We start from the raw sequence: 57340 nt of genomic DNA, 5'->3' as shown, positions 1-57340 counted from the left end.
CCGCGACCTGCACCCCTTACGCGCCGCCGACGACACCATCACCGACCTCAAGATCCTCACAGGCCGACGCATGGACCTGGTCGCCGACCGCACCCGCACGGTGAACCGCTTGCGAGCCCAGCTCACCGGCGTCTTCCCCGGCCTGGAACGGGCGTTGGATCTGACCAACACTGGCCCGCTCATATTGCTGACCGGCTACCAGACCCCAGCGGCCATCCGCCGAATCGGCACCAAGCGGCTGGAGACCTGGCTGCGCAACCGTCACGTCGTCCGCGCCGACCGGCTCGCCGAGATCGCAGTCCAGGCCGCCGAACGGCAGCACACCAGCCTGCCCGGCGAGAAGCTGGCCGCCCAGCTGGTGCACACGCTGGCGAGGGACGTAATGGGCCTCAACCAGCAGGTCGCCGAGCTCGACAAGGACATCGAGGCCAAATTTCGCGACCACCACGCCTTCGACGTGATCACCAGCATGCCTGGTCTGGGCGTGATCCTCGGCGCCGAGTTCCTGGCAGCCACCGGCGGTGACATGACGATCTTCGGCACCGCTGACCGTCTCGCCGGCTTCGGCGGCGTCGCCCCGGTGCCCCGTGATTCCGGGAAGATCAGCGGCAACCTGCGGCGCCCGCAGCGCTACAACCGCCGCCTCCAACGCGTCTTCTACATCTCTGCGTTGTTCAGCATCCGACACTGCGATGAGTCGCGTCAGTTCTACGACCGCAAACGCACCGAGGGCAAACGCCACACTCAGGCCGTCCTGGCCCTGGCCCGCCGCCGCGTGAATGTCCTCTGGGCACTCCTACGCGATGGGCGGTGCTACGAGCTCACGCCGCCCGGCGCCCTCGCGGCTTGACAGACAGCATTAGGAATCAGTGATTCGGCATCCCTTCACTGGGGTGTGGTGACGCCAGAGGCTGGGTCACTCGCACAGCAAGGAATGGCGCCGCGCGGGTCGCTGCGGCCTGGAGAAGGTTGTCGTTCGCTGCCCGGCCCGACCGAAGAAGCCGCGGAGGCCGAGCGGCAGCAACTGGCGACCGCAGATCGCCAAGCGGGACCCGGCGCTGGAGGCCTTGCACTGTGGAGCGCATCGAATCGGCCGAGCGTGCCGAGGCGTTGATCCGCGAGACCATCAGGGGTGCGATGACCTGGTCTTCGAGACCGTGCACGCCGATCGGGCATCCCCATGACCCAGTATGAAGGTCTCCATTTCGGTTGTTGAACTGCTCCGCCAGCACGCGCAACCCTCTCGAATGATCTTGATTTTGTGGGACGTTGTACCAACAGACAGAACTTAGGGGCTAGGATCTGCAACTCGAGATCGAGGTCTTTGGTTGGTGACACATTGATAGAGTTCTGCTATGGAGAACACGGATGGCGGTCGGCCGAAACCGCAGTACCCGATCGAAACGGTTGACAAGGCGCTGCATCTACTCCTTCTCTTCCGTGATCGATCCGAGCTGCGGCTCAGTGATGTCCCCGGCGCGCTGGAGATCGGCAAATCCAGAGCGCACCGCCTCTTGGCGATGCTCGTCTACCACGGGTTCGTGATTCAGGATCCTGCAAGCCGGACCTATCGCACGGGGCCAGCGCTCGTGGAGCTAGGCCTGGCCACGGTGGCGCGTATGGATGTCCGCGCGATGGCACGGCCAGTGCTGGAGGAGCTCGCCGCTGCTACGGGCGAGACTGTACGCCTAGGCGTCCTCGAAGAAGGCAACGTTCGCTTCGTCGACGGCGTCGAAAGTGAACTCGCCCTGCGCGTGTCCCACCGGGTCGGCCGCGTGCTGCCTGCCTACGCCACCAGCCTCGGCAGGGCGATGCTCGCCCAGTTGCCGACCGAGACCCTGTTCGCCTGGTACAGGGACGAGGCGCTGCCACCCGTCACCGCACAGACGATCCGTCGGCGATCGGAGCTGCTCGTCGAGCTCGAAGCAGTGCGAGAGCGCGGATACGCCGTCGGCCGTGGGGAGAGCGAGGAGGGTGTCAGCTCGCTAGCAGTCGCGGCCTCGGCGGCGGGGCCCTGGCCGCTCATGGCGATCAGTGTCGCCGCGCCCGAGGTGCGGCTGGATGAAGCAAAGTTCGAGCGCATCGCAGACGTTCTGCGAGAGGTGGTGAAGCGACTGGCCTCTTCCTCGCCCGAGCTCCGCCCAATGCCTCGGAGGGTGAGCCGGCCGCAGGGGCGCAGGCAACCTGGTTCAGAAAGTTCTTAAGACTGGAACTTAGGTCTGTACAGAGGTCCATTGTGAGGTTACAGTCAAACTTGTCCACGGTTCCGATTGGTGGAACGAGTTTCTGTGATGCCTCCCAATCCGGTGTGCGACCCATCTGCGCCGCCGCCAGCGCGACCGATCCAGTTCGACGAGCTGCCAGAGGACCTGGCAAGCAGGATCGCTGCGGACGCCGAGCCGCTCAGCTACCTCGCTGCGTTCCTCGACTGCGGCACACACCAACCCGACGCGCCAGCCAGTGGTACGGACTTCACTGAAGCGCTGAAGAGCGCGTTGCCCGCCGACCTGATCGGCGTTGCAGCCCTCGGCGTGGCGGGAGGGATGGAGAGCAACTACGAGTTGACTCAATACCAGCGGCGGGCACGGCAGTACGGCTTCTCCGCCGACTGGATCGCCGAAGTCAGCGCCATGGGGCCCGACCCGCGCCACACCCGGCTTGACTCACGGCAGCGGGCTGTCCGGGAACTCGCCGAAGCAGTACTAGCCGACGGCGGGCGCGGCGCCAGACCAGCATTCGAACGTGTCTTGAGTCTGCTCGACCCGGGAGAGGCGGTCGGGGTGCTCCTGCTCATCGGTCAGTACATCGCCCACGCGTACGTCGCCAACGCCCTCGAACTCACCGACCCCACTGGGGCGACCGAGCCGACAGAGCACGTGAGGCAAGGGCATGGACGCGGCGGTCTGAATCACTGAACCAGCGCCCTCATCACGTTCGCAGGAACACCACTGACTACGGCGCGCAGACGTACAACCCGCGATGTGCCCACGCCCGAAACGACCCCGGGCACCGGCCCGGCGTCCGGTCCCTGCCGCTGCTGCCGCGCTGCCCGGATGCCACATGGCAGCTCAGACGAAGAACAAAGGACCTCGATGGACAAGACAGCACCCTCCACAGCCCGCGCCGTGGCCGACATCGGGCACGGCGCCTCCGTAGCCGTCGGCGGCTTCGGCCTGTGCGGCATACCCAGCGCCCTCATCACCGCCTTGTATGTGCAAGGAGCGCGCTCACTGCGGGTGGTGTCCAACAACTTCGGCACCGACGACCACGGACTCGGCATCCTGCTGGGCGCCGGCCGCGTCGCCCGTGTCACCGGCTCCGACGTCGGTGAGAACAAGGAGTTCGCCCGCCAATACCTCTCCGGCGAGCTCGAAGTCGAACTGGTACCGCAGGGCACCCTTGCCGAGCGCCTGCGCGCCGGCGGATGCGGCATTCCCGCCTTTTACACCCCCGTCGGCGTCGGCACGCCCCTCGCCGACGGCGGCATCCCCTGGCGCCACCTCGCCGACGGCGGCATCGCCATCGCCTCGCCGGCCAAGGAGGCCCGGACCTTCGGCGGCAGCACCTTCGTCCTGGAGGAAGCAATCACCTGCGACTTCGCACTGGTGCGGGCCGCCCGCGGAGACCGGCACGGCAACCTTGTCTTCGACAAGTCCGCCCGCAACTTCAACCCCCTGGCCGCCATGGCCGGCCGCGTGACCATCGCCGAGGTCGAAGAACTCGTCGAACCGGGAGACCTACGCCCGGACGAGATTCACCTGCCCGGCGTGTTCGTACAGCGCATCGTGCCGCTCACCGCGCGAGAGGTGTCCGACAAGCAGATCGAGAAGAGGGCGGTGGCCAGATGATGTCCTGGCACAGGAATGCGATGGCTGACCGAGCGGCAGCCGAGCTGAACGACGGCGACTACGCAAACCTCGGCATCGGACTGCCCACCCTCGTCCCCGGCTTCATCCCCGAGGACGTGCACGTGGTGCTGCACTCCGAGAACGGAATCCTGGGCACCGGCCCTACCCGTCCCCCGACGCAGTGGATCCGGACCTGATCAACGCGGGCAAGGAAACCATCACGGTGCTGCCCGGTGCCTCGTTCTTCGACTCCGGGCTGTCATTCGGAATGAACCGCGGCGGGCACATCAACACGGCGATCCTCGGTGCGATGCAGGTCTCCGCAAGCGGGGACCTGGCCAACTGGATGATCCCCAACAAGGTGATCGAAAGCATGGGCGGGGCGATGGATCTGGTCCATGGCGCCGGGCGCGTCATCGTTCTCAGGGAGCACACCGCCAAGAACGGCAGTCCGAAGATCGTCGAGGAGTACACCTTGCCGCTGACCGGCCGGGCCTGTGCCCACCGGATCATCACCGACCTCGCAGTCCTGGACGTAACCGACGATGGACTCGCCCTCATAGAGACGGCACCCCACGTGACGATCGAACAGGTAGCGGCCGTCACCGGTGCACCAGTGCATGTCCCGCAACCAGTCGGCTGATTGGGCTGAATTCTCCCGCCGGTCCGGTGATCCAGGGCAGCCATCGGAGCGGCGGGAGTAGACACAACCTCTTCCAAGCTCCGCCCCGGCCGTGCGCCCCCCACGGCCGGGGCGGTCCAAGAACCACATGGGACACCCCCTCTTCCAAGCTCCGCCCCGGCCGTGCGCCCCCCCACGGCCGGGGCGGTCCAAGAACCACATGGGACACCCCCGATTGGCGCCTGGCCTTGACCAGCCTTGCCGGCGCCCTACTCTCAGGTCTGGTTCAAATGAGAACTGACCATGCGTTGGTGCCGGTCACAAAAGTCCGAGCAGGCCGAGATGACCCACCATCCTCAGATATCCGCGCTGGGCAGGCCTGGGGGAGGGGCGACGATCTCGCTCCTCTCCCGCCTGAGGGCCTGAGCAACCGCCAGATCGCCGAGTCGCTCGTGCTGTCGCCGCGCACCGTCGAGGGGCATGTCGAGCGCATCCTGGCCAAGCTCGGGTTCAGCTCGCGCGCCCAGGTGGCCGGATGGCCACTTCGGGTACCGGGTAGATCCACGGGTATCGCGGATCGGGTAGTTCAGCCCGTGTTCATGGACCCCCTCTCCGGGTGACGCTCTGTGTCACACCAGTACGAGGAGGTCTTCATGGTGACGACGAAGCAGGCGCGGCCCCGAGTCGAGGTGGCACCGGGCAGCTTGTTCATTGACGGGCAGTGGGTTCCGGCGACGGCGGGCGCCACCCGAGAGCTGCTGGACCCGGCGACCGGGCAGGTCGCGACGACGGTTGCGGAGGCAGACGAGGCCGATGCCGAGCGAGCGGTGGCCGCGGCCCACCGGGCCTTCGAGCAGGGGCCCTGGCCGCGGATGAGCCCGCGCGAGCGGGGCCGGGTTCTGTTGCGTGCGGCGGAACTGCTGCGCGAGCGGGCGGAGGAGTTCGCCGAGCTGGAGTCGTTCGACGTGGGCAAGCCTCTTGCCTTCACCCGCCGGGTGGATGTGCCGATCACGGTCGACACGTTCGAGTACTTCGGCAGTATGGCTGCCGGTATCGAGGGCGCGACGCGGACCACGATCGCGCCGACGCTGGCGTATACCCGTCGGGAGCCGATCGGTGTGGTCGCGGCGATCACGCCGTTCAATTTCCCGTTGGTGCTGTCCTGCAAGAAGATCGCTGCGGCGCTGGCGGCCGGGAACACGGTCGTGCACAAGCCGGCCGCGGAGACCCCGCTGACCGCGCTGCGGCTGGCGGAGGTGCTGCAGGACGCGGGGGTGCCGGACGGTGTGTTCAATGTGGTGACCGGGGATGCGGCGGCGGGGAGCGCGCTGGTGCGGGATCCGCGGGTGGGCAAGGTGGCGTTCACCGGGTCGACCGCGGTCGGCACGCAGGTGATCCGGGACGGTGCCGACACGATGACGAAGATGACCCTCGAGCTGGGCGGCAAGAGTGCGAACCTGGTCTTCGCCGATGCCGATCTCGATGCGGCCGTACAGACCGCGGTGCGGGCTTTCACCTTCAATACGGGTCAGTTCTGTATGGCGGGCACCCGGCTGCTGGTGGAGCGGCCGGTCTATGAGGACGTGCTCAAGGGTGTGGCTGCCGCGCTCGGGCAGGTGAGGATCGGGGATCCGTTCGCCGAGGAGACGGTGATCGGGCCGATGGCCGGGCCGAACCACAAGGCGAAGGTGCTGTCGTATGTGGACCGGGCCCGGCAGGAGGGGGTTCGTGTCTTTGGTGGCGAGCATCCGGAGGGGCCTGGCTTCTATGTGGCGCCGACGGTGCTTGCCGATGTCGACCAGGACTCGGCGTTTGTGCAGGAGGAGATCTTCGGGCCGGTGCTGACGGTGCAGCCCTTCGACTCGGAGGAGGAGGCGGTACGGCTGGCCAACGACTCCCCGTACGGTCTGGCCGCCGGGCTACAGACCCGCGACCTGACCCGGGCGCACCGGGTTGCCGCGGCGTTGCAGGCGGGGACGGTGTGGGTCAACACCTGGGCCGGGATGGACCTTTCGATGCCGGTCGGCGGTTACAAGCAGTCCGGGTACGGGCGTGAGAACGGTCCCGAGGGACTTGACGAGTACCTGCAGACCAAGTCCGTCGTCGTCGCCCTCTGAACACCGGCCACGAAAGGCAGACACATCGTGAGCACTGTTACCACCGCCGCCGTGGTCGAAGAGCCGGGCGCGCCATTCACTCTCACCGAGGTCGTCCTCGACGCACCCTGTTCGAACGAGGTCCTCGTCCGGATGGTCGCCACCGGCATGTGCCACAGCGACCTGGGCGTACAGGCCGGCAAGATCCCGTTCAAGCTGCCCGGTATCCTCGGCCACGAAGGAGCGGGCATCGTCGAGCAGATCGGTTCGTCGGTCACCAAAGTCAGGCCCGGCGACAAGGTGCTGCTCAGCTTCACCTCCTGTGGGCACTGCACGGGCTGCCGCAACGGCCACCCGGCGCTGTGCGAAACCTTCGTGCCGAGCAACGTGTTGAGCGGCGAGCGGGCCGACGGCAGTTCCACGGTCCAGCGCGACGGGATGCCGATCAGCGGTCATTTCTTCGGCCAGTCGTCCTTCTCCCGGATGGCGCTCGCCGACGAGCGTAGCGTGGTGAAGCTGGATGCCGATGCCGACCTCACGATGCTCGCCCCGCTCGGCTGCGGGGTGCAGACCGGAGTCGGCGCCGTGTGGAACGTACTGGTGCCCAAGCCCGGTGCGAGCCTGGCAGTGTTCGGCGCCGGCGCGGTCGGCCTGTCCTCGATCATGGCCGCCAACCTGCTCCCGCTCGGCGACATCATCGCCGTCGACCGGGTACCGGAGCGGCTGGAATTGGCCCGCAGCCTCGGCGCCCGGCACACCGTCAACACCACCGAGGTTGACCTCGCGACCGCGCTGGCGGAGATCACCGGCGGCCACGGCGTCGACAATGTGGTGGAGACCACCGGCGTCCCCGCCATCCTCCGTACCGCCGTCGACTCGCTCGCCGTGGGCGGGGCATGCGCAGTGGTCGGTGTGGCCGCCCCGGGCACCGAGGTGTCGCTGGAGATCCACGGCCTGCTCACGGGCAAGCGCATCCTCGGCGTGACAATGGGCGACGGTGAGCCGGAGACCCTGCTGCCGCGGCTGGCCGCACTGCACCAGCAGGGCCGACTGCCGCTGGACCGGCTCATCCGGCACTACCCGTTGGAAGACCTCAACACCGCGGCCGAGGACATGCACACCGGCGTGACCATCAAGCCCGTCGTGCTTTTCTGACCCTCCTTCGCCGCCACACTGCAGCGCCCCGGCAGAGCGCACGACAGGGGCGCCACGCCGGTCGGTGTCCCCGGCTGAGGGCAACGCGTACGCCGCTATGCGAGCACTTCGGCGCGTAGGAAGAGCGGAATCCACTACCGCAGGTCGCGAGAACGCCGTCGCACGAAGCCCCCTCGTGCGACGGCGTAACCCTGCCTAGGAACACGACTAAGAGGTCCTAGTCTTCTGAGTCAGGAGTTGTGTTCAGATGTGTAGGCAGGCGGGGTGGCGCCTACTGGACGGCCGAAGGCCGAGTTAGTTCTGTCGGATGAGGAACGGGCTGCGCTGGAGGACTGGGTGCGGCGCCGTTCCACGCCGCAGGCGTGGGCTCTGCGGTGCCGCATCAACCTTGCGTGCGCGAGTGGGGCGTCCAACAAGGACGTGGCCGCCCAACTCGGCTCAACACCACACGCGGTGGGGCGCTGGCGGGCACGGTTCGTCGAGCACCGGATTGCCGGCCTGGGCGACATGCCGCGTTCGGGCGGTCCCAGAACGGTCACCGACGAACAGGTCGCCGCGGTGGTCACCAAGACGTTGGAGAGCACGCCGAAGAACGCAACTCACTGGTCGACGAGGGCCATGGCCAAGGACATGGGCCTGTCACAGTCGAGAGAAGTCGCAGGTCCAGGCACTGGACCGGTCGCAGCCGGTGCTGCCGATGATGCCCGGGGTTCCCCAGCGTGTGACCCATGACTACGTGCGGGCAGGCACCACTACATTGTTTGCGGCTCTCGAGGTAGCCAGCGGCAAGGTGATCGGTTCCCTGCACCGCCGGCACCGGGCCGAGGAATTCAAGAAGTTCCTCATCAGGCTCGACCAGGAGGAGCTGGAGAACAACGCTTCGGCCACCGCTCGGAACATCAGCGGGAAACCGCAGGTAGGAACCATGAACCCGGTTCGACCAGACTCCGCAGACCGGGCACACAGCGCCGTCCGCGATGCATTGCGCATCAACGCGAACTATCTCGATGTTCACGTCCACCGACAGCACCGCGACGTCCGCGATCGATGGGAACAACAACTCCTTCAGCCGCACGACCGCTTCCACGGCCCGAACTGTCGGCCCAACTGCCTTGTCCACGGAGCATTTTCGGGCGACGTCGCGTACGACTCGATTAGGCCGGGCTGTTACTCAGAGTGGTCGCGTCACAGAAGTTGAGCCAGAGCCCGAGAACCGGCGGCGTTTGCTCAATGTTGAGGAGTCGTCAGCCAGTTCGAGTAGGTGAAAGAAGACCTTGGGCAGGAACTCCGGGTCGACTACGGAGCGCAGGGCGCCGACGGCGCGGAAGAACGCATCCTTGGGGTCGACGAGGACAACGTCGGCGACGCCGTCCAGGGGTCTCGGCCGCGGTACTTCCGCCGTAACCACCGCCGATGACCACTACGGTCCGGGACATCCAGCTCCTTCAAGTCGGTTGTGCATCTTGGGTGTTGTCACGGCGTCGTGAGCAGTCCGTGCATCTCGCCGGACTGGTAGCGCTCGACCGCTTCCGTGACACGAGTTCGGCTGGAGAGGCAGAACCCGCCGTACATGTAGGCGGGGGTGCGCAGCGGCCTGCCCGCCCCGAACAGGAACTGTGCGCCCCGCTCGCCGGCCACCAACTCCACTGCGCCCGTGCCGGGTTCGAACACGGCGAGACCGGCGGGTCCCAGCTTGCCCCGGCTCGCGGGGGTGGTGATCCGGCCGTCACCCTCGACCGTCATCACGAACCCGCGGAACTCAGGATCGACAGGGATCTCGACGCGGGCTCCGGGCGACAACATCAGGTCGTAGACATGGGAGTCGGTCGCCTCGCGCACCGGCGAGCGCATGCCGAACGCCTCGCCCGCGACCACTCGGACGCTCACGCCCTCGGCGAGTTCGCCCGCGGGCAGTTCCTGCGAGGTGAAGTGCATGCCGTAGGGATCATCTTGCTCGACGGTCTCGGGCAGTCGTACGAAGATCTGCGCGCCGTGTCCGAGCCGTCCGACCTCCTCCACGACCTCGTCGTGCACGATGCCCGAGCCCGCGACGGTCCAGTGCACCCCGCCCGGTTCGATCAGGCTCTTGTCGCCGAGGCTGTCCCGGTTGTGGAAGCGGGTGGTGGAGTCGTCGAAGAGGTAGGTGACGGCCGAGAAGCCGGCATGCGGGTGCGGGGCAAAGACCGGTCCGGTCATTCGGAAGAGGTCTGTGTTGAGGAAGGGATCGAGGTCAACCGCGAAGCGGGCGCCGCGGGCCGAGAACAGCGTCCCCCGCTCGTGGGTCTCGACCTCCATGATGGTGGACAGGACGCGGAGCTCGTTCATGCGGTACTCCTTATGCTCGTCTGCTTCGGATCAGCCCAGGTGGGCCGTGGATGCGGACTCCCCGTGCGCCTGATTCTTGGCGTTGATGGTGAACAACGTGATCAGCAGGCCGCCCACGAACAGGAAGCCCGCGACGGTGAAGGCCGTGGTGTAGCCGTGGGTCAGGGCCTCGCCGGCCTTGGCAACCGTGGCGAAGTCCTTCATCGCGATGGCGCGGTAGAAGGCGCTGGCCGCTTCCGGGAGACGGTCGTTCGCCGCTGAGGTGGAGATCGTGGTCAGCACGGCCAAGCCCAGGGCACCACCCACCTGCTGCGCGGTGTTGAGCAGCGCGGAGGCGATGCCCGAGTCCTGATCACGCACTCCGCTGACTGCACCGAGCGTCATCGGCACGTAGCTCATGCCCAGCCCCAGCGCGGTGACGAACATGGCGGGCATCAGGTGCGTGAAGTAGGAGGAGCCCCGCTCCAGGGTGCTGAACCAGAACATCCCGCCCGCGCCAATGACCAGACCGGGGCCGGCGATCCAGCGGGGTGCCAGGTGCGCGACCAGCTTGGAGCTGATGCCCGCGGCGATGCCCATGCCGAAGCTGAACGGCAGGTAGGCGAACCCGGTCTTGACTGGGCTGTAGCCGAGGATCTGCTGCATGTACAGCGTCAGGAAGTAGAAGGTGGCGAACATGCCAGCGCCCAGAAACAGCATGGTCGCGTACGACCCGGCGCGGTTGCGGTCCCTGAATAGGCGCAGCGGCATCATCGGGTGCGTGGTGCGCAGCTGAAGGACGAGGAAGAGCGCCAGCAGTACGACGGCCGCGCCGAAGAAGACCAGGGTCAGGGTGTCGGACCAGCCGTCCTGGCCGCCACGCGTGATGCCGTAGACGAGCGAGATCAGGCCGCCGGTGCCGGTGATCGCGCCGGGGACGTCGAGGCGCCCGGTGTTGCGCTCGCCCTCGGCGAGGACCTTCGTTCCGGCGAGTACGGCGATGCCGATGGGGATGTTGATGAAGAACACCCAGCGCCAGTCGAGGTAGTCGGTCAGGACGCCGCCGAGGAGGAGGCCGACCGTGGAACCGAGGCCGGCCATGACTGCGTACACGCCCATCGCCCTGTTGCGGAGCCCGCCCTCGGGGAAGTTGGTCGCGATCAGGGAGAGCGCAGTGGGCGCGGCGATCGAGGCGCCGATGCCCTGGAGAATGCGGGCGCCGATCAGTAGTTCCTCGTTGGGCGCGAGACCGCCGAGCAGCGAGGCGAGGGTGAACACCGTGATGCCGATACGGAACATCCTGCGCCTGCCGAAGAGGTCGCCAGCCCGGCCGCCGAGCAGGAGGAGCCCGCCGAAGGCGAGGGCGTATGCGTTCACGATCCATGACAGGTTCGACGCCGAGACGTCGAGGTCGGTCTGGATGCTCGGCAGCGCAATGTTCGTGATCGTGCCGTCCAGGACGACCATCAGCTGCGCGGCGGCGATGACGACGAGGGCGAGGCCGAAGTGGCGCCCGCGGAGAGTCTCTCCCGGTGGGGCGGACTCCGGGTCCGCTGGCGTCGTCGTGCTGTCGGTGGGCATGACGGGACTCCTGGTTCGGCGGCAGGGCCGGAAGCGGCACCTCAAAAAATATACATGCGTTGAGATTTATTCCGCACACCCCCCGACTTCCGGAATCCACCGCTCAGACACGCCGAACGCCCCGCCCTCGCGGACCGTCTCTGGCAGGACGGGATGGCGGTCGGAACGGGGCGTCCGGGGGCACTCACCGGCGCGGGGAGTCACCGGAAGAGCCCTCAGGCGGTCTTCTCCTCCTGGTTGAGGATGAAGTCGGCCGGGATCTCCGGGCTCCAGACAGTCGGGGGGCAGTCCCAGTCGCCGGCCTTCCAGCTGTCCGTGATGCAGTCCATGTCGCTGGAATACTCGATCCAGCTGCCCCACGGGTCCTGGATGTAGTGGAAGAAGTTGGAGCCGAGCGTGTGCCGCCCCAGACCCCAGCCGTGGCTGTGACCGGCGGCGGCCATGGTCTGCGCGCCCATCGCGATCTGGTCGATGTCGGCTACCTCCCAGCTGGAGTGGTGCAGGCCGGGATGGGTAGCGGGCAGGAAGCCGAAGACGTGATGATCGCCGGGCCCGGAGTTCATGAAGACCGCCATGCCCCGGATACGGTCCGAGAGGCGCAGACCCAGGGTGCGGACATAGTAGGCCTCGGACTCGTCCAGGTCCGTACTAAAGATCAGCATGTGGCCGAGGCGCCGAGGGCGTGGCTTCTCGTCGGCGGTGAGCCAGCGCGCCTGGTCGACGCGGCGGACGCGGTCGCCGAAGTTGACCTCGTGGGCGTCCGTGGTGCTGAAGTCCCGCCAGGCGCCGAGCTGCTCGTCGCGCAGGTTCAGCAGGTTGTCCTCGTGATCGCGGAACCAAAGCCCCCCGGGCAGCTGGGCGGGTGCGTCGAGCAGACGTACACCGAGGCCCTCCAGATGGCGCTGCCACTCGGGCAGTGAGTCCGGCTCCACTGCGAACGCCACGTGATGCAGTCGCTTGGCCGGCCCTTCCAGCAGGACCGCCTGATCCTGCTCGCGGCCGTCACACCGGACCACGAGAGCGTTGTCCCGCTCGGTCGTCCGCAGCCCGAAGGTGTCGTAGAAGTTCTGGCCCGTATCCAGGGAAGGGACCTGGAGTCCGTAGTGCAGCAGGCCTTTGACACGCAACATGGCAATCTCCTCACAGTTCCGGTGCGCCGTGTCCCGTCGGCTCGCACCATCTCTAAGTGTGTACACCTTTTACGGTAGGAGTCCAGTTCTCCGAGGAAGCCGTTCCGAGATCCTCGCCGCACACCATGACGGTCGCTGGACCCACATCGGGGGCCTCGCGGCCCGGGGCGAGGTCATCGATCACCCGGCGGACGGTGCGTGTGGCAGGCCACCGTACAGGCCGAGCAGATCTTCCGCCGCACCCGTCGCCTCCGCCTGCGTCGCCGACCGCCTCTCCACTGCATCCGGCTACCCGGGGCCTGGCCACCACGCCTCCCGCGGCTTACCCTTTCCGGCGTAATGTGTATGCACTATGGTCCTGCTGCCGCACAGACACAGAGCCGTCCGCTGGAGGAAGAACCATGCAGTCACCTGACTGGTCGTTGGTGCAGTACCGCACCGGACACTCTGAGAAGACCGCCGTCGGTGTCCTGGTCGACGGGGAGGTGGTGGAGGGCCCTCCCGAGACGGGCGGTCTGACGCTCCTGGAGGTGCTTCGCCGCTGGGACTCCATAGCGCCTGTACTGCGCAACTGGACGCCGTCCGCATCCGCGACCATCACCGATGCCCGGCTCGCCCCTCCACTGACCTACCCGAGCAAGGTGCTGTGTGCCGGTGCCAACTACTGGGACCACATCGCCGAGATGGGCATCGAGCGTCCCGGTGCTCTGGGCGAGCCGTTCTTCTTCCTCAAGCCGCCGACGACGACGGTGACGGGACCGGGCGGTCCCGTACCGCTGCCCGCCTACCCCGGCGCGCGCGTGGACTGGGAGGCCGAACTCGCCGTGGTCATAGGCAGGCCCGGCCGCAACCTCACCCCCGACCAGGTTCTCGACCACGTGGCTGGCTATCTCGCGGCCAACGACATCTCTGCCCGGGACCGGCTCAAGTCCGCGTTGCCCGTCGCCGAGCCCTTCACCTTCGACTGGCTGGGACACAAGGGGCAGGACGGCTTCTGCCCGCTCGGCCCCGGGCTCGTGCCCAGCTGGCAGGTGCCCGACCCGCAGAACCTGCAGATCCGGCTCAGCGTCAACGGAGTGCTCAAGCAGGACTCCTCCACCGCGCAGATGATGGTGCCCATACTGGAGGTGGTCGCGGCCGCGAGCCGCCTCACCCGGCTCGAAGCCGGGGACGTCATCCTCACCGGCACACCAGCAGGATGCGGGATTCCCCGCGGTGAGTTCCTCGCTGCCGGGGACGAAGTAGTCGTGGAGATCGAGCGGGTCGGCCGCCTGCACAACACGGTGGTGGCTACGGCGGTGACGTCATGAACGACACGCTGGCCCGTGCGGCGGTGACCTGGCCCGAGCCGATGCCAGTGCCGGAGTCCATGCGGGCCATGGTCTTCCGCCGCTTCGGCCCGCCGGACGTGTTGGAACAGGCGGTGCTCGACACCCCCCGCCCCGGCTCCGGCGAGGTCCTCGTCCAGGTCGCCGCGGTGAGCATCGGCCGTCTGCTCGACCTCACGGCCCGCGCGGGTCGCCACCCTTATGCGGAATTCCGGCTGCCGCACGTCCTGGGCGCGGACCATTCCGGGGTCGTCGCCGCCATCGGAGACGGCGTGGACTCGGTCCAAGTCGGCGACCGGGTGGCCGTCTTCCCTGTGGTCACCTGCGGCACCTGCGCCACGTGCGCCGATGGCCGCGAGGAGGCCTGCGCGTCCCTGTCCCTGATCGGTACGCATCGCCCGGGGGGTTACGCGCAGTACTGTGTGGCCCCCGCCCGTAACGTGCACCGGGTGCCGTACGGGATCACGCCCGCGGTCGCCGCGTCCCTCGCGCTGAACGGGGCGGTCGCCGCCAACCAGCTCACCCAGGCAGGACTGCGGCCCGGCCACTGGGTGCTCGTACAGGGTGCCGCCTCGGCCCTTGGCTCAGCCACGGCCGCGCTCGCCCGTCATCTGGGCGCACGGGTCATCGCCACCTCCCGCTCGCCTCAGAAGCGCAAGGCGATGGCCGCGGCGGGAGCAGAGGTCGTCCTCGACGCCACCGCGCCGGATTTCGCCGCGCAGGTCCGTGAGGCGACTGGCGGCCACGGCGCCGACATCGTCGTGGACAACCTGGGTGATCCGACCGTGTGGGACGCCACGATCGACGCGCTCGCCCGCGGCGGCACCGTGGTGACGTCAGGCGCCTTCCTCGGGGGCAAGGTGCAGCTGGATCTGTTGCGCCTGTACTCGAACTGCCAGCGCGTCGTCGGCGTACGCACCGGGAACCCCACCGCCGTAAAGGAGCTGTGGACGCAGGTCGAGCAGGGATTCCGGGCGGTTCTCGACCGGACGTTCCCCATCGCGCGCGCCGCCGACGCGCATCGCTATCTGGAGGACGACAGCAATGTGGGGCGCGTCGCGCTGATCGTGGGGCCGGAAAATTGGGAGGTGTGAGAGGTCGGGTCACTCCCCGGGCGGGCGGCCCGGTGCCCCCGTCTTCACGGGTCGATGAGGCCGCGGAGCACCGGCACGACGAGGCGCAGAATGTCCTCGGTGTCCGCCGCAGCCAGGTCCGGCATCCGCAGTAGATAACGTTGGCTGGCGATGCCCATCATCATCGCGCTGCACAACGCGGCCCGCAGTCGGGCGTCGGGGCTGCCGACCATGGCGGCCACCGGCTCGACGCCCTGCTCAGTGATGTGGCCGCGCAGGATTTCGGCGGCCTCTTCGCTGGTCATGCTGGCGCGCAGCAGTACGGCCATGGGGCTGTCCGGATCCGCGGCCCAGGCCCCGAGCATGCCTCGCACGAGGTTCTCGACGGTCTGGGCGGGGTGGTCAGTGGTCAGATCGGCGATCGGGATGTCCCAGCGGACGGCCTCTCGGAACAGCCCGTCCTTGCTGCCGAAGTACTGGATGACCGAGGACTTGTCGACCTCGGCCTCAGCTGCAATGCCCCGGATCGTGGCGCGCTCGTAGCCGACTTCGGCGAACTTGCGCCGGGCCGCCTCAAGAATACGCCGCCGGGTGCGCTCGCCCTTGCGCGGGCAGTCGGCCTTGGTTTCGTGCTTCCTGGGCCGGCCCCGGCCGGACGTCGTCGACTGCGGCACTTCCTCATTGACATCGGCGGCCACGCTCCGGCCCCTTTCCTCACTCGCTCGATCCGATGCTACGGCGAGGAGGTACCGCCACGAGCCGTCAGGCCTGCCCGCCGACGATCCTGAGCGCCGAGCGCGTCGTGACGGGCTCGTACTCCGGGGCAACATCGGCCAGCACGCTCAGGGCCGTACGCGCCAGATGACCGGCGACCACCTTGGCTGCCTCGGCCTCGTCGTTCGCCTTCAGGGCTGCCAGCAGCGCCTTGTGCTCCTTGTGCGCCCGCGTCCGGGACCCCGGTACGCCCAGCTGGGCAAGACGGATATAGCGCTCGCTGTGCTCAGCGTGCGAGGAGAGCGTGCGCCGCAACTGTGCCCCGACGGCCTGGGTGGCCACGCTGTGGAACTCGCGGTGCGCGGCGTACCACTCGTCCGGCTTCTCCTCGTCGACGAGAGCCTTCATGCGCTCCAGCAGCTCGCCCATGCGGTCTAGGCCCTCGCCGGTGAGCGTCTTCGCCGTCGTCGTCACGGCCAGTACCTCCAGCATGATGCGGGCCCCGTACACACCGTCCAGCTCCTCGGGGTCCACCGCACGCACCCGAGCCCGCTGGTCGGGCCGGGCATCGATGAGACCCTCCTCCTGGAGGAGCCTGAACGCCTCACGCATCGGAGTGCGGCTGACACCCAGTTTGCGAGCCATCTCCGCCTGGAGCAGCGCCGAGCCCGGAGGCAGCTCGCCGCTGAGGATCATCGCCCGCAGCCGGCCGTGTACGTCGAGAGCCATCCGACGCCCGCCCGTGACACCCTCGGGACTCGCAGCGGGTGCAGGGGCACCGTCAACCACGCTCACGGCCCCGCCCGGTTCCCGTTTTTCCGACGATTCGTGCGTATTCCTGCTCACGCCGGGAGTCTACCCAAGAGGTGTATCCAATATGGATGCACGGAAGTCCGGGCTCGGGCGATGCCCCGCTGACAGGGCATCGCCCGAGCCAGGGCGGCCTAGGACTGTATCCACCTTCCGATGCGCCGAAAGCCTAGGCGAAGAGCGGAGCGAGGCCCTTGATGGTGCCGAAGAAACCACCTACCCCGGCCTCCATCTCCTCGGGGCCGGTCATCGGCTCATTGTTCCCGAAGCGCATGCGTCCCTGCGGGGTGAACAGCCGACTGAAGCCGGCTGCGTCTACCAGCGCGAACACCTTGGCGGCGAACTCTGTCTGCATCGCAGGCTCCCTCAGGCCGTAATTCCGGTGGTGGCGCCGGTAATCCGGCCCCGTACGGCCTCGAGCGTCGTCCGCACCGCGTCGAGGTAGTCGGCCTCCATGCGTGTGGCGAGCTCCTTCTCCTCGGCGCTGCCCGCCTCCACTGCGTCCAAGACGATACGAAAGGAGAAGGTAAGGGTCAGCTCACCGGTGTCGCCGAGGCTGATTTCGTTGTCAATCGTGCCCTTGGCCGTACCGTGTGTCCGCACGAAGTGGACACGCTGCTTGGGGTAGAACGTGACGACCTCGCGCACCGACTGCCCGGCATGTACGACCTCGCGCACCAGGCCGCCGTCGAACCGCTCGGTCACGGAGCACTTGCTCATGCTGGCGACATACGCCAGCGGATTCTCGGCCTTGTCCACCAGGCCCGCCCAGATGTCGTCCACCTGGAGCGCCGGCTCCGTGCCGTCGTTCACGGAAAGAGTGCGGCTCACTTCGATCACGGTGTCCCTCCACGGAATTGAACTCCGCCGGCCGATTCGGCGTCACATCACCGAGGGGCGTCCGCCCAAAGTGCGCACATTCTAGGTTCCTCGGTAAAGATGAAAGCAGATGTATCCCGATATCTTCCCCAAGAAGCCGGAGCTCAAATGCATGCAGTTATTCACTCCCCGAGAATTTTCGTCACCTTCAGGTAGGGGACAGCCTCCTCGGCGCGCACCTGCTCCAGCGTGCGCCCGAGGAGCAGATGCGCGTAGGCGTCACCCGGGTCGCGCTCCAACAGTTGGCGGAGTTCGGACTCGGCGCGGCCAACGGCCGCCGAGTGTAGGCGCGGGCGAGCAACAACCGAGAGCCGTTCTGTTAAGGGTGATCCGCAACGAGGCCACTCAGGATGCGGGCGGCGGCGATGTAGCCACGGGCACCGAAGAGCAGCTTCGCCCGTTCCCAGTCCTCGGCGGCCGACGGTGCCGCGCCATCTGCACTCCCTTCCATGCCCCTCCTTTTCGTCCTTCTTGTCGGCCAGGCCGGGAAGAGTCAACGCCCTACCCGACCTAACCGCATGCCACCACCTACGGTGCGGGCACGACGTACGGAATCAGCGATCCATAGAACGGAATCGCATGATCTGCGAACAGCTCCGCGAGCTCTTGGCCACCCTCCTCGCGCCAGTCGCGCTGGAGCTCGGCGGCAACGGCAACCGTGTTGCTGAGTGTTACCCCGACCTGTTCCATCCGCGCGGCGGCGGCCTTGGTGGCTAGCTGGTTCCACGTGCCGGAGGCGTCCAGGACGGCGTGCACCTTGTAGCCGGCGGCCACGACTGAAATGGCTGCGAAGGAGACGCACACGTCAGTGCTGATGTCCGCAACGATCAGCTGGTCGCGGCCGGTCGCCTGGGGCTGGCTATCGGCGTCCGTGCCCTGGACGCGCGCCGGTGAATTGACGGGTGACATGCGTGTACTCCCGATGTTCCGGCGGCATGGCCGCCGACTTCGTGTGAGTGCCAATCACCGGACGAGCAGGGCAGGCGGCGGCGCGGCCGCCTGCATCGCAAGTCGCGCTCTGTGTGAAGCGCTGTTGATGGCGGCTCCTCGCGACCCACGCATCAGCCGAGCCTGTCGCCTGCCCTGCCCGCGGATCAGGAATGGGGCGGCGATCCTTCGTAGGCGGCACGCAGAATGCAGTCCACGTCATCAGCCGTGACGGACCGGGGATTCGCGTACGGAGCGGTGACGACCTGACGCCGGACCTCGACCAGCCCGTGCTCAGGCATGCCGATCTCGGCGATCGAGGCTGGCGCGCCCAGGTCGCGCGCCAGCTGCCAGAGTGCTGCTCCCGGGTTCTCGGGTGCCTTGAGGACCCGTCCCATGGCCGCTGCCATGGCTGGTGCCGCGGGGGCATTGAATGAGAGGACGTACGGAAGTATCACCGAGTGGACCTCGGCATGCGGGAGGTCGAACGAGCCTCCCAGCACATGACAGAGCTTGTGATGCAACGACATGGTGGTCGCCCCCAGCACCGTGCCACAAAGCCATGCACCGTAGAGCGCCGCAGCACGGGCGGACGGCACGTCCGCCCCTGCGACGAGACTGGGTAGGGCTTCCGTCAGAGCGCGTGCTCCCTCCTCGGCCATCAACGAGGTGATGGGGGAGGCATCGGGTGCGTACAGGCCCTCAACCGCATGGGCGAGGGCGTTGAGCCCGCTTGTCACTGCGAGTCCGGCCGGCAGCGTCGAGGTGAGTTCGGGGTCGTAGATCACGGTGCGGGGCAGTACCGCGCGGTCACGGCCGGTCCGCTTGACGCCGTCCTCTGTCAGTCCCCATATAGGCGTCATCTCCGATCCTGCGTAGGTCGTGGGTACGGCGACGACGGGGAGTCCATGCCGCAGGGCCAGTCCCTTGCCCAGGCCGATGGTTGAACCACCGCCGACCGCTACGTATGTATCAGCGCCGGCCTCGCGGGCGGCGGTGCTCGCCGCCGTCACCGTGGCGACCGGTACGTGCATGCGCGCGTCGGCGAAGATTCCGGCCGTTCGCTTTCCCAGGCCTTGGGCCACGGCCAGCGCCGTCTCATGCTGTCCGGGGGTGCACAGGACCAAAGCCCGGCGCACCCCGAGCCGGTCGAGTTCCTCAGCCACCTGTGCCGAGCGCCCGGCTCCGAAGACCACCCGCCCAGGCAGGGCCTCGTAGGAAAACTCTTGCCAGGTCATGACATCGGCTCCGCTTCCAGAGTCAGATGAAAAGCTGCCCGTCTGAACGGAGACACGACCCCGTACCGGCGGGCCAGATCCATGTCTGCGACGTCGGAGAAGGGGGTCACGAGGCTCTTTTTGACAGCGAACACGGCATCGGATTCGAGGTACGGGCTGTCCTCGACGAACAGGTGGGTTGTCAGGGTCCGGTGCCCCGGCGCGGAGGCGATCACATGGATGTGCGCGGGGCGGTAGGGATGGCGCCCGGTCGCCCGAAGCAAGGCCCCCACCGGGCCGTCTGTCGGGATGGGGTAGTGGCTCGGTACGACGGTGCGGAACCAGAAGCGGCCCTCCCCGTCCGTGCGGAAGAGTCCCCGCCCGTTGCCCGGTGGCTGGATCTCCGGCTGCTGGACGTCGTAGAAGCCGTCCTCCGTGCACTGCCAGATGTCGACCGTTGCGCCCGGCAGCGGCGTACCGGAGGGAGTCGTGACCTGCCCGGTGACCACGCAGGGTGCGCCCTTACGCAGCAGGTTGATGTTGTCGCCCAGTTGCCGTTCTGGCGAGTCCCCGACGTGGAAGGGGCCCAGGACGGTGCTTTCCGTGCCGTCCTGCTGTCCATTGATCGTCTCGACCAGCATGGAGATGCCCAGGACGTCGGAGAGCAGGATGAATTCCTGACGTTCGTCATCACACATCTGTCCCGTGCGGGTGAGGAAATCGATCAGGGCCTCCCACTCGGGCAGGGTGAGACGGACTTCCCGCATGTAGTCGTGCAGGTGGGGGATCAGGCGCTGAAGGAGCTCGCGCAGTCGTGCATCCGGCGTGGCGGTGAAACTGTCGACAACCGCGGCGGTTGCGGTGTGCTCGGTGAAATCCATCGTCGAGTCCCTACAGCTTGAGGAGGCGCTCGGCGTTGCCGTGGGCGATCGCCTTGCGCTCGTCCTGGCTGATCGGCGCGGCTGCGAGGAAATCGGTGGCCATGGCCACGTCCTCGAACGGGTAGTCGGTGCCGAACAGCACGTGGTCGACGCCGAGCGCGGAGATGGCGCACTGCAGCGGGGGAGCGGAGCACACTCCGCTGGTGGTGATGTAGAGGTTGTGCCGCAGATACGCCGAGGGGTTTTCGCGGGCCAGTTCGATGCCGTGGTGGTTGTGGAAGTTCCACCGTGAGTCGAGCCGCCACAGCGCATAGGGCAGTCCCTCGCCCATGTGGCCGAGCAGCAGCTTTGCTTCGGGGAAGTCGTCGAAGACGCCGCCGAAGATGAGACGAAGGGCGTGCGAAGCGGTGTCGGTTCCCCAACTCCACATCGGGCCGACCAGCTCAGGGTGGTCGGACAGCACGTGTGCCGAGTCGACTCCGTTGGCCGGGTGCAGGTAGAGCGGGACGTCGAGCCCCTGGGCGTACTCCCACACCACCCGCAGCTCGGGGTCGTCGAGGTAGCGGCCGTGGGTATGCGCATTGACCAGTGCCCCGCGCAGGCCCAACTGGTTCACCGACCGCTCGAGTTCCTTGGCCGCGGCCTGCGGGTCCTGGAGCGGCAGCGTGGCGAATCCCGCGAAGCGGGTGGGATGGGCCGCGATTGTCTCGGCCAGCAGGTCATTCACCGCTGCCGCGCGTACGACGGCCACAGCCGAGTCGGGCTCGGCCTGGATGCCGGGCGAGTTCAGGGAGAGCACCTGTACATCCAGGCCCGCAGCGTCCATGACTTCGAGCCGTTCGCCGGTCAGGTCCAGCATTCGGCGTGACGCCTCCTGCCATACGTGTGGCTGGGCAATCGCCGCCGTCCCAGCGCCGTAGGCCGCGAGCTCGGGAGTGACGAAGTGTTCTTCGAGACCGATCGTCCGCATTTGAGTCCTCCCAATTATTCAGCACTATGCATTGACTTCACGAATAGTGAAACCTACCTTCCTGCTGTGTCAACGGTCGCGTCACAAGGGAGTGGCCGGATCTCAAGGAGTCGACATGAGTGCAATGAGCCGCGTAGCTGACAAGAGCACGGTGGAGGGATTCGACGTGGCCGTTGTCGGCTACGGACCTGTGGGGATGGTGACCGCTGCCCTGCTGGGACGGGCCGGCCACCGGGTGCTCGTGCTGGAGCGCTACGCCGACCTGTACAACCTGCCGCGAGCGGCCATCTTCGACGACGAGACGATGCGCACCTTCGCCTCACTCGGTATCGCGCAGGCCCTCCTGCCGAAGATCCGCGTGCAGCGCAACTACGAGTGGCGCAACGGCGCCGGGGACTTGCTCATCGAGCATGACTTCGCCGAGACGGGCCGCAGCGGCTGGGCTGAGTGGTACATGATGTATCAGCCGGAACTCGAAATTGCCCTCGCCGGCGTCTGCCGTGCGGCGTCACGTGTGGAAGTGCGGCATGCGAGTCCCGTGACGGCGATCGAGCAGTCGGCGGACCGCGTGACCCTGACAGTCCAAGGCCAGGACGGGCCGCAGACGGTCCGTGCGCGTTACGTCGTCGCGTGCGATGGGGGGAACAGCTTCGTCCGGCAGGCGCTCGGCGTGGATCAGGAGGACTATGGCTTCTCCGAGCCCTGGATGGTGTGCGACTTCCGGTTCCGGGACCAGGTCTCCGTACCACCCGCCCTGCAGGTCGGTGATCCTCGCCAGCCCACGTCGATCATCTCTTTGGGCCCCTCGCACCACCGCTTCAGCTTCATGCTCGACTCGGCCGACGTCTTCGAGACTGAGCGCGCCCCAGAGCGCGTGTGGGCCAGGGTGGCGAACTGGCTGGGCCGTGAGGACGCCGATCTCATCCGGGTCGCCACCTACACCTTCCGCTCCCTGGTGGCCGAGCACTGGCGCATCGGCCGCGTCCTCCTTGCCGGCGACGCCGCCCACCAAATGCCACCCTTCCTCGGCCAGGGCATGTGCTCAGGAATCAGGGACGCGCAGAACATCGCGTTCAAACTGAATCTCGTGCTGTCCGGCGCCATAGGGCCGGACATCCTGGACACCTACCAGCTCGAGCGGGAACCCCATGCCCGGGCCGTCATCGAAAAAGGCATCGAGCTCGGCCGCATGCAGACCATCCGGGACCCCGAGCTCGCCGCCGCACGAGACCGTGAACTGCTGGACCGGCGTGAATCGGCCCAGGTGCCGGAGAGCATCCACTTCCCTGGATTGCACGACGGCTTCCTGGCCAAGTCCTCCGGTCCCGGACGCGGCGAGTTGTCGGTGCAGGGGATCGTGGACGACGGTGCCCGGCGCGACCGGCTGGACCAAGTGGTCGGGACCGGATTCTGCTGCCTGATCCACCCCGAGCTCCTGAACGCCCTGCCCTCCTCCCTGCCGAGGAGTCTCGAGCACGCCGGTGTACGGGTGGTCACCTGGGGCGACCTGGCTGACCGGCCGGCTCCCGTTGCCGCCGTCAACGACACCGAGGGCACCTATGCCCGCTGGTTGGCAGAACTCAACAGCCGGGCGGTCGTGGTCCGCCCGGACTTCTATGTGTACGGAACAGCAGGCGATGCACCGGCCACCACTCAGCTCATTTCCGAACTCCTCGAAAACCTCGGAACACCTGCCGACTCCCTCAGCCACGACCAAACCGTCCTGGCTCCGGTCGGCGACTGACCGCTCTCCCCGCCCTCCGCTGCTCATCCTTCCTCGCCGCATCCCCCTCTCCCCAAGGCAGGAACCACCATGGAAACAAAAACCGCTCCACCAGCCGCGAGGGCCAGCCGACGCGTGCTCGCCCTGGCCGCCGTCTTCGTCGGCCTCGAGGGCTATGACCTCTCCTCCTACGGGACGACCATTCCCTCCCTGCTGAAGGACACCAGGATGGGCGCCGACAAGGCCTCGGCCGGCGCCGTCGGCTCGCTCCTTGCCGTCGGCATGCTCATCGGCGCCGCATTCGCGGCCGTCCTCATCCGCCGCGTCGGCAGCCAGCGACTGCTCCTCGGCAGTGCAGCCCTGTTCTCCTTCGGCACGCTCGGCTGCGCCGTAGCCAGTCCCTTCGTTGTCTTCGGCGGAGTCCGGCTCATCGTCGGCATCGGCCTTGGCATCGTCCTGCCGACAATGACCACCTACGTCGCCGACCTGCCGGCAGCCGAGCGGCGCAGTCGCAACGTCGGCATCATGATGGCCGGCTATGCCGTCGGTGCCCTGCTCGCCCCGCTGCTGGCAGCGGCGCTGCTGCCGGAAACATCCTGGCGGTGGATCTACGTCATCGGCTCAGTTCCCGCGGTCGTACTCCTGCCCCTGGCCGCGAGGCTCCTGCCGGAGAGCCCGGTGACTCCCACGCACGCCACTGGCGCGTCCAAGGAGGGACGAGCCGGGCTGCGGGCGCTGTTCGCGCCCGGAGTCGCGGTCGCAGGCGATGTTTGTCAGCGGCCTCGGGTTCATCGGCTCACAGGTTCTGACCAATGCCTTCATCGTCACGCGCTATCCCGATCACCTGCGGGGCCCCGCGATCGGACGGGCTCTGTCGGTGGAGCGGCTCGGCGCAATAGCCGGACCGAGCATGGGGGCGCGATCCTGTCCTCGTCGCTCGACGTGCGGTGGAACTTCTACCTGTTCGCCATCCCGGGCGTCGTCGGCGCAGTGCTGGCCGCCCTCGTCCCCCTGATCCGCCCGGCCCGGACCCCCGCTGCTGTCGCACAGCCCGGGCTGGCCGGGGTGGCCGAACCCTGTAGGTGACCGAAGGCGGTGACGTGCGTCCCCGTATACTTCCGGCCGTGAGCGGCAATGATCAGGAGGCGGCGGGAGAACGGGATACCTCTGCGGCTCGCCAGGGAATCCAGTCGGTGGAACTGGCCGTGAGGGTGCTTCAGGCGATCGAAGCAGGGCTGGGCCCGATGACCCTGACCCAGATCGCAGCGGCCGCCGACATGGGACCGAGCAAGGCCCACCGCTACCTGGTGAGCCTTGTCCGTGTCGGACTGGTCACACAGTCCCAGCGATCCGGACTCTACGACCTGGGACCGGCTATGCGGCGGTTGGGAATAGAGTCCCTGCGCCGGATGGATGAGGTCGGTCTGGCCTCCGAGCACCTGCCTGGTCTGCGCGACCGTACGTCGCATGCTGTCAATCTTGCAGTGTGGGGCGATCATGGCCCGGTGATCGTCCGCTGGGACTACGGAGCCTTTGCGCTGCCCATCACCGTTCGTATCGGTGCCACGATGCCGCTCTTGACCTCGTCGGTAGGACAGGTGTACCTCGCTCACCTCCCGGCCACGATCACGGAACCCGTGCTGGAGACCCAGCTTGCGGACCAGGACGCGAGTGCGCCCACGGAGCAGGAGATCGACCGGATCCGCGCGGAGGTCCTCGACGGCGGTGTCGCCATCACCAGTGGCGGTGTCATTCCGGGAGTCACCTCCGTGGCAGCCCCTGTCCGTGCTCCGGTTGAGTCCCTGCCACTTGCCGTCGCAGTGGCCCTCCCCGCCAGGCTCGCCGACGAGGCCACCCTCACCTCGGTGATCACCGAACTGCTCAACACCACTGCGGCCATCGAAGCAGACCTCGGCAGCGCCGATCTCCAGGTCGGTGCCACGAGCCGACGGCGCGGATACTGACAACGCCCAGCCCGCATTCCGCGTCAGTCCTGCCGCCGGACCCGCACCTGTACGACCATGCGCTGCTCGTCCGGGCTGATGAGGCTCCACGGAGTCATGACGGGGCTCTCCTCGGGCGGTGCGAAGACAGGGCAGGAGCGCCCCGGTGCACGCCACGGGGCGGTGAGCATGTGCGGGGCGCGACCGGCACTGAGCAGGCGCAGCTAGGCGCGGGGCGGCTGCGTGGGCTCGGTGTTGCTGCTGGTGGCGTCGCGGCGGTGCTGTTCGGCCAGGGCCCGGGCGCCGGGTTGCGTCGGGGAGGTCGCGCTCCGGCCGCAGGTGCAGGACGACGTGGTGGAGGCGTCGTAGACCTGACCGCCCTTCCGTTCGCGTCCCGCCGTGGTGTTTCCGGGGCGGTCGTAGGGGCGGCTCCATCCGGAGTGCTGGCCGGTGCGGGCCATGTGCTGGGTCTCGGGCGGGCACAGCAGGCGCAGGCCGGCGTCTGCCACGGCGGCCACCTTCCAGTGGTCCCACTGCGAGCCTTCCAGTTGCCCGGCCAGGACTGCATACGGTGACCCGAGCGAGGCGACGGCCGCGAACCGCTCATGAAGAGGGTCGTCGGCAGCCGCTTTACGGGTGCGAGGGGCATGGGTGGCCGGTACGCCTCATCCGCACTGGCTACCGCGGAATTTCTGTTCGGGACATGCCCAGCCTGCAGGTGGTTGCGCACGCGTAGTGCGCTCCTCGGGAGCCCAGGCTACGCCGAGGACATGACTCGTCGGACCCTTGCACCGCGGTGCCGCCGGGCCTGCGAGGCAGGGCCGGGCTCGCCGACGACTTCACCCCGCCCCGCGCGACGAGCGCCCTGCCGCACCCTCCAAAGCGCACGGCACCCGGGCCGATCAACGACAGCGAAGCACGTCTTGCCTACATGGCCGTCACCCGCACCCGCCGACGCCTCGACCTCGGCGGCCTGTTCTGGATCGACACAGGTACGGGGCCAGCACGCCCGCCCTCCGGAGTCAGCCGTACGGCGGTGATGCCTGCGCCGTGGTCAGTTGCGTCGCTATGGCCGTGAGACGTTCGGCCAGCGTGCCGGGCTCGGATCTCGTCATGGCGGTGAGGTTGATGGTTGCCGTCGCGTGACGGAGCGGTCTGAAACGGACGGCAGGGCGTGGCGCGGATGCCGCGGTGGGCACGATGGTGACGCCGAGCCCGCACTCGACCATGGCGATCTGCGAGGTCACCGACCGTGCCCAGTGGGCCGGGGCAGGGCTGAAGCTGGCGGTCCGGCACATGGTCGCCATGGCATCGTGGTAGTCCGGCGAGATGTGGCGGTGCAGCCATACCCATGGGTCGCCCGCGAGGTCGGCCAGGTCTAGCGGGCCGGTGGCATCGACGGCTGGGTGGTTGAGGGGCAGAGCCGCGACGAACCGGTCGGCGAAGAGCGAAGTAGCCGTGGTGCCGCGCACCGGAGCGGTCTGGCGCACGATCGCCCAGTCGAGCGAGCGGTCGAGGAGGCCTGCCGCGGCTTCGTGGGTGTCGATCTCCTGTGTGCGGATCTCGACGTCCGGCAGGGCCTCGTGGAACCGCTCCAGCACGAGCGGCAGGGGCCAGGAGAAGGCCGAGGCGACGGCGCCCAGGTTCAATCGCCCGCCGCGCCCGGTGGCGGCCTGCCGGGCGGCGGCTTCCTCGTTGAGCCATGGTCTTGGCCAACTCGAACGAGATACGAGACTTGCCGAAACCTGCTGCCGCAGTGCAAACGCAGATGGCTGGCCCGGGACCTGTGCACCACTCTGTGAGCCGGGCGAATTCGTCGCGGCGTCCCTCGAACGGGACGGTCATCGACGACGCCTCGAGCACCGACTCCACTGAGACGGTGTCATGCCGAGGAAAGGGAGGCTCCAGAAGCTCCGCCAGCTCGACCGGTTCTGGGGCGAAGGTCGCACCAGTCCTATTCTGGAAGGCACTCAGGAAAGCGTCCGATGTGCCCAATTGCTCGGTGCGCAGCGCGAACACGCGACCGGACTCGGACGTGTACCCCCTGACGATACCGATCAGGTAGTCCCCGACGAAGACGGGTGCGCCTGAAATTCCCGCCAGAGCCCTGTTGTTCCGCGGAAAATCACCGGCATCAACCAGCCGGACGAAATTGACCCGGACAGGGGGTTGATTTGCCCAGTCAATTGTTCGATCTCCGCCCGCCCGCTTCCCCGTTGAGCGTATGCCGGAAATCCTGTCAGGGTGTAATTAACTTGTTGAGATCCGACAAGTGTGCCCCATTTGACTATTTTGGAGAAGTTCCACTTCTCTTGCTCGAGTAGAGCAGCGTCCAACTCGTCATCCCGCCACACGACCCTGCATTTAACCCATTCGCCCGAGTCGGCTCTACGAAGCGCAACATCGGTGTCGGCAACTACCCTCAACACGTGCGCCGTTGTGAGAGCGAGTTTGCCGCCGATCAGATACCCCGTTCCCGCCGGCGCTCCCTGGGACCCGATCTCGACGAGCCTGCTCTTCTCCATAGCCATCGCCCAGGCATACCAGATCGTTAACGCGGTCGCACTGCTTTCCTATTGATGAGCAAGTCCGTAGGGTTGCTCGTGGTGCCTGGTGGTTGTGGGCTTTGAGGGTGCTCTGGTCTGGCTTCCCCTCTCCTGTCGCTGCTCCTGGCCCTGTTGTGGTGTGTGGGTGGCTGCGGAGGGTTCGGGGATGGTCGGGTCTGGGAGAGGGGCGCGCTTGGCCGGTCGGCCTCGCGTTGCCGGTGGCCGTCTGGCGGTGTGTTAAGCCCCGGAGGGGCGTAGGGGTGTGTGGGTGCCCACATCCTTCCTCCTTCCTCCTGACACTCCCTCAGTCTCAGCTTTTCCAGGCCCGGTTGGGCCCTGAGGACCCAACCAGGCTCATCGGCGCGATGCGGGAAGGCAAGGCACCACCCGAAGTACCCGCAGAAGAAGTGCCAACCGGGCAGGTTGTGGATCTCATGGCCGCTCTCCAGGAGTCGGTCGCCAAGGCCCGTGAAGCCCGCGGCAAGGACGTCACCGTGAACGAGATGCCGAAGAAGAGCACGGCTAAGGGCTCGCAGAGAATCAACGTGTTGCTTCCCGTGATGCGGCTCGTTGTTGTGATATAAGCGTCTCCGATGAGGTCCGTGGTCAACTCGCCGTGAAGTTTGGGGTGTTGTTCGCGCATCTGGACGAGCGGCAGCGTCCGTCGTGCAGCGGCTCGGGGGAGCACCGCTGCACGACGGGGCTTGAGGACAGGCGGACAGGACAGGTATCCGGCCCTCGGGCGGGGCTAGGCGGGCGGGCCGAGTTCCACGAGCAGCTCGTCGACGTCGAGGACGCGGAAGCTCTTGAGGCGCCGGACCATCTGCGAGGCGAGGAACGTGGGCAGGTTCGAGTGGCCGTAGGGCAGGGCGTGATCGGGCCGTGCAACGACTTCCACGCCCGAGGCGCCGATGCCGTAGAGGACGCCGCTCACGCCGTACAGCGGGGCACTGGGTGCGAGGAACACCATGGGCTGCTGCTCCATGTGCGGGCAGAGCGCTGCCACCGTGCGTACGTGCCGTGCGCACACCGGCGGCTGGTTCGTCAGGATCTCCGTCTGGGCGGGGTCCTCATCGTGGGGCCCTGCAAGGAAGATGAAGCCCAGCCGTGTGCGTGCGGGCCTTGTGCACACCTGGCACCGCAGGGCCTGCATTGTCATCATCTGGCGGTGCGGGTGCATGAATCCCCACTGGGGTTCCCCGGTCGGCATTCTGTGTTCATCGACCGGGTTCCATTCGCACCGTGCGTACAGAACCCCGCGCAGATCGCGGTCTCGAGGGTCCTCGTCCTGGTAGTACAGCCGGTACCGGCCGGGCGCATGCTCCAGAATGATCAAGTTGTCAGGGGCGGGATCCTCCCCTTCGCGCTGGACGACGTAGGGGGCCGTGGCCGATCCGGAGGCGGTTGGCAGGGGGCATTCCGCCGTCCTCAACGGCACGGGCGGACTGTATGGCAGTAGAGGACCCAGCATCAGGCCGTCTCCTTCAGGCATGTGACAGCGCCGAGGCGCTTGTTCGTTGGTGGACCCGGCCATGCGGCGTGCAGACCTCCGACGGTCTGACAGCGATTGCCTGTCATGGCTTGGGCGGGCACGTACGGACTTGCTCGATCGGCTCCAGGTCCGTCTGCCGCGAGGCAGTAGGCGCAGCCGATACGTAGGGGGCGACGCGGACCGGTCAGCCGTGATAGGCGGCGTGGTCAGTGATCTCCCGCTGGTACTTCCTGTGGAGCACCTCTCACCGTGTGTGTGGCCGGGCGGTGTATTGGAGGAGAGCATTTGGCGTCCGATGTTTGAGGGCACCGCTTGATTCCTCGCGATCTAGCACCTGTAGCCGAGATGTGCCGGTTAGATGTTCGGCAGCAGGGAGTTGGAGTGCATGCGATGGATGATCCGAGGGGAGAAGCCCTCGCCGCACGCGGAGTTCAGGAGATGGTGCTGAGGATGGCCCCGAGGAGCTCTTCGTGGGGGATGGGACCCGGCCGGAAGCGGTTGAGGAAGTCGCGCAGAGGGCTGGGTGGAACCAGTCGGTCGCTGCGGCACGGGCGATACCAGTACGGCCCCGGAGGTTCCGTCTGCGTGATGGGTGGCACGGCGAGTTCGTAGGGCCGGCCCAGGCAGGTTCCGTAGCGGTGCGGCTCCCAGTTGTCGCTGGTCCCTGGCGGCACAAGCCAGATGAGCCAGTTCCGTTCGGGGTCTTCGATCACCGGGCCGCAGGCGTCGGGTCGCTCGCCTCTGGTGTGCTGGACTTCGTCCATGAGGTCGACGACGGCGTAGGCCTCGGGGCCGGCAGCGGTGATGACAATGTCGAAGAAGCGGCCGCCCAGCGGTAGCTGGAGGATACGACCCTGCTGGAGAGCCATCAGGTTCCGCATGCGTGCGGCCAGGTCATGCATATCGGGGGCGACGTCGGCCTTCGCGATCCCTTGGCCGCGCACCGTGAACTCCACGTCGGCCGCAGGCCCCATCAGGCCTGTTGTCGCCACGCGCTGGGGAAGCGGTGTGCGCGTCACGACGACGCTGCCCAGGCTGTAGGAAGGACGGCCCGGACGGTCTTCCCGATGACATCGCCGGTCACGTCGTCCGCCTTTGTACTCCATGACAGGGTGCCCCGGTAGCGGCGCACCCACCACAGTTCCTTGGGCACCCCTGTGGGCTCGCTGGACTGGGTCGCGACCGCTTCGAAGCCCGGGAAGAGAGGCAGTGCGTCGTCGACCTCGATGAGCAGCTCTCCCGGAGGGAACACTGTCAACCGGAGTTCGACAAAGCCCTTGTCCGGGCCGAACGGGTCAGCGTGGCGGATTGCGTTGTCTACGAGCTTGTCGGCGACCTGGGCCGCTGCATCGACGCTTCCGAACCAGTGGGCCACGGTGAGTCGAGTACGTACCCGCAGTCGGGCGTTGGGGCCCGCATTCGGGCTTGCTGTGAGCCTGGTACCCCATGTGTACCGAGGCTCATCATCCTGTTGCGAGGCCAAGTGCGGCATGGTGCCTGGATAGGGCAGTTCCTCGCCCTGCTCATCCTGTTGAGGTAGGACGACCATCCCTGTACTCACCGGCTGCCCGTCACCTAAGAGCTCTTCGGGGGTGCCTTCGGAGAGAAGGGCCTTGTGCTTTGCTGTGGGGTTCACGGGGACTCCCTGGTTCCTGTGTCGACTCATTGCGCGGCATGGACGACGCGGGTGGTCGTGGGGGCTGCTTCAAGTTGGCGCTGCTCCAGCCCCCTTGCGAGGTGCAGTCGCCACTGGCGAGGCTGGACCGCATGTGCGACGGCTGGCGTCTGGTTGAGGTAGTTGTTTCGTGGGTCGTCTTTGGGTTCCTAGGCTCGTTTCGGCAGCGTCACAGCTCGTTGCGGTGCTCGACTTCGACCCAGATGACCGATGTTCCGTCCTTCTGGAGCCTGTGGCCGAAGTGGTCGGCGGTCTTGAGGAGAAAGGCGAGTAGTTCGAGCTGCGCCGTCTCGCTCAGGGATGTCGGTACCACCGCTTCCATGCGGACTCGTCGGTCACACTCGTCTGTGCTCGGTGCGGTCCCGAGCAGTGTGGTGAGCAAGGAGGCGATCTCGGTGGCCCTGGTGGTTGGCGAGCTCACGGATCTCCCCTGTGCGCTGATTATGCAACGAAGTTCTAATGCATTAGCTTGAACCTGATGCATTAGATTGTCAACCCCGGAAGGTCACCTATGGCCTTCTATGCGTCACCGACCAGTACGGAGTCCTCGCATGGGCCTTGACGTGCCGCCCCAACATGAGGTGGTCGCCAACGACCTGCGCCGCCGGCTCGACAACCAGGAATGGGCCGTCGGGGACCGACTGCCCTCACGCGCTCAGCTTGCTAAGCACTATGGAGTGGGCACCAATGTGCTGCAGAAGGCCCAAGAGCGCCTGATCGTCGAGGGGCGCTTGGAAGGACGTGCCGGATCCGGTACATACGTCTCCAAGCCCAGGGAACGACGCCGCATGATCCGAAGCCGGCACCGGGAGCACCGCGGCGGCAGCCCGTTCCGCGCCGACATGGCCGAACTCGGCCGCGCCGGCAGTTGGGAAGCACACTCCGAAGCCCGGGTGCCCGCACCCGACAACATCGCGCAGCGCCTGGGACTCGACCCCGGAGATCCGTGTGTTCGTACAGCGTACGAGTTCTTGTCGGACAGCCGACCCGCTCAGCTGTCAGTCAGCTGGGAACCGATGTCCATCACAGGAGGCTCACCCATCCTCCTGCCCGAGATGGGACCGCTTGCCGGCGCAGGCGTTGTCGAGCGCATGCGTTCGATCGGCGTCGATGTTTCTCACACCGTGGAAGTTCCCCGGCCCGCACGGGCGACCCAGGAGCAGGCCAATCTGCTCGGGATCAGTCTCGGAGACATGGTCCTGGTCATCGAGCGGACCTACTACGACGGACACGGCCGAGCAGTTGAAACGGCCGACATCGTCATTCCAGAAACCCTTTGGGAGGTCGCCTACGAGTTCGCCATCGAGCGAGCCGACCGTGAACAGACGACTTGATGGGTGCTGCCGGCCTGATACCTGCAGAGCCCCGAACGACACCGGCACCGCCTCTCCGCAGGCTCCCTGCGTAGAAGGACACCCTTGCTAGCGCTACGACCCAATTGGCGAAATGCCATGGACAGGACCGCGTGGGCATGAGGCAACTGGCGTGGGTCCATGCTCGCGTTGCCACACTCGTCAGACGGGTGAGTTCGTTCGTGGCGGGGCCACCCTCGAGGGTGTCGTCAGCACCCACCAGGTTGCCCAGGATGGTCCCTCTACGCGCTGTTTCTCGGATCCATCGACGTGGGCGGGGTGTTGGGGTCAGGCTGGCTGCATGGGTCGTGGGGATCTGACGAATGCGGAGTGGGATCGGCTGGAGTCGTTCCTGTCGGTCGACCCCGGACCACGAGACGCCGACCATGGTCACGAGACACGAAGCCTGTGGTCGGCCCGACTGCACGCCCAACCACGCCGCTGGCCCGCCTCACCGCCCGTTCGCCGGGCCCTCGGCCACTGAGCGCACGGGTATGGCAGACGGCTGTGCGGTGCCCACAGCGGTGGTGCGCAACAGTTGTGGTGTAGCCGACCACGAGCCCCGACCACAGGCGGTCACGTCCGCTGGAGTGGTGTATCGACGGCCACTAGGTGATCTCGTTTTGAGGCTATGCGGTGAGTTCGGTGGGCAGAGCGGTCTCGTCGATTTCTGACTCGATCGGGTGGAGGCGGGCCTTGGCCAGCAGGTCGAGTCCCATGTAGCGACGGGCCTCGGTCCACTCGTCGTTCTGCTCGGCCAGGACCGCGCCGACCAGGCGGATCAGGGCGGTGCGGTCGGGGAAGATGCCGACCACGTCGGTGCGACGCCGGATTTCCTTGTTCAGCCGCTCCTGCGGATTGTTCGACCAGATCTGCCGCCAGATCTCGCGCGGGAATGCGGTGAACGCCAGCAGCTCGTGCTGGGCAGCGTCCAAGTGGGCTGCGGCCTTGGGGAACTTGGCCTCCAGTGCGTCCAGAACGTGCCGCATCTGGGCCTTCACGGCGTCACTGTCGGGCTGTTCGAAGATGGTCCGCAGCAGCGTGGCCACCCAGGGCTGGGCCGACTTCGGAACCTGGCTCAGCAAATTTCGGGCGTAGTGGGTTCGACAGCGCTGCCAGGAAGAGCCGGGCAGGACCGCACCGATCGCGTTCACCAGGCCGGTGTGCGCGTCGGAGACGACCAACTGAACCCCGCTCAGGCCGCGGGCGATCAGGGAGCGCAGGAAGGCGAGCCAGCCGGCGCCGTCCTCGCAGGTGGCGACGTCGATGCCCAGGATCTCGCGATGTCCGTCGACGTTGACACCGACCGCGATCAGCGCGTGGACGTTGATGATCCGGCCGCCCTCGCGGACCTTCTGGGTCAGGGCATCGACCCAGACGAACGCGTAAGGGCCCTGGTCCAGGGGCCGGTTGCGGAATGCGGCGACTTGCTCGTCCAGGTGCTTGGCCATCGCACTGACCTGGGACTTCGACAATTGGGTGACGCCGAGGGACTCGGCGAGCTTCTCGACCCGGCGCGTGCTGACACCGAGCAGGTAGGCGGTGGCGACCACCGAAATCAGGGCCTGCTCGGCCCGCCGGCGCCGTTCGAGGAGCCAGTGCGGGAAGTAACTGCCCTGGCGCAGCTTGGGGATGGCCAGTTCGACCGTGCCGGCCCTGGTGTCCCACTCGCGCGGGCGGTAGCCGTTGCGGTGGTTGACGCGTTCGTCGCTGACCTGGCCGTATTCAGCGTTGCAGAGGGCGTCGGCCTCCGCGGACATGAGCGCGTCGGCGAAGGTTTTGACCATCGCGCGCAGCAGATCGGGACTCGCCGCGGCGAGGTTGTCTTCCGCGAGGGCATGCAGGGGCACACTGTCAGGTGCGGTCATCGTGCTGATCTCCTTCGAGGCTTCGACACTTCGAAGATCAGCCGGTGGCCGTTCATCTATGCGGGCATCAGCCAGAAGCCGGAGCAAACCCCCGGATCAGGTCGAACCCATACACCATCTCCATGGACGCAACCCCACAGGCGCCCGCCAAGCAGGTGGCTTCATCCTGACTGTGATTGGGCCCTCACATCCCGCTCAGCGCATTGTGATTCGCGGCGCGAGGGCCTCCGCAGACATTCGGCGGTCCACCGCAGCCATCAGGCTTGCGCTTTCGACCCCGCGCCATTGAGGAGATCGCCGATCAGCTGGGTGGTCTCCAGCTCAAGGTCAAAGTCCAGGGCCTGGGCGATTTGCTGGGTCCGGGCGATCACGGCGTGCAGGCCGGGCCGGTTCCCCGCTGCCTGCTCCACCATCATCAAGTCCCGGTAGAGCAGTTCGGCTGTCTCGTCGACGTCCAGCCCCAGGGCGATGACTTGCCGGGCGGCGCTGAGATCACGGTGTGGGCCCTGCCGGGTGCGGTGGCTGGCCACGGTGTGGGCGACGTCGACGATCCGGGTGACCATCTCCTGCCGAAACGGTTCGGCCCACGCGGGCGGCTGGGGGCCGAAGGGGCGGCCGCGGACCAAAGACAGTGCCTCCTCCAGTTCGGGCAGTGCGGACGGCCCTTGGGGGAGTGCGTGTTCGGCGAGCTGGACGAAGCGGGTCCAGTCGCAGCGTACGGTGTCGGCGAGCCGGTAGGGGTCGTCGCCGTGGCGGCGGCGCGGCACGTAGGGGTCGCCTTCCGGGTCGTTGCCCAACGCCCGGCGCAGGCCCTGGAGGCGGGCGTTGAGGGTAGCGGTCGACCAGGGGCGGACGGGGTCCATGTCGGTGCACAGGGCGTCGGCGGTGCGGCCGGGACGGAAGTACAGCAGGGAGGCCAACTGAGCGGTGCGGGGTCCGTGACCGTTGCTGCCAACCCCGTCCACTTCGACGGGCCCCAGCACCCGGATCTCCGGGCCGCCCTTGTCCTGCCGCAGCCTGCCTGTTCCGACGTTCTTCGCTGGAGCCGTGGTCTCGAGCACTGCCGCTGCGGTCGCAGTTGCCTCGTTCGAGTTCGTGCCGTCGTACTCGATGCTGCCGGGGCCGGCCGCCGGTATGACCGGCGTGGGCGGCAGGAGCGAGGCGGCAGGGTCGGCGGAGGCCTGCAGCAGAGCCGGGAACACGGCATCGACCGCGCCGGATCCGGTGCTGTCCGGACCGGACAGGGCTGGTGCGGGTGCCGTGCTGCCGCCACTGGTCGGTTCCTCCTGGGCGCGGGCGGCGGTCTGCTTCATCGCGAGGGGTTCGCCGGGCACGTTCCGCCAGGCTCCCTCCGCCGCGTGCGCGGGCTGCCCCGAGACGGCGAGCGCGGTGATGATCTGCTGGTAGGCGTGATGTTCCAGGCGCTGCACGGTGATGTCGACGCCGAGAGAGTCGAAGCGCTGCGGGGTCTGGGCGGAGACGGCGAGGATGTCTGCCTGGGGGAAGTGGTGGACCGCGGCGCCGGCCGGGGCGATCAGCGTTGCCGGGACGGGCAGGTCCGTGCCGAGGACGTCAGCGAACTGCCATGCCGTGTCGTCGTCCAGAGCCGTCGCGCAGAGCACCACATAGGGGTGGTGGGCGGTCTCCGGCATCTGGTGGACCTCCAGCAGCCGCTCGGTGAGGTCACGCAGTGCGTGCGCGGGCTGGCGCATGTGCGCGATCCGGGAGGTGGGCAGCAAATTGGGGAGGTCCTCGCCGAATCCGACGGCGATCACTTCGACGTCCTGCGCCCACGGGCTCATCCCGAGTTCGAGGGCGATAGACGTGCACACCTCGCTGATGTGCACGTCGGTGCCGTCCAGCAGCAGTGCGGGCAGCCGGGCCAGGTCGGCGAGGATGAGGTCGCCGGATTCGGTGCTGCCCATGGTGACCAGCGCAGGATGGGGTGACGGAATCGTGCGGGCTTCGTCCTGGTCCAGGAGGTCGGCGCCGTCGTCCAGCTGCCACCACCCGGCCGCCCCTGCCATGAACGGTTCCTGGGGCTCGGAAGCGAGGTCGTCGGGCAGCACGTGGACGGTGCGGGGATCGAGACGCGCGGCCCGCAGCAGGGGAACGTCCCGGCCGACCGACTCGGCAGCCCGGACCATCGTGCGCAGCGCGACGTCCAGGCGGGCGGCGCCGGAGGGTTCGGCGGCCGCCGCGAGCTGCGCCTCGGCGGAGGAGGGCTCGGTGATGGCGATCGTCTCGCCCGGCCCGCGGCGCCTGCGCTGCAGCGTCCTGCGCAGTGCGAGGGCTGCGGTGACGGCGGCGGCCAGCAGCGCGCCGGCCCCGAGCACGGTCCGCAGACTCAGCAGACCGCTGGCGGGCGCCGGCTCGGCGTCGGGCGAGGGCGTCGGTGTCTGGTCGGGAGTGGCATCGGCCGACGGTGAGCGCGGGGCCGTCGACTCGGGTGCAGGCGGGGCACTGTGGCCCGGTGTCGCGGGCGGCACGTCCGCGTCGTCCTGGGCGCCGGGACCGGTGGGCGTGTGCTCCTGCGGTGCGGGCGAGGCTGGCGGCGGTTTGCTGCCGGTGCCGTCCCCGTCGCCGTCCTGGTCCTGGTCCTTGTCCGGGCGGTCCGGGGTCGGAGGGGTCGGGTGCGGCCGGGCGCCGGGCACGGTGACCTGCTGGCCCGCGTAGATCAGGTCGGGGTCGGTGATGGCGGGCAGGCCGTCCGGCTGCGCCGTGCCCTTGCTGGCCTCGAACAGGGTGGGCCACGCCGTGCCGTCGCCGAGCTCATCCTCGGCGATCTTCGACAAGGAGTCACCGACGTGGACCGTGACAACCTCGTGCTTGGCGGTGACGGCGCTGCGGCTGTCGGTCTGCGTCCGCAGGCCTTCGTCCCCTGCATCCTCTGCATCGTCGGGCATGGCCAGCTTCCAGCCGGGCTGCAGGAAGCTGTTGGAGCGGAAGACGTGCCTGCCGCCCATGGTGCGTCCCTCGTTGAGGTCGGCGATCTCCCGCCACCGCTGCCCGTCGCCCAGCTCCCGCTCCGCGATGCTCCACAAGCTCTCCGCGGGCCGCGTCTCTCGCACCGTGTACGACGCACTCGATACCGGTACAGCAGAGGACGCGTGGGCGGAGTGCGAGGCCCGTGCGGCCTGCGATGCCTGTCCGGGGATGTGGCCGGCTGCGGCGGTGGTGGCGGCCTGCGCGTCGGAGGCCAGGGCGGATCCGGCGGGCAGCAGCACCAGGATGCTGCCGACCAGCAGGGCCGCGGCGCGCTGCGAGGTGCCCAGTCCGCGAGGGGCGTGCCATCGGCGGCCGCGCAGTTGCGCGGCCACTTCTCGCAGGGTGCAGAACGTGAACTGCGCCCACCCCGTCCAACCAACCGCGACCAGCACGAGCAAGAACACGCTCGCGGTGCCCTGCCGGTCAAGCAGGTGCGCCAGGTCGTCGTGGCTCGATGCCCAGATGACAGGGGTGGCCCAGGCCAGCACCAGCGGCAGCCCGCCGACCATGGCGGCCAGGACGAGCAAACTTGCCGCGGCCTTGAACAGCCGGCCCAACGTCGTGGCAGTGCGCATCAGGATCCTAATTCTTCGGGTGCGGTGACGCCGTGCAGGAGGGTGGCGGTGGCATGGCCGGTCACCGGCAGCGCCCCGATCCCGACGGCCGACAAAAACGTGGTGTCACTGGAGCCGTTCACGGTGACGCTGACCGTCTTGCCGTCGCCGGCGACGGTGACGGTGCCGGTGGCGCCGGCGGAGCGCAGGTAGGCCTGGGCGGCGGCGGCCGCGTCCTGGGGGTCGGTGACGATCGCCTTGCCCGTGACGGCTTTCGCGGGGTCGATGGCCTGCCCGCCGGCCCGGGCGGCCTCGCCCGCGAGGTAGTCGGCGCGTTCGGTGGCGGCCATCTTCGCTCCGCCGTCGACGGCCACACCGATGATGCCGATCAGCCCCAGTACACACACGGCGACGAACACCGTGACCCCACCCCGTTCGGCCCGTGCCTGCCCCGCCCTCCACCGGGTCATCAGGCCTCCCGCTGCCGGTACAGATCCACGACGGACGTTGCGGTGGATGTCAGGGTTCGGGCTCCGGGGGCGCCGGGCAGTAAGAGGTCGGACAGTTGGACGGTGCAGGTCACGGTCACCGTGACGGTGCCGACTTGGCCGACGGGAACGCTCAGGCCGCCGGTGTTGACGTGGACGCTGGTGGAGGCGCACGTGATGCCCTGGTCGGTGAGGGATTCGGCGGCCGCCGCCTGTGCAGCGTGCTGTGCGGCGGCTGCCGTGCGGTGGATGGAGGCTTCCCGGGCTGCGTCCTCGGCTGCCGCATCGATCTTGGCCTCGGAGGTGATGATCCGTCCGCCGGCGATGGCCAGGCACAAGAACATGATCAGTGACGGGAGGATGATGGCAGCCTCGATCGCGACACTGCCGTCGTCGCTCCGGCACCTGCGGTTCCATCGGGCCTTGCGCATGCGGTTCTTCACTCCCCTGGGACGGTCCAGCGTTCCACTGCTCCGGACGCGGACTGGGTGACCTGCAGCCCGGCGACGCCGGGGATCATCGACATGGCGGTCCCCGATACCTGCACCCGCACCCGCTGCCCGTCGCTGCCGGCGGCGACGGTGTAGCCGCTCAGGCTGTCTCCTGCCGTGCGGGCCAGGACGTCCCGTGCGCGGGCCGCTCCGTCGCCGGGGCCGGCCTGGTAGGCGCGGGCCGCGGCGGCGCCCTCGCGGGCTGCGGTCAGGGCGATCTGCCGGGCGTAGTACCACATGGACGCCTGGATGACGGCGATGGTGGCGAGCAGCACGAACGGGAAGACGATCGCCATCTGGATGGACGTGTCACCCCGGTCATCGCTGAAGCGCCGGCCCTGCCACCAGTCCCTCAGCTCGGGGCGCATTACAGGCCGGACAGCTTGCCGTTGTACTTGGCGATCACCACGGCGATGCTTCCGGCGATCAGGACGGCGCCGGTGACCGCGGCGACCCAGATGATGACGGTGGTGGTGGAGATGTCACCGCGGTCCGGCCGTCGCTTGACCTCATCCAGGCCGTCCTGCAGACGGCTCGTCAGCCAGTACATGGCACGGTAGGTGCGGGCGGCGGTGTTCCTCATGGTTACTCCCTCTCTCAAGCGTCGGGTGGGGTGATGTGGTCTCAGACAGTGAGCATGCGGATCACAGCGGGGAAGGCCATCAGCAACATGACCAGCACGGCGAGCAGGGCCCCGGGTGCGGTCATCCGCTCGCTGGCCGCGTTCGCCTCCGTCGCCTGATCGGCGAGGAGTTCCGCGTTCAGCGCGGCGGTGCGGGCCCGCAGGGCCTTGTAGACGGCGGCGCCGTCCGTGGCCGATCCGCGCATGATGTCGGCGACGTCGCCTAGGACGGGCAGGTCGTACTCGGCGGCCAGTTCCGCCAACGCCTGATACGGCGGGATCTTCTCCAGCCGGGCCCGGCGCAGGGCACCCTGCAGGAACAGGAAGGGCCAGCCGCGGCCGACCTCTGCGGCCTTCTCCAGCGCCTCAGCAGGTCCGGCGTCAGCAGCCCGCTTGAGCGCGACCAGGTCCAGGTAGGCGGACAGAGCGTGCGCGAACTCCTCACGTGCCCGCTTGGCCTGGTCCCGCACCGCGAGGTCCGGGGTGATGAACAGCAGACCCGCGACGAGCAGTCCAACGGCAGCGGGCACGTAGAACGGCAGGCCCACCCCGGCGATGATCCACGGAATCGTCGCAACCACCGGGCACAGCAGCCCCAGCGCGGCGAACGCCACCTTCTTTAGCATGAACTGGCCCGGACCCTGCCCGATCAGTGCCAGGTTCTTCGCCGGGATCCGCACGCCGGGCAGACGCTCCATGCGGGCCAGCAACCACCGCCCCCACACTTCATCGCGGTCCAGGTCCGGCTCGGGCATGGTCAACGTGGCTGGCGCGCTGCGTGCGAGCGCGGCGGCCAGAGCGGGCTGGGGGCGCAGCAATTCGCGCACCAGCAGGGCCAGGCCGGCGCCCACGGTGCCGCCGCAGGCCACGACGGGAAGCAGGTTCACGGTGCGGCTCCTTCAGCAAGCCGGCCAGGGCCCACCGGGCCTGGCTCCGGCGCAGGTGCTGGGGCGGGCAGCCGGACGGTGCTGGCCGGGTCGGTGACCAGGAAGCGCGGGATGCGGCGGAAGGTGCCCAGCTGCCGCATCAGCGCCAGGACACCGACGAAGCCAGCGGTTAGAAAGGCGAGCACCAGTTGTCCGAGCAGCGTGGAGTAGGGCCGAGTGTAGGAGGGGACGAAGAACCCGGCGACAACGACACCGACAGTGATGATCGTCATCCAGCGCACCGTGGTCCGCGGCTTGGCCCGGTCGGCCTCGACAGCCCGCTTCTTGGCGACCTCCTCACGGACCGTTCCCGCCAGATCCTCCAACGCCTGCGCCAGGCCTGGCCCGCGGTCCCCCGCAGAGAGGATGAGCGCCGCGACCACCTTGTCCCCGGTGACGTCGTCGAGTTCTTCGGCGAAGGCGCGGAGTGCTTCCTGCGGCCGCCAGCCCAGGCGCAGTCGGTCGGACAGGTTGATGATCTGTCCGGCGAGTTCCTCCGGTGCCCCCTGACGGCTGGTGATCATTGCCTGTTCCAGGCCCATGCCGAGGCGGAGCAGACCGGCCAGCCGCTGCGTCCACTCGGACAAGCCCTCCAGCTGGCCGATCCGTGCCTGCGCGAGCTGCGCCGGACTGATCAGCCAGGGCACCCCGATAACGGCCGCGCCGAGCAACGCGCCGCCCACGAAGTTCCCCGAGGCCAGCCACACCGCGACGAACACGACAGCGGCCGCAACCGCCAGCGTCCGCCGGCGCAGCCGGGTGTCCTCGCTCGGCCGGCCTCCGCTGCGCCGCGCTTGCCATCGCGTGCGCAGCGGCGCCCGGCGTGGAGCCGTCGTGCCGACCGCGCCGGCCACCATACCGATCAGCCCGGCGACCAGGATCATGCCGCTGAGCAGCGCCCACAGCAGAGTCATCGGCCCGCCACCACCTTCAGCGGCAGCGGCGCAGACCAGGCGCCGTAGGGCTGCTGGAGCAGGGCGGAGTCGAAGCCGACGCGGCGCAGGTCGTCGATGCAGGCCGGGTCCATCCGCGGCACCGCGCGCAGCTCCCCGAACTCTGTGCCGGGGGAGAAGATCTCGTTCGTGGCGGGGCGTCCGTTCTCGCCGATCCCGGTCAGCTCCAGGACGTGGGAGACGTAGCGGTGGCGGCGGCCTCCGATCTGCGTCTCGTCGGTCATGTCGACGTAGACGATGAAGTCGAGCCCGTTGGCGGTCTGCCGGTAGGCGAGCGTCTCCGAGAGGTTGTCCTGGGCGAGCGCGTACAGCTCGGCGATCCGGTCGAAGACGATGCTCGGGTGCCGGGCATGGAGCGTGCACAAATTGCCGCCGGACCCGTTCGTCAACGCCTGCATCATGGCGACGACCTCGGCGCCGCGAACCTCGCCCACCACGATCCGCTCCAGCGACATCCGCAGCGCCGGGTGCATCAGGTCCAAGAGGGTGACCTCGCCGGCGCTGCGGCCGGTGACGTCCTTCTCGCCGTTGGACTCGCGGCCTATCAAGGAGACGACCTGGCGGTGGTAGCCGTTGGCGTGGGCGAACAGCTCGTCCTCGGTCTGGATGGTCGCGAACCGCGTCTCGGGATCGAACTCCTTGAGCATCGCGCGCAGCAGTGTCGTCTTCCCGGCCGCTTGCTTGCCCGCGATCATGATGTTCTTCTCCGCGCGCACGCACGCGCCGAGGAACTCCCGAAGGACCGGGTCGATCGTGCCGAGACGGACCAGGGCGTCCAGGTCTGCGTGGGAGACGCGGTGCCGGCGGATGACCGCATACGTCATAGGCCCCAGACCGGTGATCGCCTGGAGGCGGGAGCCGTCCTGCAGCGACAAGGCGAGGGTCGGGTTCGCGGTGGAAATAGTGCGCTCGTTGTGCCCCGACCCCCGGGCCAGCTCCCGCAACAGTTCCAGCAGTTCATCCTCGGAGTCGGCGATCGGACCGACCATGCGACGCTCACCGTCGCCGTAGTCGAGCCACACCTCGTTCGGACCCTGGATGATGATGTTCTCGACCCGGTCGTCGTCCAGGTAGGGCTGGAGCCGCCCCGCGCGGAAGAGCAGGTCGTAGACCGCGCGCCGTAGTGCTTCGTCCTGCTGCGGCGCCATGGCCTGAGCGTCCGACCACAGCGCGACAGCTTCGTTGATCCAGTCCAGGCAGCGCTGCTCCTCGCTGGCCCGGTCCATGTCCGGTGCGCTCTTCAGCAGTTCCTCGCGCTGCTTGGCCACTTGGGCCGCAATATGCCGGGCAACCCGGTAGTCCACCGTGACCTGCGGCGTTGGGCTGCCTAGCGCGTGCGTACTCGAGGCGCCGCCGACAGACGCCGCCCTGACCGGGCGGGGGCCGGGCGCCGGAGCCACGGTCGGGTCGTCGTGCAGAGGCCTACCGCGCACCAGGCACCTCCGCGGCGAAGGCGGCACGCGGATCGAGGCGAGACCGCCGGACGGCTGCTCGCTGCACCAGCAGAGTGGAGGCGGTCCGTGCTGCCTTCATCAGCTTCGACTTGGTGAAGTGCCGGGGCTGTTCGTCACCGTCCGACAGCACCCGGGCCTCCGACGGGGCGTGGGGCAGAGTGGCCACCACCGACGCCCGGAGCACGCGCTGCACTTCGCCTGCAGGGTAGGGGCCTTCGTCGATGATCAGCAGTCCGACGTCCCCGATCCGCTCTTGCAACTGGCGCACCCTGCCCTGTGCGGACTGCAGGCAGCGCAGGGTGTTGCGAACCACGACGATCACGGCGTCGGCCTGGTCGGCCAGGACAGCGGAAGGGCCGAACGCTCCGTGGCGTCCGAGATCGATCAGGACATCGTGACCGTGGTCGGCCTCGATGCCGCGGAACATCTTGGCCAGCACCTTCCACACCGAGCCCAGGCTCGCGGCCTGCGCGGGGTCGGTGATGCCCGGCAACAGCAGCCGGTCGGGCGCTGCCGCGTCCGTGCCGTCCTCAGGAGCCAGATTGATCAGCTGTCTCCAAAAAGCATCACCGAACTCTCCCTTGCGCGCCGCGACAGATAAGTTGTGCAGCCCGTACCGGTCGCCGAGCGTGCCCTGTAACAGGCCGTGCAGCACGGCACCGCCGTCGGGGTCACACTCGGCCAGGATCATCCGCCGGCCCGGCTCCAGCGGCCAGGCGAGCAGCAGTGCGAGCGCGCTGGTAGTCACGCCGGGGGAGCCACTGGACCCGGCCAGCGCGATCACGGCCATCAGCGGCCGTCCGGGGCGGCGAGGACCAGACGCAGAGTGCCGGACGACACCCACGCCGCGGCGGTCGGACCGTCCGTGGCCGAAGTGGCGACGTCGACGACCACCACTCCGGTGCCCGGGGCTGCGCTGGAAGCCTTCACCACCCTGCCAGGAAGCGTCTTCGGAGGGCTGCCGGACGACTTGTCCGTATCCGTCTCTCCCTGCGCAGGGACGTGCACCAGCTGGACCTTCTGGCCCGGCACCAGAGCTGTCGCCGGTATCTGCTCGGGCTTAAGCCCGATCGGCACCAACTGCTCGCCCGCCTCGACGAGACTGTCCTTCGTCACCTGCGACGGGGCCAGCAGCGAGCCGGGCCGGAGCTCCACGGCCGCCCGCTTGCCGACAACCTGGTCCACGTCGTCGGCGGTGACAGCCTTCACTGCGGGATCAAGGGCGATGGACGCCGTGCCCAGGTCCTGCTCGGTGAGGACCTGGCCCACCTGCACGTCACGGACCACAGTCACGACCTCGGTGCGGTGCCCCACCTGAAGCAGAAGGACCGCGACGCCCGCACCGCCGGCCGCGATCAGCCCCAGCGACAACGCGATCACGCCCGGACGGCGACGGCGCGCCGACACCCGGGGCGGGCTCACGGGCCCGGCCACTCCAGCCTGCTGAGGTAAGGCGCGATCGGTGACCGCTGTCGATTCCTTGGTGTTGTTCAACGTCTTGTCCTCCCCGCGGCGCTATCTGACGACCTGCAACTCGCCGATCCCCACCTGTGTCTGTGACTGCCTGGTCTCGGTGAACTGGCCCGTCACACCACCCCCGTTGACCTGCCAGTCGACAGCCCAGGTGGCGGTGGCGGTCACCCCGTACTTCCTGTCCTTCTGGGCGGCCGACGTGCGGGTGTAGGTGTGGCCGCAGGTCGGGGATTCCTCCTTGCCGTACGCGGCCGTGTACCTCGTGCCGGCTCCGCTGCAGGACACTGTCGCTCCGTCACCCATCCGCCAGACGATCTTCGTGACGTTGGCGGTAGCAGTCACCGTGACGCCTCCCGCGGTGGCTGAGGCGGTGTTCGGCCCGTATGTGGTGGGGCCTTTGTTCACCCACATCCACATGGGGATGCCTACGATGTAGGTGCCGGTCGTGCGCGGGCTGGCGATCTCGGGACCGGCGAGTTTCATCTTGGCGACGGCCTGCTGCGCGACCACGGCCGGATCGACAGGGGGCTCACCGGGTGGCGTGTCTGCGACGAACGTGCTGTTGACTGGGGCGCCGTCCGGGCCGTTCTTGCAGGTGCGCTCGTACACCGCGCCGTCCCTCGAGGACTTCCCCTCCCAGTACAGGCTTCCGGGCGGCGGTTGCGGCTCCAGCTTTTTGACGGTGCACACGGGCTTGCTGGCCTTGCCGCCTCCGGTATCGGAGGGATGCGAACCAGATCCCGGGGCGGAAGAGTCGTCGTCCGCCTCGCACACCACCCACTTGCCAGCGCTGCCGCAGCTGCCGCCGTCCCACGGGCTCGCCATGGCCTGCGCCGGGGCTATCAGCGCCCCTAAGAACGCGGTGGACAGACCCAGGCCAGCGCGAGTCAGCAGGCGCGTTGTTGAGGAACGACGTCCACGATCTTCCACTGCTTCCCCCATCTCTCTGCCTCGACCTTCGTCACGTAGCGAACGAGCCGGTCCTTCGGCATCTGTACGGGCTTGCCGGACTTGCGGTAGACGAACTTCCAGTCGGTGCTGTCCATGCAGTCCGTCAGCTTCGCGTGGGGAACCTTCTTGTCCATCTCAAGCGTGTCGACCTCGGTCTTGTGCGTGGGTGCGCCGGTGGTGACGATGCCCTTGGTCCGCAGGTCCTTCAGATCGTCCTCGGTGCCCGACAATGCGAGCGCTGCCGCGTACTTGCTGAGGTCGGTCCCTTCCGCGCCGCCCTTCGCGTACGCCTTGACCTGCTCGTCCCACATCTGGCTGTACGCCTGAAGGACGGCGGCCCGGTCGACGGACCCAGACGAGCTCGGACTCGGCGACGCCGAGCTCGATGGCGCAGCGGCCGACGGCGTGGCTGACGGCTTGGCGGTGTCGCTCGAGCCTCCGTCGCTGCTGCACGCGGACAGTGCCGTCAGACCACCGGTGATGAGTAGGGCCGTTGCGAGCTTCCAGATGCGAAGGTTGGTGCGCCCGTACGGGCGTGGTGCTCGTGTCACGTTGTCTCCCCGTGCGACGCGGTGCGAGGTGGCCGCTGCCCTGGAGGCCGGGCATGGCGGCTGGGCACCCTCCGCGGCTTGGTCGAGCTGCGGTGATGCGTTTGCGTAATCGGAAGGCTACGCATACGCCAGTCAACTTCGCAGTCGTGTATGCGAGTTCACTCGCGCATCTCGGGACGTATCCGGTCACATTCGAAACCGGAAGTCGATATGTGGTTCTAGGGCTTTTCGAGCCCGCTGCGGGCGCGGCACGTCGGACATCCGCCGACCCCGCAGCGCGCCGAGGGTCACAGTTCCGACCATGCGCGCTTCTCTCCTCCCGCGAGCGGCACCCATACGTTGGCGGTGGCGCCGTGTTCTTCGAGGTCTTCCAGCACGGCGGCTCCCAGCTGCACGTTGCGGGCGAGGTCGATGACGAGGGGGTGTTGGGCTGCCATGGCCTGCAGGTCTCGGATTCGGTTGCGCAGGGTGGGTCGCATGGCGCCGGTCAGTACGAACAGGACGCGGGGGAAGACCGGGTACCAGCGCAGCCAGCCCGGGCCGGTAGCGCGGCGCCGTCCCATGGCCGGGGGCTCGTAGGACCACAGGCGCGCGTACTCGATCAGCTTGGCGGCGAGGCGTTCGCTGCTCATGGTGGTGCGGTCGACTTCGATGAATGCCCGCAGCTTGCGGCGGTGCTCGCCGTGTTCGCCGCTGGTGAGGGTGTAGTGCATGACCGCGTCGGCGACGACCCGCTCGCCTTCGCCGATCATGTGGAACACCTCGGGGGTCCAGTCGAGGTGGCCGTGTTCGTCACCGCGGCGGCGTGCGTCGGCGACGAACGCCAGGTGGGTGCGCAGCACGGTGAGGGTGTGGGGCGTCTTGAGCGAGGCGGTGGACCCGGAGGTGATCGGATACGGGGGCCGGCCGCGCAGTGCGGGCCAGTCACGGGTCAGTCGCGCCGCCTTCGGTGTGAGGTACCAGACGCGGGTGCGGTAGGCCTGAGGTAGGACGGCGAAGTCGACCAGGCGTTCGCGGCGCAGGGTGTTGAGCTGTTGGGAGACGGACTGGCGGGTGCGGTCGGGGCGCAGCAGCACGTGGAGTTGGTGGGTGGTGGCCATGCGGTGCTGGGCGAGGGTGGCCAGCAGTTGGTGGGCGAGCGGTTCGACGGTGCTGGGCGTGAACCCGTCCGCAGGGTCGTGCTGCGGGGGCTGGGCGGTGTTCATTCGTATCCCTTTGTCAGACGGACGCGGCTTGCGGCGGGGGCGTGTTCGGTGAGGAAGGCGGTGACGCGTTCGAGCTGGCTGGTGGCGTGCTCGGTCAGGTCGGTGAGGGGGAGGGCGTTGGCGTTGGTGAGGGCGGCCCGTTGCAGGTCCGGGACCTTCGTGGGGCGGGCTTGGGCGTCGAAGAGGGTGTCCAGGTGCGGGCCGCGTATTTTCACCGGGCCGATGCGCTGGCCGCGTACGGTCATGGACATGTAGTGCGAGAAGCGCTCCATGGTCGCCACACGCTCCGGGCTCGGATTGCCTCCCCACTCGGCGGTGACCGGTTCAATCGCGGATGTCGACCCGGCGGTGGTGGCCAGCGTGGAGGCGTTCTGCATCAGCGACAGCCGGACCGGGGCGGGGAGGCGGGCGAGCAGCTGCGTCATGCCGTGGACGTGCACGCGGTACTTGCGGAAGTCCTCGAGCATGGCGGCGATGGTCTGCGGTGCCGTGCCGGTGAGGGTGATCAGTTCGTCGAAGTAGGTGCGGAACGGCAGCCGCTGGTCCTCGGGCAGGTCGCGGCGCGAACGCACCGCCCGCAAAAGGTCGCGTGCCAGCAGGGCGGTGAGGAGGCGGTCGGTGGGCCCGCCGCCGCCCGGGCACACCCACACGATCCTGCGGGAGTCCATCGCGGTGCGGATGTCGTAGACGCCGACCGGCTGGCCCAGGAACGCCCGGGTCACGGGGTTTGCGGCCAGGCGGGCCATCGGGTTGAGGACGACCGCGCAGGCATCGGGCGACAGGGTCGGGAACACGGCCCGCCACCAGGAGCGGGTCTCTTCATCGATGCCGTCCTCGGCGACGGCGAGCGCCGCCGCCCGGAAGCCCGGATCGGTGGCGAGGGCCCGCATGTGGAAGAGGGTTGCCTGGTGTTCGGGCCTGCCCGCCCGGCAGGCGGCCGCGTTGACCGCGACCAGGACGGCCAACGCGGCGGTCACGATGGTGATGGCGCGTGGCGCGGTCGCGTCGTCCCAGCCCAGCGCGGACGCGTAGGCGTCGGTGACGGCTTCGACGACCTCGTGCGGTGCCTGGCCGTGCTGCATGCCGATCGGGTTCCACGAACTTACTCGTGGGGAGGGGCCGAGGCCATTGAGGTCGACCAGCATGATCCGGTCCATCAGGTCGTCGTGGGCCAGGAATGGCATGGCGCGGGGCCAGGAGTCGCGGTGCGGGTCGACGAACATCAGCCCGCCGCCGGCGTGGGCCCAGCCGATCGCCTGCGCGAGGGCCCGCTCCGTCTTTCCACCGCCGGCCTTGCCGACGCTGACCTCGAAGAACGTCTCGTCCGCGTGGGTGGCGACCAGGCGCTGGTGGCCTTCTGGATGCCGGTAGCTGCCCTGCAGCAGCAACTGCGGGTCCCCGAGCACGAATGTCGGCAGGTCTGCGGCGAGCAGTGGCAGACGGCAGTGCATGGTCGGGGGCTTGAGCAGGCCGGTGAGCTCCCCCATACGCACCCAGTTGGGTCGTGGCGGCCGGCAGTGCCCCAGATCCCACCGCCGCTCGAAGCTGGACCGGTGCAGCCAATGGTCGGCCCCCACCCGCCACGGCCCCAGCCGCCATCCGCGCAACGCCCACCGCGAGCGGCCCCCGAACACGTCCAGTGCCGCTTGGACTTGTGCGAGCCGCGCCGTGGCGCGGACATCCTTGTCCGCCCGGCACACCACGAGCAGCTGCACCCGCACCAACTGGTCGTCTGCGTCATCGGTGAGCTTGCCCAGCGCTTCGGTCTCGTCCACCCGGCGCGGCGCCGGCGGAACCAGAAGCCGCCGTGACGAGCCCGCACCCGGCGTGCCGCCGAGCTGGTCCTGCAGGTGCGCCAGGACGGAGTCTCGCCTGTCGGTGCCCTGACGCAGCCAGCGGGAGGACCGGTGCGCGTCGACGCGGGCGGCCTGGTGTGCGGCGGCGAGCAGTTGACGGCGCCGCAGCCGCAGGGCCCACCGGGGGGCTTGCTGGATGTCGACGTGGATCTCGGCGAGGTCGCCGAGCTCGGCGTTCAGGTCGGACACGGCGTCCACGAGCGGCTGCAACGGATCCGGTTCCAGCGGCACCTCCCGCAGCGGGGCCGCAGGCCTGCCCCGCAGGACGAACTCCGCGCGCACTGTGTGCTTGCGCGGCTTGTCGGTGATCGGTTGCGCCTTGGTGGCGGTGACGTCCGGTCCGAACGGGTTGATGGACAGCAGTCGTTCACTGCCGGCCGGACCCTCGATGCGGTAGCGCAGCGGCGCCGTGCCGTCGGCCCGCAGCCGAACCTGCACCGTCCGGGCCCTGCGCGGAGCCCACCACGGTACGGCGGCCGATGCGCGGGCCAGCTGCAGACCGTGCCGGAAGATCTCTTCCATGCTCGGCTCGAAGTGCCTGGCGGCGACCAGCTCCAGCGCCATGCGCTGCGACGATGCCCGCGCCGCCAGCCGGCGCACCACCACCTCCCCGGCCACCGCCGCCACGGCGACGGCCGCCGCGAGGAAGAACAAGTGCGCGCCCAACCAGTGTGCTGTGGTGAACAGATGGGTGAGCAGGCCGACGACCGGGCCGGTTGCCAGGATGCCGGTCAGTGTTGGGGTTGCGGCGTCCATGCCGGGGCTCCCTTCTTCGTGGTGGTGCGGGTGAAGTACCAGTCGGTGATGCGGCCGTCCGTGAAGGTGCCGCCCCGGTCGGTGCCCGCCCACACCAGGTGCGCCACGGCCTGGCCGGCTGTGCCGTTGCGGCGGGCGATGACCGCCTGGACACGGAATCGGGCCGTGGCGAATGCGGGCGCGACCGCACGGTCCCGGTCCCCGTAGATGTCCGGCCAGTTGGCCCGGCCGATCCCGGTGGCGTCCGCGCGCAGCAAGGCCGTGCCCCGTTCGCGCAGCTGCTGCTCGTCGGCAGGCGACAGGTCCGCGGGCCAGGCCCGCTCCAGAGATTGCTGGATGGCCCGGTCACCGGCGATGCCCTCACCGTGGGGAGGCAGCGCCGGGGTCTTGGCCGGCTCCGTTGTCGGCCGCGCCGTCGTGGAGCTCGTGCCGGTCCTCGGGCTGACTCCGACTGAGCGGGCGGGCGGTGACGGGTGGGGCGCGGGTGTGGCGGACACAACCGCAGACCGGTTCGGTGAGGCGCCGGGATGATCCGGCCCGTCCGGAGGTGTCGACAGGACGAACACGCCGGTCGCCGCCAGGAGAACGGCGGTGATCAGGAGCAGACGGGGCGAGGTCATAGCAGGCGGGCCCCTCCCGCGTAGCCGGGCACGGCGTCGACGGCGCCCTGGCGTACCACCGTTCCCGGGCGGGCAGCGTTGATCATCTGACCGCCGCCCAGGTAGATGCCGACGTGGTAGATCGTCGAATCGCGGCCGGGAGCGTAGGCGTAGAAGACGAGGTCGCCGGCTTTGAGCGCACTGGTGCCCGCACTCGCGGGGATCCGCCGCCCGACTGCGGCCTGCCCGGCCGCGGTTCGGGGGAGGCGGATCCCGGCCCGGGCATAGGCGTACGTGGTGAGCCCGGAGCAGTCGAAGCCCTTGATGGCGGCGCCGCTCTTGCCACTGGGGGAGCAGCAGATCCCGTACGACGGCCCGTTCGCGTTGCCGCCGCCCCACGAATAAGGGATGCCGCGCTGGGACAGCGCCGCCTCGAGGAGGGTCTTGGTCTTCCTGGACACGTTGCCCAGGTCCGGGGTTGTGGCGGCCGCCCCGTACTGGTCGATCCAGCCCAGCACGTTGTCCACGTAGGCGCTTGAGTGGTTGTACTGCCAGATCGCGGCTTTCAGCTGGGAGCGCTGGGCCAGGTCGCGGCCTCTGCCGCACAGGTAGAGGGCGGCGCCGAGTGCGGCATCGTCGGCGTTGTGCGGATCCGCTGTCGTGTCGCCGTTCGCGTCCTTGCCGATCGAGTCCCAGGTGGAGGGCAGGAACTGGAACGGGCCGACGGCTCGTTCGCCGTGCGCGGTGCCGTCCCACTTCCCGCCGTCGGTGTCGGGGAAGGCGGTCGTGTTGCCACCGGCGCCGGAGCCGTTGAGGAGGACTCCGTAGATCTTCGGGCGGATGTCGCCGCCCGCGGCGATGCTGCGGCCCACAGCATGGTTGGACTCGACCTTCGCTATCCCGGCGAGGACCGGCCAGCGCATGCCCCGGCACTTCGGCGCATGCTGGTCCACCTGCTGGACGGCCTTCTTGTAGGCGGTGAGCATGCGCGGCGGAATGTCGGCCGCGCTGCCGCCCTCGGCGATCCCGCCGCCGTCGGCGGCCATCTGCAGGGCCGTGACCGCGCCGATCGCACCCGACAGCGGCGCGGTGCAGCACACGGCCGCGCACAGCAGCAACGCGACCACGCACACCCAGCGCCTGATGCGGCGCCTGTGAGGGGTCCTCACTCGCCCTCCCCCTGGCCTTCGTCGCCTGGACCGCCCCGGCGCTGCTGCTCCCGCTGCTGGCGCAGTCGTTCGGCTTCGGGCGCGGTGCGCCGCATCAGCTCCCGCATCCGCTCCCGCGCCTCGTTGCGTGCCTGGGCGCCCGTGCGTCCGACGCCGGGGAGCTGAGTCCCGTCCGGCTGCCGCCGCACGCGCTGTTCGGGATGCGTCGGTGAACTGCCTGGTGCCGTCGGTCGGACACGGCGGGCCACCGTGGAGCGGTCGGGTGTTCCCGGCGTCGCAGTGGACGGGGCAGGAGCTGTCGGCAGTCGGCGGCTGCCGGCGAAGGGCGGTTGGGCGCCACGGTCGTCGGTGTCCTCGCGCATGGTGCGTTGGACGCGGCGACCGGCGGCGCTCCAGGCGCGGCCGTCCTCGCGCAGGGTGTTGCCCCACACCCGCACCTGCTGGCGGACGTCGTGCGAGTAGCGTGATCCGCCCGCTTCGGCCCGGCGGATGTTCGCGGGCAGCCCGACTGTTGCCCCGTAGGCGACCCGGCCGCCGCGGTGCAGGATGCGGTACCCGCGGAAGCGGACCAGCCGGTTGTGGGCCCGCGTGGACAGCAGGGTGCGATCGCCGGTCTGGTCGTGCAGCACCTGGCCGGTGGTGCGGTCCACGACCTGGCCGGTCTCGGTGCGATACCGCTCGGAAGGGCCTTGGGGCCTGCGCGGTCCTGGACCGGGTGACCTGCTGCCGTCCGACCGGCCGCCCGTGGGCGGGTCGCCGTCGGCGGTGGGCTTACGCCACTTGGCCAGCTGCACCCTGTCCGGGCGGCGGCCGATCAGCAGCCAATGCGTGCCCTTTGCGCCCACCCTCACCCCCAGGCCGCCCACGGCGGCCGCCGCGCTGAGGGGCGCGAGACCGCGTCCAGCCTCGGCGGTGGCATCGCTGAGGATCCGGCCCGGGGCCACCGGCATCCCCGCGCCGTCGACGAGCGAGGACAGCGCACCCATGAGCCGGTGACGGGTGCCGAGCATGGCAAACCGGCCGCCCCGACCGCCCACCAGGGTGCGCAGACCGCCGCCGAATCCGCCCATCGCTGCGGGCGAGTTCATGGCGAGCGCGGCGCCGAGCTCGCTGGTGTCGCCGGGCATGTGCGTGCCACCGACCTTGGCGTAGCGCATGCGTATCGCCATGCGCCGACCGAACGACGTGATACCGGTCAGCAGGCGGCGGTGACCGGCCGCACCGACGATGGCCAGCACATCGATCAGCAGGATCCGCTCCACCATCAGGTCGGGGCCGTCGGTGATGGTGGCGTCGACGGCGATCCCGAAGAACGGCACGAACGCGCACACGCCGACCAGAGCGAGGATGCCGACGCCCCACAAGGACAGCCACTTCCACACGCTCTGACGCGGCGGCCCGGGCAGCATGCCGGCGACGAACGTGACACCTCCGGCGGCCGCAGCCGCCGCGCACGCGGCCTGCGTGCCCAGCATCACGATCGCGGAAGACAGGAGCATGCCGCAGACGAACAGCGCGGCGACCAGGAGCAGAGCGGCGCCGCCCACCCGCCACCACGTCGGCTTCTCGGCGTAGGCGGCGCAGGATCTGCCGACCGGGCCGGCCTTCTTCAGATCGGCGAGGAAAGCGGCGAACTCCTGATCCTCTTCGCTGACCACGGGAGAAGCGCTGTCGAGGAGCTGCCCACCGGGGGTGAAGTCGGGCAGCGCATCACCGGCGGACTGTCCAGCGTGCTCGCGATGGCACCACTTCTTCGCCGGGCCCTTGAGGAGCCCACACGGATCGTCCTTGTCATCCTTGACCGCACCGGCCTTGTAACCGCCGGTGATCCACTTCAGATGGACGGCGTAGGCCTTGCTGTCGGACGCCTTCGCCGGATCGAGGATCCGCCCGTACTGCAGCAACATGTACGGCTTGACGATCAGCGCGTTCGTGACCGAATCCTGAATCGGACGCGCCACCTCCGCGGCCGACACCGGGCCCTCGCCCTCACGCTCCAGGCACACGAGCTCCGCGTTACCGGCCTGACCGTCACACGGGCCGCGGCCGGCGAGCTTCCCACCCCAGCCGTAGGAGTTCACGGACCGCTGCGCGACCTCGGCGCCCACCTGCTGCCCCTGCCCCAGCGGCCCGTCCTCGGCGAGCAGGTAATCAGGCCGCACGAACGTCGACGCTGCGAACGCCGCGATCAGCAGCGTCAGAAAGATCTCGCCCAGACCCCGCCCGACCCGGCCGCGCACGATCATGAAGGCGGCGAACACGAACGCCCACGCCAGCACCAGGCCCTTGAGACCGAGCGTGTCGACGACCACGCCGTTGTAGGCATCGGCGACCCTCTGCGCGGGACGGGTCAGAATCTTCAGCAGCGGGAACCGGAAGGCCAGCTCGATCGCCCACCCGGCCAGCCCGACCAGCAGCCGGATCAAGGTGAACAGGCCGGACAGGGCGAAGGCCGAGGCCTGGGACTTGAACGCGACGATCGATCCGCCCGAAGCGTTCAGCTCGTACCCGTTGATCGGCACCCCCTCGGAAGAGGTGATGTCCAACGGGGCCAGCAGATCTCCCGTCTCGCTGCTGCTGGTGCTCGCCGCGTAGACGACCTGGCTGTTCACGACGACGAACACACAGGTGAGCAGCAAAACGAAGCCGACGCAGCGAAGAGTGCCGCAGTCTGGACGCCACATGTCAGCGCCGCCCCCGACCCGCGCCCGCCGTAGTGTCCGTCGCCGGTGCGGAGCCATGTCGCCCAGGGGTCGTGGTGATGGACGCCGTGATGCGTTCGATGCGGGGAATGATCGTCTTTACCCGGCCCGTGTTCTGTCGGGGGCAGGTGAGCAGGAACTCGCCCTCGCGCCCCTTCTGGCCGACGGGCGACAGCCCGGTGGTGACCAGCCGCAGCAGTCCCGCATCGTCCGGGTCGAGGCCGACGAACTCCAGGCCTCGGCGGGCACTTTCGCAGTCGGCGGTGCGAGCGAGACAGCGATAGGCCATCAGGCCGCGGTCCGGGCCCAGCTCCTTCGCGTCGTGAGAGCCGGCAAGCAGGCCGGCGCCGTGCTTGCGGCCGTCGTGGAGGATCTCATGGACCAGGGCGGTGCCCTCCGCCGACGAGGTCAGCCAGTACAACTCGTCCAGCACCACGGCGGTGAACCGCTCAGGGTCCGCGAACGCGGTCTGCCGGGCAATCGCCGCGATCAGGTAGAGCACCGCGCGGCCGATCAGGGCCTCCAGCGGCTGCTGGTGCAGCACTTCGGGCTGTTCGAACGCTGCCTTCGGCGGGAGCGTCAGCCCCGCCGTCGTGATGACGATCATGTCGGAGGCGCTGGACGCATCGAGCCGCACGGGCGGCAGTTGAGGATCGAACACCATCGCCGCCAGCGAGTTCGAGGCCACCACCCGGATGAGGCCGGCCAATGTGGCGGCCGCATCCTGCCGCCTTCCCGCCTCGCTCGCGGTCATCTCCTCGAGGACCTCCAAGACACGGTGCATGGAGGGGGCCTCGCTCGCGGCCGCCTGCTCCACAGCGTGATGCAGGACTTCCCCGTTGGTGCTCATCGCACCGACCCCGAGCTGCAGGGTGAGATAGGACAGCGCATAGTGGCGTCCCTCGGGGCCTTGGAACATGCGCAGCGGATCGATGGACACCTCGGCTTGCGCGGCGTCGATGATCTGGACGCGGCCCTTGGCTGCACTGCGCGCGAAGGTCGCCCATTCACGCACGGGGGTGCGGTCGATGCAGATCGCGCAGCCGCCGCGCGCCCACACCGCCTCCGCGATCAGCTTCTGCATCACACTCTTGCCCGCGCCGAGATCCCCGACGATGCCCATGGACGCGGACGCGTCGACCTTGGGCGCATCCGCCACGTTGATCATCACGGGGCGGGTGGTGCCGGAATCCAGGTCGATGCCGAGGAACATGCCGCCCGGGTCACCGACCTCCGTGACGCTCAAGGCGCCACCCAGCGCCCAGTCCTCGCTGACCTGATGCTGGGTGAACTCCCGCACCACGCCTGGCCGCACCGTTCCGGGCAGCCCGAGAGCGAAGAGAACCTCCTGCAGGCCGGCGGGACGGACAGCGCGGTAATCGGCGCCGCCGAGCAGCGCCGTCAGGGCGCGGGCCCGGGCGTCGCAGACGGAGGCGGTCGGCCCCCACACAGTGAGCACAGTCACGGACTGCACCTCGACCTCGACCGACGTGCGCGACAGGCGGGCGTCCAGCTCGCCCAGGTCCCGGGCGGCCTCCGTGAGCGAGGCGGGCATGCCGGTGGGACGTGCGTCGTACTGGTCGGCCTGGTCGATGAGTTCGCTCTTCTTGCGCCGCACCTGGTCGCGGGCTCTCTCCGCGGGAACGAGGGTGAGGTCAACGGTGTAGTCGACGGGAAATTCGAGAAGATCCAGCTGTGCGAACAGATCGGCCGCTTCCTGGCTGACCGCGGGCGGGCATTCGGCCAGCGCCAACTGCGCCTGGTATCCGGTGCCAGCCTCGGACTCCACCTGGAGCCAGCGCCGCCGCAGCGGGGATCCGCTGTTCAGCCGCCACCAGGCGCTACGCCCCGAGCGGGTGACCTGCCCCATGCCATTCAGGTCGCTGACGCCGTCGACAGCCGGATCGACGCCGCCCTCCTGCAGCCGCACCTGTCCCAGATCGGCGTAGCTGGGCGAGCACAGCACCCCGTTGCGGACCTGACCGCCGTACATCGAACTGGTCTCCGCCTCGGTGAGCAGCGGTTCACTAAGACCGCGATGCACGGCGTGCTGAAGCATCCACACGATCTCTGCGGGGCGGGCCGGGCGATACGCGATGCCGCCGGCCAGCGCGGCCTCCACCCGCAAGGCCTGCTCCTGGTAAGCGTTCACCTCACGCCGCCCCACCGGGGCGGGCCGTACCCCCAGCGCCGGAGAGAGCTCCGCCCACACCGACCCCACCGACGCCGCCACGCGCAGGCCGGCCGTCTCGGAGATGATCGGCACGGCCAGCCACAGAGTGCGGCGGTGCATTTCCTGCTCGTCCAGCAGAGCCAGGGCGGCTTCGACGTTCTCCACCCACGGGTGCGGGCCCTCGCCCCCCATGGTGTCGGCGGGTTCGATGCCCTCGATCATCCGCAAGGCGACCTCGCCCGCATCGACCTGGGCGCACAGCCCGAACAGGCGCGGCGCTCCGGACAGCGAGCGCACCATATGCGTGATCTTCGACAGCTGTTCGTCACGGACCGCGCCCGACACGTAGGTGCCCTGGACGCTCTCCTCACGATGGCCCTGGCCATCGGGCCCCGGGTGCAACCGGTAGACGGCCCACACGCTGCCCTGCGTTGACCAGACCAGGTGCCCGGCGATGTGACGGATCGGCACTCTCACCGCGCACCCCCAGCCTGTTCGGCGAGCGCGAGCAGCTGCTGCACCCCAGAGGCCGGTCCGGCGGGTGGAGCAGGAAGGGACGGTGCTGTTGCACGGCGAGGCCGGGCGGACTGCCGCCGCGTGCAGGGCGAAGGCGTGCGCGCAGCACGGGGTGCGGGTGCTTCCTCGATGGTGAAGCCGCCGAGGAAAGGGCGGGCAGCTCGGTCCCGGACAGCGCGGCCGCCGAGCCGGCCGCCGGACGGCTGCCACGCCAGAAGCAGCCACCCCAGTGCCGCCTGCATCGGTGCGCGGCCGCGGACCGTCGGGCGGCGCACCGCCCAGATCGCCAGCATCCACGCCACGACCGGCACTGGACCCATCCACGACCACACCGCGATCGTTTTGAACAGGACGAAGCCGCCGCCGACCGCGACCGCGATCTGCGCGGGCGTGTACGGCCCGAGAGGGATCCTCCAGTCGGCTACCTTGCCCAGCACCCACGGGTGGCGACGGGCGGAGGTGTAGAAGCGGCCCGACCGTCCGGTAGCCGCGCCGGCGCTCACAGCCGAGCCTCCGTGCCTGCGGCCCGCCCACCATGTGTCTGCCCGGGACCCGGTATGGACGGTGCGCCCTGGTACGGGTTGTTCACCTCGTCCTCGAAGATCTTCGCGAGGTCGTTGCGGGAGTTGTACAGGCCCAGGGCGACCACCAGGGCCAGCAAGGCGGCGATGCCGGCCTTGATACTGAACCGCTGGATCATGACGACGACCACGATGCAGACCAGCCCGGCCTGCAGGCCCTTGTCCGCCCACTCCTTGAACATGGTGATCCAACTGTCA

The 57340-nt window shown here is 68.6% G+C and carries 53 protein-coding genes and 2 pseudogenes (2 of these 55 cut by a window edge); 16 read left to right on the top strand and 39 right to left on the bottom strand.

Translation table 11 applies throughout. The features are described 5' to 3' along the window. The 9 genes and pseudogenes from ACSYGO_RS07250 to ACSYGO_RS07210 form a co-directional block, all read left to right on the top strand. Positions 1-850, top strand: partial view of an IS110 family RNA-guided transposase gene (locus tag ACSYGO_RS07250; RefSeq protein WP_460386199.1) — the 3' portion only. The gene continues 341 nt to the left of window position 1, outside the view; only the last 850 of its 1191 coding nucleotides appear in the window; its start codon lies beyond the left edge, outside the window; its stop codon occupies positions 848-850. A 505-nt stretch (positions 851-1355) separates the two neighbouring features. Further along, positions 1356-2204 carry an IclR family transcriptional regulator gene (locus ACSYGO_RS07245; protein ID WP_460386198.1) on the top strand — a complete coding sequence of 283 codons (849 nt, stop codon included), beginning with the start codon at positions 1356-1358 and terminating at the stop codon, positions 2202-2204. 87 nt (positions 2205-2291) lie between these two features. Next, positions 2292-2915, top strand: a complete 624-nt coding sequence (locus ACSYGO_RS07240) for a carboxymuconolactone decarboxylase family protein (protein WP_460386196.1) — start codon at positions 2292-2294, stop codon at positions 2913-2915. Positions 2916-3092: 177 nt separating this feature from the next. Continuing rightward, positions 3093-3848: a CoA transferase subunit A gene (locus ACSYGO_RS07235; RefSeq protein WP_460386194.1), complete on the top strand. Its 756-nt coding sequence runs from the start codon at positions 3093-3095 to the stop codon at positions 3846-3848. Beyond that, positions 3848-4491, top strand: a pseudogene (locus ACSYGO_RS07230) (3-oxoacid CoA-transferase subunit B). Before ACSYGO_RS07235 ends, ACSYGO_RS07230 begins: the two are co-directional and overlap by 1 nt. 269 nt (positions 4492-4760) lie before the next feature. Then, positions 4761-5090, top strand: coding sequence for a LuxR C-terminal-related transcriptional regulator (locus ACSYGO_RS07225; protein WP_460386193.1), 330 nt, complete (start codon positions 4761-4763; stop codon positions 5088-5090). Between the two features lie 33 nt (positions 5091-5123). Continuing rightward, positions 5124-6587, top strand: coding sequence for an aldehyde dehydrogenase family protein (locus ACSYGO_RS07220; protein ID WP_460386192.1), 1464 nt, complete (start codon positions 5124-5126; stop codon positions 6585-6587). Positions 6588-6614: 27 nt separating this feature from the next. Then, complete coding sequence (locus ACSYGO_RS07215) at positions 6615-7721, top strand: NAD(P)-dependent alcohol dehydrogenase (RefSeq protein WP_460386191.1); 1107 nt, start codon at positions 6615-6617, stop codon at positions 7719-7721. Between the two features lie 264 nt (positions 7722-7985). Beyond that, positions 7986-8583: pseudogene (locus tag ACSYGO_RS07210) on the top strand (helix-turn-helix domain-containing protein); the annotation flags it as partial. A gap of 611 nt (positions 8584-9194) precedes the next feature. Here ACSYGO_RS07210 and ACSYGO_RS07205 read toward each other — a convergent pair. The 3 genes from ACSYGO_RS07205 to ACSYGO_RS07195 all read right to left on the bottom strand — a co-directional run bounded on the left by ACSYGO_RS07205 (position 9195) and on the right by ACSYGO_RS07195 (position 12736). After that, a complete protein-coding gene (locus tag ACSYGO_RS07205) occupies positions 9195-10046 on the bottom strand; it encodes a pirin family protein (RefSeq protein ID WP_460386190.1) in 852 nt (283 codons plus the stop codon). Positions 10047-10076: 30 nt separating this feature from the next. Further along, complete coding sequence (locus ACSYGO_RS07200) at positions 10077-11606, bottom strand: MFS transporter (protein WP_460386189.1); 1530 nt, start codon at positions 11604-11606, stop codon at positions 10077-10079. A gap of 215 nt (positions 11607-11821) precedes the next feature. Beyond that, positions 11822-12736 (bottom strand): VOC family protein, encoded by a 915-nt coding sequence (locus ACSYGO_RS07195; RefSeq protein WP_460386188.1) that lies wholly within the window; start codon positions 12734-12736, stop codon positions 11822-11824. 401 nt (positions 12737-13137) lie between these two features. On the opposite strand from ACSYGO_RS07195, the gene ACSYGO_RS07190 reads away from it, so the two are divergent. Together ACSYGO_RS07190 and ACSYGO_RS07185 are read left to right on the top strand one after the other, a co-directional pair. Beyond that, positions 13138-14046: a fumarylacetoacetate hydrolase family protein gene (locus ACSYGO_RS07190; protein WP_460386187.1), complete on the top strand. Its 909-nt coding sequence runs from the start codon at positions 13138-13140 to the stop codon at positions 14044-14046. After that, positions 14043-15158, top strand: a complete 1116-nt coding sequence (locus ACSYGO_RS07185) for a zinc-binding dehydrogenase (protein WP_460386186.1) — start codon at positions 14043-14045, stop codon at positions 15156-15158. Before ACSYGO_RS07190 ends, ACSYGO_RS07185 begins: the two co-directional genes overlap by 4 nt. A gap of 44 nt (positions 15159-15202) precedes the next feature. On the opposite strand, the gene ACSYGO_RS07180 is transcribed toward ACSYGO_RS07185, so the two are convergent. The 8 genes from ACSYGO_RS07180 to ACSYGO_RS07145 form a co-directional block, all read right to left on the bottom strand. Then, a complete protein-coding gene (locus ACSYGO_RS07180; RefSeq protein ID WP_460386185.1) occupies positions 15203-15835 on the bottom strand; it encodes a TetR/AcrR family transcriptional regulator in 633 nt (210 codons plus the stop codon). Positions 15836-15899: 64 nt separating this feature from the next. After that, positions 15900-16580 (bottom strand): GntR family transcriptional regulator, encoded by a 681-nt coding sequence (locus ACSYGO_RS07175; RefSeq protein ID WP_460386184.1) that lies wholly within the window; start codon positions 16578-16580, stop codon positions 15900-15902. A gap of 250 nt (positions 16581-16830) precedes the next feature. Continuing rightward, positions 16831-17016: a nuclear transport factor 2 family protein gene (locus ACSYGO_RS07170; RefSeq protein ID WP_460386183.1), complete on the bottom strand. Its 186-nt coding sequence runs from the start codon at positions 17014-17016 to the stop codon at positions 16831-16833. Between the two features lie 11 nt (positions 17017-17027). Beyond that, positions 17028-17492: an SRPBCC family protein gene (locus ACSYGO_RS07165; protein WP_460386182.1), complete on the bottom strand. Its 465-nt coding sequence runs from the start codon at positions 17490-17492 to the stop codon at positions 17028-17030. Positions 17493-18068: 576 nt separating this feature from the next. After that, a complete protein-coding gene (locus tag ACSYGO_RS07160) occupies positions 18069-18449 on the bottom strand; it encodes an isochorismatase family protein (protein ID WP_460386181.1) in 381 nt (126 codons plus the stop codon). Between the two features lie 185 nt (positions 18450-18634). Further along, a complete protein-coding gene (locus tag ACSYGO_RS07155; protein ID WP_460386180.1) occupies positions 18635-19705 on the bottom strand; it encodes a maleylacetate reductase in 1071 nt (356 codons plus the stop codon). Then, a complete protein-coding gene (locus tag ACSYGO_RS07150) occupies positions 19702-20565 on the bottom strand; it encodes a dioxygenase family protein (RefSeq protein WP_460386179.1) in 864 nt (287 codons plus the stop codon). Before ACSYGO_RS07150 ends, ACSYGO_RS07155 begins: the two co-directional genes overlap by 4 nt. A gap of 10 nt (positions 20566-20575) precedes the next feature. Continuing rightward, entirely contained in the window at positions 20576-21424 is an 849-nt protein-coding gene (locus ACSYGO_RS07145; protein ID WP_460386178.1) for an amidohydrolase family protein, read from the bottom strand. 262 nt (positions 21425-21686) lie between these two features. Between ACSYGO_RS07145 and ACSYGO_RS07140 the strand changes: the two genes are divergently transcribed. The 3 genes from ACSYGO_RS07140 to ACSYGO_RS07130 all read left to right on the top strand — a co-directional run bounded on the left by ACSYGO_RS07140 (position 21687) and on the right by ACSYGO_RS07130 (position 25222). Beyond that, on the top strand, positions 21687-23279 hold the full coding sequence (locus ACSYGO_RS07140) for a bifunctional 3-(3-hydroxy-phenyl)propionate/3-hydroxycinnamic acid hydroxylase (RefSeq protein ID WP_460386177.1): 1593 nt from the start codon (positions 21687-21689) through the stop codon (positions 23277-23279). Positions 23280-23348: 69 nt separating this feature from the next. Then, positions 23349-24344 (top strand): MFS transporter, encoded by a 996-nt coding sequence (locus ACSYGO_RS07135; protein ID WP_460386176.1) that lies wholly within the window; start codon positions 23349-23351, stop codon positions 24342-24344. A 38-nt stretch (positions 24345-24382) separates the two neighbouring features. Next, positions 24383-25222: an IclR family transcriptional regulator gene (locus tag ACSYGO_RS07130; protein ID WP_460386175.1), complete on the top strand. Its 840-nt coding sequence runs from the start codon at positions 24383-24385 to the stop codon at positions 25220-25222. A gap of 203 nt (positions 25223-25425) precedes the next feature. On the opposite strand, the gene ACSYGO_RS07125 is transcribed toward ACSYGO_RS07130, so the two are convergent. From ACSYGO_RS07125 to ACSYGO_RS07115, 3 genes are all read right to left on the bottom strand, one after another. Beyond that, positions 25426-25710, bottom strand: coding sequence for a hypothetical protein (locus ACSYGO_RS07125; protein ID WP_460386174.1), 285 nt, complete (start codon positions 25708-25710; stop codon positions 25426-25428). 513 nt (positions 25711-26223) lie between these two features. Next, positions 26224-26958: a LysR family substrate-binding domain-containing protein gene (locus ACSYGO_RS07120; RefSeq protein ID WP_460389678.1), complete on the bottom strand. Its 735-nt coding sequence runs from the start codon at positions 26956-26958 to the stop codon at positions 26224-26226. 300 nt (positions 26959-27258) lie between these two features. Beyond that, positions 27259-27732 carry a serine protease family protein gene (locus tag ACSYGO_RS07115; RefSeq protein ID WP_460386173.1) on the bottom strand — a complete coding sequence of 158 codons (474 nt, stop codon included), beginning with the start codon at positions 27730-27732 and terminating at the stop codon, positions 27259-27261. 380 nt (positions 27733-28112) lie between these two features. Between ACSYGO_RS07115 and ACSYGO_RS07110 the strand changes: the two genes are divergently transcribed. Next, complete coding sequence (locus tag ACSYGO_RS07110) at positions 28113-28331, top strand: hypothetical protein (RefSeq protein WP_460386172.1); 219 nt, start codon at positions 28113-28115, stop codon at positions 28329-28331. A 164-nt stretch (positions 28332-28495) separates the two neighbouring features. Here the strand turns inward: ACSYGO_RS07110 and ACSYGO_RS07105 are convergent, their stop codons facing one another. The 4 genes from ACSYGO_RS07105 to ACSYGO_RS07090 form a co-directional block, all read right to left on the bottom strand. Continuing rightward, positions 28496-28753 carry a hypothetical protein gene (locus ACSYGO_RS07105; protein ID WP_460386171.1) on the bottom strand — a complete coding sequence of 86 codons (258 nt, stop codon included), beginning with the start codon at positions 28751-28753 and terminating at the stop codon, positions 28496-28498. 917 nt (positions 28754-29670) lie between these two features. Then, positions 29671-30258: a hypothetical protein gene (locus ACSYGO_RS07100; protein ID WP_460386170.1), complete on the bottom strand. Its 588-nt coding sequence runs from the start codon at positions 30256-30258 to the stop codon at positions 29671-29673. Then, complete coding sequence (locus ACSYGO_RS07095; protein WP_460386169.1) at positions 30255-30875, bottom strand: hypothetical protein; 621 nt, start codon at positions 30873-30875, stop codon at positions 30255-30257. The genes ACSYGO_RS07100 and ACSYGO_RS07095 overlap by 4 nt, the downstream gene beginning before the upstream one ends. A gap of 208 nt (positions 30876-31083) precedes the next feature. Continuing rightward, positions 31084-31236 carry a hypothetical protein gene (locus ACSYGO_RS07090; RefSeq protein WP_460386168.1) on the bottom strand — a complete coding sequence of 51 codons (153 nt, stop codon included), beginning with the start codon at positions 31234-31236 and terminating at the stop codon, positions 31084-31086. A 229-nt stretch (positions 31237-31465) separates the two neighbouring features. Between ACSYGO_RS07090 and ACSYGO_RS07085 the strand changes: the two genes are divergently transcribed. After that, a complete protein-coding gene (locus tag ACSYGO_RS07085) occupies positions 31466-32248 on the top strand; it encodes a GntR family transcriptional regulator (RefSeq protein WP_460386167.1) in 783 nt (260 codons plus the stop codon). A gap of 647 nt (positions 32249-32895) precedes the next feature. On the opposite strand, the gene ACSYGO_RS07080 is transcribed toward ACSYGO_RS07085, so the two are convergent. From ACSYGO_RS07080 to ACSYGO_RS06980, 21 genes are all read right to left on the bottom strand, one after another. Then, a complete protein-coding gene (locus tag ACSYGO_RS07080; protein WP_460386166.1) occupies positions 32896-34134 on the bottom strand; it encodes an IS256 family transposase in 1239 nt (412 codons plus the stop codon). A gap of 257 nt (positions 34135-34391) precedes the next feature. Then, positions 34392-37697, bottom strand: a complete 3306-nt coding sequence (locus tag ACSYGO_RS07075) for a LysM peptidoglycan-binding domain-containing protein (RefSeq protein WP_460386165.1) — start codon at positions 37695-37697, stop codon at positions 34392-34394. Then, positions 37697-38146, bottom strand: a complete 450-nt coding sequence (locus tag ACSYGO_RS07070) for a pilus assembly protein TadG-related protein (protein WP_460386164.1) — start codon at positions 38144-38146, stop codon at positions 37697-37699. The genes ACSYGO_RS07075 and ACSYGO_RS07070 overlap by 1 nt, the downstream gene beginning before the upstream one ends. Beyond that, entirely contained in the window at positions 38146-38595 is a 450-nt protein-coding gene (locus ACSYGO_RS07065) for a TadE/TadG family type IV pilus assembly protein (protein ID WP_460386163.1), read from the bottom strand. Before ACSYGO_RS07065 ends, ACSYGO_RS07070 begins: the two co-directional genes overlap by 1 nt. Positions 38596-38603: 8 nt before the next feature. Then, positions 38604-39023: a TadE family protein gene (locus tag ACSYGO_RS07060; protein ID WP_460386162.1), complete on the bottom strand. Its 420-nt coding sequence runs from the start codon at positions 39021-39023 to the stop codon at positions 38604-38606. Next, positions 39023-39238, bottom strand: coding sequence for a hypothetical protein (locus ACSYGO_RS07055; protein WP_460386161.1), 216 nt, complete (start codon positions 39236-39238; stop codon positions 39023-39025). Before ACSYGO_RS07055 ends, ACSYGO_RS07060 begins: the two co-directional genes overlap by 1 nt. Before the next feature lie 41 nt (positions 39239-39279). Then, positions 39280-40164, bottom strand: a complete 885-nt coding sequence (locus tag ACSYGO_RS07050; RefSeq protein WP_460386160.1) for a type II secretion system F family protein — start codon at positions 40162-40164, stop codon at positions 39280-39282. After that, entirely contained in the window at positions 40161-41117 is a 957-nt protein-coding gene (locus ACSYGO_RS07045) for a type II secretion system F family protein (RefSeq protein WP_460386158.1), read from the bottom strand. The genes ACSYGO_RS07050 and ACSYGO_RS07045 overlap by 4 nt, the downstream gene beginning before the upstream one ends. After that, positions 41114-42589, bottom strand: a complete 1476-nt coding sequence (locus ACSYGO_RS07040) for a CpaF family protein (RefSeq protein ID WP_460386157.1) — start codon at positions 42587-42589, stop codon at positions 41114-41116. The genes ACSYGO_RS07045 and ACSYGO_RS07040 overlap by 4 nt, the downstream gene beginning before the upstream one ends. After that, entirely contained in the window at positions 42579-43400 is an 822-nt protein-coding gene (locus tag ACSYGO_RS07035; protein ID WP_460386156.1) for a hypothetical protein, read from the bottom strand. Before ACSYGO_RS07035 ends, ACSYGO_RS07040 begins: the two co-directional genes overlap by 11 nt. After that, positions 43400-44032 carry an SAF domain-containing protein gene (locus tag ACSYGO_RS07030; protein ID WP_460386155.1) on the bottom strand — a complete coding sequence of 211 codons (633 nt, stop codon included), beginning with the start codon at positions 44030-44032 and terminating at the stop codon, positions 43400-43402. Before ACSYGO_RS07030 ends, ACSYGO_RS07035 begins: the two co-directional genes overlap by 1 nt. Before the next feature lie 93 nt (positions 44033-44125). After that, positions 44126-44692, bottom strand: a complete 567-nt coding sequence (locus ACSYGO_RS07025) for an ATP/GTP-binding protein (protein ID WP_460386154.1) — start codon at positions 44690-44692, stop codon at positions 44126-44128. Between the two features lie 278 nt (positions 44693-44970). Beyond that, on the bottom strand, positions 44971-45345 hold the full coding sequence (locus ACSYGO_RS07020) for a hypothetical protein (RefSeq protein ID WP_460386153.1): 375 nt from the start codon (positions 45343-45345) through the stop codon (positions 44971-44973). A 527-nt stretch (positions 45346-45872) separates the two neighbouring features. Beyond that, positions 45873-46790 carry a replication-relaxation family protein gene (locus tag ACSYGO_RS07015; protein ID WP_460386152.1) on the bottom strand — a complete coding sequence of 306 codons (918 nt, stop codon included), beginning with the start codon at positions 46788-46790 and terminating at the stop codon, positions 45873-45875. Beyond that, complete coding sequence (locus ACSYGO_RS07010) at positions 46787-49402, bottom strand: ATP/GTP-binding protein (RefSeq protein ID WP_460386151.1); 2616 nt, start codon at positions 49400-49402, stop codon at positions 46787-46789. The genes ACSYGO_RS07015 and ACSYGO_RS07010 overlap by 4 nt, the downstream gene beginning before the upstream one ends. Beyond that, the gene (locus ACSYGO_RS07005; RefSeq protein ID WP_460386150.1) at positions 49378-50022 is read right to left on the bottom strand and encodes a hypothetical protein; all 645 of its coding nucleotides are present in this window, start codon (positions 50020-50022) and stop codon (positions 49378-49380) included. The genes ACSYGO_RS07010 and ACSYGO_RS07005 overlap by 25 nt, the downstream gene beginning before the upstream one ends. Beyond that, positions 50019-51170 (bottom strand): C40 family peptidase, encoded by a 1152-nt coding sequence (locus tag ACSYGO_RS07000; protein WP_460386148.1) that lies wholly within the window; start codon positions 51168-51170, stop codon positions 50019-50021. Before ACSYGO_RS07000 ends, ACSYGO_RS07005 begins: the two co-directional genes overlap by 4 nt. Beyond that, positions 51167-53854 carry a hypothetical protein gene (locus tag ACSYGO_RS06995; protein WP_460386147.1) on the bottom strand — a complete coding sequence of 896 codons (2688 nt, stop codon included), beginning with the start codon at positions 53852-53854 and terminating at the stop codon, positions 51167-51169. Before ACSYGO_RS06995 ends, ACSYGO_RS07000 begins: the two co-directional genes overlap by 4 nt. 1 nt (position 53855) lies before the next feature. Beyond that, positions 53856-56522, bottom strand: coding sequence for an ATP-binding protein (locus ACSYGO_RS06990; protein ID WP_460386146.1), 2667 nt, complete (start codon positions 56520-56522; stop codon positions 53856-53858). Further along, a complete protein-coding gene (locus ACSYGO_RS06985) occupies positions 56519-57064 on the bottom strand; it encodes a hypothetical protein (protein WP_460386145.1) in 546 nt (181 codons plus the stop codon). Before ACSYGO_RS06985 ends, ACSYGO_RS06990 begins: the two co-directional genes overlap by 4 nt. Further along, positions 57061-57340, bottom strand: the 3' portion of a protein-coding gene (locus ACSYGO_RS06980; protein ID WP_460386144.1) for a hypothetical protein. Its footprint extends 50 nt past the window's final position; 280 of the gene's 330 nt are visible here — the last part of the coding sequence; the start codon falls outside the window, past its right edge; its stop codon occupies positions 57061-57063. The genes ACSYGO_RS06985 and ACSYGO_RS06980 overlap by 4 nt, the downstream gene beginning before the upstream one ends.

It is taken from the genome of Streptomyces krungchingensis (assembly GCF_054729265.1).
The sequence above is the reverse complement of the archived record's forward strand: the minus strand, read 5'-3'. Positions and strand labels throughout refer to the sequence as shown.

Bases quoted from the DNA above. Each gene is read 5' to 3' on its own strand.
- ACSYGO_RS07110 (WP_460386172.1), top strand. From the start codon at position 28,113: ATGCGGGAAGGCAAGGCACCACCCGAAGTACCCGCAGAAGAAGTGCCA.
- ACSYGO_RS07055 (WP_460386161.1), bottom strand. From the start codon at position 39,238: ATGAGGAACACCGCCGCCCGCACCTACCGTGCCATGTACTGGCTGACG.
- ACSYGO_RS07155 (WP_460386180.1), bottom strand. From the start codon at position 19,705: ATGACCTGGCAAGAGTTTTCCTACGAGGCCCTGCCTGGGCGGGTGGTC.
- ACSYGO_RS06995 (WP_460386147.1), bottom strand. From the start codon at position 53,854: ATGTGGCGTCCAGACTGCGGCACTCTTCGCTGCGTCGGCTTCGTTTTG.
- ACSYGO_RS07065 (WP_460386163.1), bottom strand. From the start codon at position 38,595: ATGCGCAAGGCCCGATGGAACCGCAGGTGCCGGAGCGACGACGGCAGT.
- ACSYGO_RS07150 (WP_460386179.1), bottom strand. From the start codon at position 20,565: ATGGATTTCACCGAGCACACCGCAACCGCCGCGGTTGTCGACAGTTTC.
- ACSYGO_RS07060 (WP_460386162.1), bottom strand. From the start codon at position 39,023: ATGCGCCCCGAGCTGAGGGACTGGTGGCAGGGCCGGCGCTTCAGCGAT.
- ACSYGO_RS07005 (WP_460386150.1), bottom strand. From the start codon at position 50,022: ATGACCTCGCCCCGTCTGCTCCTGATCACCGCCGTTCTCCTGGCGGCG.
- ACSYGO_RS07075 (WP_460386165.1), bottom strand. From the start codon at position 37,697: ATGCGCACTGCCACGACGTTGGGCCGGCTGTTCAAGGCCGCGGCAAGT.
- ACSYGO_RS07035 (WP_460386156.1), bottom strand. From the start codon at position 43,400: ATGGCCGTGATCGCGCTGGCCGGGTCCAGTGGCTCCCCCGGCGTGACT.
- ACSYGO_RS07170 (WP_460386183.1), bottom strand. From the start codon at position 17,016: ATGCAGACAGAGTTCGCCGCCAAGGTGTTCGCGCTGGTAGACGCAGCC.
- ACSYGO_RS07020 (WP_460386153.1), bottom strand. From the start codon at position 45,345: ATGTGGGACGAGCAGGTCAAGGCGTACGCGAAGGGCGGCGCGGAAGGG.
- ACSYGO_RS07190 (WP_460386187.1), top strand. From the start codon at position 13,138: ATGCAGTCACCTGACTGGTCGTTGGTGCAGTACCGCACCGGACACTCT.
- ACSYGO_RS07175 (WP_460386184.1), bottom strand. From the start codon at position 16,580: ATGGCTCTCGACGTACACGGCCGGCTGCGGGCGATGATCCTCAGCGGC.
- ACSYGO_RS07145 (WP_460386178.1), bottom strand. From the start codon at position 21,424: ATGCTGGACCTGACCGGCGAACGGCTCGAAGTCATGGACGCTGCGGGC.
- ACSYGO_RS07195 (WP_460386188.1), bottom strand. From the start codon at position 12,736: ATGTTGCGTGTCAAAGGCCTGCTGCACTACGGACTCCAGGTCCCTTCC.
- ACSYGO_RS07205 (WP_460386190.1), bottom strand. From the start codon at position 10,046: ATGAACGAGCTCCGCGTCCTGTCCACCATCATGGAGGTCGAGACCCAC.
- ACSYGO_RS07135 (WP_460386176.1), top strand. From the start codon at position 23,349: ATGGAAACAAAAACCGCTCCACCAGCCGCGAGGGCCAGCCGACGCGTG.
- ACSYGO_RS07200 (WP_460386189.1), bottom strand. From the start codon at position 11,606: ATGCCCACCGACAGCACGACGACGCCAGCGGACCCGGAGTCCGCCCCA.
- ACSYGO_RS07160 (WP_460386181.1), bottom strand. From the start codon at position 18,449: ATGTCACCCGTCAATTCACCGGCGCGCGTCCAGGGCACGGACGCCGAT.
- ACSYGO_RS07240 (WP_460386196.1), top strand. From the start codon at position 2,292: ATGCCTCCCAATCCGGTGTGCGACCCATCTGCGCCGCCGCCAGCGCGA.
- ACSYGO_RS07070 (WP_460386164.1), bottom strand. From the start codon at position 38,146: ATGACCCGGTGGAGGGCGGGGCAGGCACGGGCCGAACGGGGTGGGGTC.
- ACSYGO_RS07015 (WP_460386152.1), bottom strand. From the start codon at position 46,790: ATGAACACCGCCCAGCCCCCGCAGCACGACCCTGCGGACGGGTTCACG.
- ACSYGO_RS07090 (WP_460386168.1), bottom strand. From the start codon at position 31,236: ATGGAAGCGGTGGTACCGACATCCCTGAGCGAGACGGCGCAGCTCGAA.
- ACSYGO_RS07185 (WP_460386186.1), top strand. From the start codon at position 14,043: ATGAACGACACGCTGGCCCGTGCGGCGGTGACCTGGCCCGAGCCGATG.
- ACSYGO_RS07010 (WP_460386151.1), bottom strand. From the start codon at position 49,402: ATGGACGCCGCAACCCCAACACTGACCGGCATCCTGGCAACCGGCCCG.
- ACSYGO_RS07235 (WP_460386194.1), top strand. From the start codon at position 3,093: ATGGACAAGACAGCACCCTCCACAGCCCGCGCCGTGGCCGACATCGGG.
- ACSYGO_RS07220 (WP_460386192.1), top strand. From the start codon at position 5,124: ATGGTGACGACGAAGCAGGCGCGGCCCCGAGTCGAGGTGGCACCGGGC.
- ACSYGO_RS07085 (WP_460386167.1), top strand. From the start codon at position 31,466: ATGGGCCTTGACGTGCCGCCCCAACATGAGGTGGTCGCCAACGACCTG.
- ACSYGO_RS07225 (WP_460386193.1), top strand. From the start codon at position 4,761: ATGAGAACTGACCATGCGTTGGTGCCGGTCACAAAAGTCCGAGCAGGC.
- ACSYGO_RS07045 (WP_460386158.1), bottom strand. From the start codon at position 41,117: ATGACTCTGCTGTGGGCGCTGCTCAGCGGCATGATCCTGGTCGCCGGG.
- ACSYGO_RS07115 (WP_460386173.1), bottom strand. From the start codon at position 27,732: ATGGCTATGGAGAAGAGCAGGCTCGTCGAGATCGGGTCCCAGGGAGCG.
- ACSYGO_RS07080 (WP_460386166.1), bottom strand. From the start codon at position 34,134: ATGACCGCACCTGACAGTGTGCCCCTGCATGCCCTCGCGGAAGACAAC.
- ACSYGO_RS07245 (WP_460386198.1), top strand. From the start codon at position 1,356: ATGGAGAACACGGATGGCGGTCGGCCGAAACCGCAGTACCCGATCGAA.